Raw genomic sequence first — 55270 nt, forward strand, 5'->3', positions numbered from 1 at the left:
AGATCATGCGCCGCATCCTGCGCAAGATCGCCGAGAACGACCACGCCTCCCTCGGCGACACCTCCACCCTCGCAGACCCCACCGTCGTCGACGACCTCGTCGAAAACAGACTGAACAGGGAGTGAGGGCGCCCATCGAAAGGCACGACGGGGCCGCGTCGGCATGGCGCGGCCCCTTCAGCGTGATGAGGCGCGAATTGTCCGCTTTTCGTCACCCGCCATAACGCTTCGTTAAGGTTTTTCGGCCAACATGAGATGGCTGGGGGCAGCCTTTGACAGGAGCAGTCACGATGATGACCTTCGGTCTTCGCCCTGCCGCGTTCGGGCCGGGTGATCTCGGACACGCCGCCCAGGACAGCGCCATCGACCAGGCCCGCCGGGTGGTTGTCGCCCCCGAAAATCCGGCCCCCCCGGCGGGCGGCCCCCAGACCAGCGCGGCCGTGCGCCAGCCCGACTCCGCGAGCGACGCCGCCCCGGTGGACAGCCGCCGGATGGCGGAAACGCAAGCGAACGCCCCCCGCGTGGACGACAGTCGCGCCGGCAACCGATCTCTACCGCCCGAGTTGATCGCGCCGCAGCCGCCGGCCGAGGCGGGCGACGGCGTGCCAGAGGGGATCGCCTTCCGGCCGGAGCCCGCGGGTCCGCTCAAGACCTACGCGCAGATCCCGATGGAGATCGTGCGCGAGATCACACGCCTGAGAGAAGAGGCCGCCGAGGCGCAGGCCGCCGGCATCTCCGGCCGCAACGACCCGACGCCCATGCCGGCCCGCCCGGACGCGATCGGCGCCCGCATGCCTTACGACGCCGCCTGACAGGCGGGCAGCCAGTTCCGCCTCGGACGGCCCCCGTCCCGCACGCGCCCCCGCGCATTTGCCGCCCGGATCGGCGGGGGCCAGTGCGCAACAGCGTGCCTCGACATGCCGCGGAACGCGCGCGCCAACCGCTTCGGCCGGCCGACGCGCCCAAAAAGGCCCCAACGGCACGGCGCCGCGGGGCCTCGTTCATACCGGAGCGGCGCCGTTCGCACCGCCCCGGTCGTGTCCCGGTCCGGATGCTTCAGTTGGTAAGCGCACCGTCCGTGATCGCATGCGTCCACGCATCCTCGCCGGGATCCGCGGTGATGACCGGATCGGAGCCGCCGGCGAGCAGCGTCGCGACCGTCCGCTCGAAGTCGGCCGGGTCGAGCGCGCCGTCGGAGCCAGCGGTGAGCTTGGCCACCTCGCCCATCATCCGCTTCTGGTGCTCCTCGGTCTGGGCGCCGGTCATGTCGTTCTCGAGCACGATCATGGCGGCCTCCTCGGGGTTCTCCTCGGCCCATTTCCAGCCTTCCATCGAGGCCCGGACGAACCGCGTCATCCTGTCCACGAAGGCCGGATCCTCCAGGTTCTCCTCCAGCACCCAAAGGCCGTCCTCGAGGGTGGCGACACCCTGGTCCTCGTACTTGAACGTCACCAGCTCCTCCGGGGTCACGCCCGCGTCGATCACCTGCCAGTACTCGTTGTAGGTCATGGTCGAGATGCAGTCGGCCTGCCGCTGCAGCAGAGGATCGACATTGAAGCCCTGCTTGAGCACCTCGACCGAGCCCTCGCTCGCCCCGTCCGTCTCGATGCCGAGCTGACTCATCCACGACAGGAACGGATACTCGTTGCCGAAGAACCAGACACCCAGCGTGCGGTTGTCGAGATCCTCGGGGCTCTCGATCCCCGCATCCTTCCAGCATGTCAGCATCATGCCGGACGACTTGAAGGGCTGCGCGATGTTGACCAGCGGCAGACCCCGCTCGCGCGCGGCGAGCGCCGCGGGCATCCATTCCACGATCACGTCGGCGCCGCCGCCCGCCAGCACCTGCGGCGGGGCGATGTCGGGCCCGCCGGGCTTGATCGTCACGTCCAGCCCCTCGGCCTCGTAGAAGCCCTGGTCCTGCGCCACATAATAGCCGGCGAATTGCGCCTGCGTCACCCACTTGAGCTGCAGGGTCACCTCGTCCTGCGCCAGCGCCGCTCCCGCGGCAAGGCTCAGCGCCGCACCGAGCACCATTGTCTTTTTCACAGCGATCTCCCTTGTCGGTCTTCTCTTCGTTGGTCAGCCCCGCCCGCGCTGCGACGGGTGCCAGAAAGTCACCCGGCGCTCGATCAGCGCGACGGCGCCGTAGAACGCCGAGCCCGCCAAAGCGGCCACGACGATCTCGGCCCACACCATATCGAGCGCGAGCCGCCCGACCTCGGTGGAAATGCGAAAGCCCATGCCGAGCGTGGGCGAGCCGAAGAATTCGGCCACGATCGCGCCGATCAGCGCCAGCGTCGTCGAGATTTTAAGCCCGTTGAAGACGAAGGGCATCGCCGCCGGCAGGCGCAGCTTCAGCAGCGTCTGCACCGGGCTTGCCGCGTAGGTGATCATCAGGTCGCGCTGCATCGCGTCGGCCGCCCGCAGCCCCTCGACCGTGTTCACGAGGATGGGGAAGAAGACCATCACGACGACCACCGCCGCCTTCGACTGCCAGTCGAAGCCGAACCACATCACGAGGATCGGCGCGGTGCCCACGATCGGCAGCGCCGCCATGAAGCTGCCCACCGGCAACATGCCCCGGCGAAGCACCTCCCACCGGTCGGCGGCGAGCGCCACCGCGAAGGCCGCGACCGCCCCGATGGCATAGCCCGTCAGCGCCCCCTTCACGAAGGTCTGCACGAAGTCGGCCCAGAGGATGTCGGTCGAGACGGCGAAGCGCGCCGCGATCGCCGAGGGCGGCGGCAGGATGACCGAGGGCACCTGTAGCCCCCGCACGAGCCCCTCCCACAGCACCAGTAGCGTCAACCCGAAGATCGCCGGCACCGCCAGCCGCCCCGCGGCGGTGCCCGCCCAGCGCGAGGCGGCAAGCCGCACGTTCAGCCACCACGCCACGGCCCAGAAGACGAGAGACCCCGCGATCAACGCCATTCCCGCCCCATCACCCTGGACCAAATACTCCGGGGGGAGGCGCCCCGGGCGCCGGGGGGCAGCGCCCCCCTGACCGGCCCGCCAGAGGCGCGCGGGCAGCTCACCGCGCCATCCCCATCCGGCCCAGCACCAGCCGCTGGGCCAGCGCGATCAGCCCCACCAGCGCCGCCGCGAGCAGCGCCGCGGCGAACAGCGCCGACCATATCTGCACCGTCTGGCCGTAATAGCTGCCCGCGAGAAGACGCGCGCCGAGCCCCGCCACCGCGCCCGTCGGCAGCTCGGCCACGATGGCACCGACGAGCGAGGCCGCCACGCCGACCTTCAGCGAGGCGAAGAGATAGGGCATCGAGGCGGGCAGGCGCAGCTTCCACAGGGTCTCGGCGCGTGTGGCGCTGTAGGTCCGCAGCAGGTCGAGCTGCGCCGCCTCGGGCGCGCGCAGGCCCTTGACCATTCCGACGACCACCGGGAAAAAGGAGAGATAGGCCGAGATCAGCGCCTTGGGCAGCAGCCCAGAGATGCCCACCGAGTTCAGCACCACGATGATCATCGGCGCCAGCGCCAGGATGGGGATGGTCTGACTGGCGATGGCCCATGGCATGACCGACATGTCCATCGCCCGGTTGTGCACGATGCCCACCGCCAGCAGGATGCCGAGCGCCGTGCCGATGCCGAAGCCGAGCAGCGTCGCCGAAAGCGTCACCCAGGCATGGGTGAACAGCGAGCGGTTGGAAAAGGCCCGCCCCGCCAGCGCCATGCCCACCGTGGTCTCGTAGAGCTCCACCGCCACCTGGTGCGGCGCGGGCAGGCGCGGCCGGTCCTGGCTCCACACCCCGCCCAAGTGGCCCGGATTCTGCGCCATGAGCACCCAGGGCGAGGCGTCACGGCGTGCCTGCCCGCCCTCGGGCACGATGACGGCGCCGGCGCGCTCGGCCTGGTTGAGGCTCTCCTTGACGTTCATCGGCAGGCAGGCGGCATACCAGATTGCCACGATCACGCCGACGATCATGAGCACCGGCCATACCGCCCGCGCCGCTCGCGCGGCGAAGCGCCCCCGTCCGGCCACGCCCGCGCCGGGGCTCGCCGTCAGCGCCGCGTCAGCCATGCCCGCCCCCGATCATGCGCCCTCAATCATAGGCATGCCCCGCCCGCAGCCCCTCGCGCACCCGATGGGCGAGCGCGAGGAACTCCGGCGTGTCGCGGATGTCGAGCGGGCGCTCGGCCGGCAGGTCGCTGTCGATCACGTCGGTGATGCGCCCCGGACGGGGCGACATCACGACGATCTTGGTCGACAGGTACACCGCTTCGGGGATCGAGTGGGTCACGAAGCCCACCGTCTTGCCCGTCGCCGCCCAGAGCCGCAGAAGCTCCTCGTTGAGCCGGTCGCGCACGATCTCGTCGAGCGCGCCGAAGGGCTCGTCCATCAGCAGGATGTCGGCGTCGAAGGACAGCGCGCGCGCGATCGAGGCGCGCTGCTGCATCCCCCCGGAGAGCTGCCAGGGATACTTGCCCCCGAAGCCGTCGAGCTCGACGAGGGATAGCACTTTTCGAACACGGCTCTCCTGCTCCGCCTTCGAAAAGCCCATGATCTCGAGCGGGAGTTTCACGTTCCCCGCAATCGTCCGCCATGGGTAGAGGCCCGCCGCCTGGAAGACGTAGCCGTAGGCGCGCGCCTGCCGCGCCGCATCCGGCGTCATCCCGTTGACCGAAATCGACCCGCCCGTGGGGTGCTCGAGCCCCGCGACCACCCGCAGGAACGTGGTCTTGCCGCAGCCCGACGGCCCGATGAAGCTGACGAACTCGCCGCGGCCGATCTCCAGGTCGACGTCCTTGAGCGCCTGCACCGGGCCGTCCGCCGTCCGGAACGTCAGATCGAGCCCCTTTGCCAGAATGACTGGAGCGAGACTCGCCGGAGCTTGGGCTGGATGCGACAAGCGCCTATCCACTGGATCGACCATACACTCTCCAACCGAGGAGCAGCGAAAGCGGCAGAGCAAGCGGCACGAGGAAATGGGCCGTCGAATACCACAGGGCATATCCAAACGTCGCCGCCACCAGCATGACCACAACGCCCGGCCCCACCCCGTAGAGGAACACGGCAAGCGCCAGGGCGCTCGCCTCGTCCGCGGCGCTCCCCCGCGACGCCGCCTTGACGCCAGAATGGATTGCCCGGCCTGCCAACGCCGCGCCGACGGTCATCAGGGCAAAGCCCGGAAACCGACCGTTGCGCACGTCACGGCTCGCCCGCCACATCACACTCCGCTCGGAATGTTGTGCGGATCGCGCTCGATCCTGCGGGGTGTGTTCAGCGCCTTCCACGTCGAATAGGCCTTCACCGGCGAGGCGAAGGGCGGCCGCCTGACGAACTTGCCGCGGCCCGGCGCCGACTGGCTGTTCTGCCCGTAGGCCCAGACGACCTCGCCGCGCGAGAGCGTGTAGCGGGCCTGCGCCGTCACCTCCATGCCCTCGAACACATTGTAGTCGATGATGCTCTTCTGGCTGCCCACCTCGATCGTGCGGCGGATGGTGGGGTCCCACACCACCACGTCGGCATCGGCCCCGGGCACCAGCGCTCCCTTGCGGGGGTAGATGTTGAGGATCCTGGCGATGTTGGTCGACGTGACGGCGACGAACTCCTCGGGCGTCAGGCGCCCCGTCTCCACGCCCTTCGTCCACAGCATCGCCAGCCGCTCCTCCAGCCCGCCGGTGCCGTTGGGGATCTTGGTGAAGTCGCCCACGCCCATCCGCTTCTGGCTGTCGTCGAAGGCGGCGTGGTCGGTCGCCACGACCTGCAGCGAGCCCGCGGCGAGCCCGTTCCACAGACCGTCCTGGTGGTCCTTCGACCGGAAGGGGGGCGACATCACCCGGCGCGCGGCATACTGCCAGTCCTTGTCGAAATACTCGCTCTCGTCGAGCGTCAGGTGCTGGATCAGCGGCTCGCCGTAGACGCGCATCCCCTTCTGCCGGGCGCGCCTGATCGCCTCGTGCGCCTGCTCGCACGAGACGTGCACGATGTAGAGCGGCACGCCCGCGGCATCGGCAATCATGATCGCGCGGTTGGCCGCCTCGCCCTCCACCTCGGGGGGCCGCGAATAGGCGTGGCCCTCGGGGCCGGTGATGCCCTCGGCCATGTATCTCTGCTGAAGCTCGGCCACGATGTCGCCGTTCTCGGCATGCACCAGCGGCATCGCGCCTAGCTCTGCGCAGCGTTTGAACGACGCGTACATCTCGTCGTCCTCGACCATCAGCGCGCCCTTGTAGGCCATGAAGTGCTTGAAGGTGTTGATCCCCCGCTCCTTCACGACCGTCTCCATCTCCGACCAGATGCGTTCGTTCCAGCCGGTCACCGCCATGTGGTAGGAGATGTCGATGCAGATCTGGTCCTTCGACTTGCGGTCCCAGTCGTCGACCGCGGCCAGCAGCGAGCCGTCGCCCGGCAGCACGAAGTCCACGATCATCGTCGTGCCGCCCGCCGCCGCCGCAAAGGTGCCCGATTCGAAGGTCTCGGCCGCCGTGGTGCCCATGAACGGCATCTCGAGATGGGTGTGCGGGTCGATGCCACCGGGGATCACGTAGGCACCCGTCGCATCGATCACCTCGTCGCCCGACAGGTTCTCGCCCACCGCGGCGATCTTCTCGCCCTCGATCAGAACGTCGGCCGCCCATTGCCGGTCGGCCGTCACCACCGTGCCGCCCTTGATCACCTTCGACATCTTCACCCCCTCGCCCGCGGGCCGTCCGGACCGCTGCTTCTTCTTGCTGCAAATATCCCGGGGGGTCCGGGGGGCTGGCCCCCCGGCCGCGCCCGGACCGCTCACTCCACGATTTCGGCCGTCTCGACCACGGCATGAAAGAGCACGTTGGCCCCCTTCTCGGCCCATTCGGGCGTGATTTCCTCGGCCTCGTTGTGGCTCAGCCCGTCGACGCAGGGGCACATGACCATCGCGGTCGGCGCCACCCGGTTGATCCAGCAGGCGTCGTGGCCCGCGCCGCTCACGATGTCGCGGTGCGAATAGCCCAGCCGCTCGGCCGCCGCCCGTACCGCGCCCACGCAGCCCGGGTCGAAGGTCACCGGGTCGAAGTGCCCGACCGGCTCGATCTCGAGGCCGAGGCCGAGCTCCTCGGCGATCTGCGCGGCCTCCGCCTCCAGCCGCTCGCGCATGGAGGTCAGCTTGTCGAGGTCGGGCGAGCGGAAATCGATGGTGAACACCGCCCTGCCCGGAATCACGTTGCGCGAATTGGGATAGACGTTGGCCTGCCCCACCGCGCCCACCGCGTCGGGCTGATGGTCCATCGCGATGCGGTGGACGGCCTCGGTGATCCGCGCCATGCCGAGGCCGGCGTTGACGCGCATGGTCATGGGCGTCGAGCCGGTATGCGCGTCCTTGCCCGTCAGCGTCACCTGCAGCCACCACAGGCCCTGCCCGTGGGTGACCACACCGATCTCCTTGCCCTCGGCCTCGAGGATCGGGCCCTGTTCGATATGCAGCTCGAAGAAGGCGTGCATTTTCCGCGCGCCCACCTTCTCCTCGCCCTTCCAGCCGATCCGCTCCAGCTCGTCGCCGAGTCGCTTTCCGTCCGCATCCTCGCGCGCAAAGGCCCAGTCGAGCTCGTGCATCCCCGCGAAGACCCCGCTCGCCAGCATCGCGGGGGCGAAGCGCGTGCCCTCCTCGTTGGTCCAGTTGGTGACGACGATGGGGTGCTTCGTGCGGATGCCGAGGTCGTTGAGCGTGCGCACGATCTCGAGCCCGCCCAGCACGCCCAGCACCCCGTCGTACTTTCCGCCCGTGGGCTGCGTGTCGAGGTGCGAGCCGACATAGACCGGCAGCGCGTCGGGGTCGGCGCCCTCGCGGCGGGCGAACATCGTGCCCAGTTCGTCGAGCCCCATCGTGCAGCCCGCCGCCTCGCACCAGCGCTGGAACAGCGCGCGCCCCTCGGCGTCGGCGTCCGTCAGGGTCTGGCGGTTGTTGCCGCCCGCCACGCCCGGGCCGATCGTGGCCATCTCCATCAGGCTGTCCCACAGCCGGGCGCCGTCGATCTTCAGGTTCTCTCCTGGGGCGGGCATCGTCTCTCCGCTCTTCTTGGTGTCGGTCCTGCCACGTTGTGCCGCGGCCCCGGTCTAGTCAACCTCGGGCCGGGCCTCTCTTGCCCGTCCCGGCGGCGCTGCCTATCGATGCGTCACCGACGAGTGGAGGACGTGCGCCCGATGGCCGCCCGAGCGATCCCGTGGCCGCTGCGCCGGCTGGCGGCCCGTCCGCGGGGCCGGCTCACGCGCCCCCTGCATGCGCGCCTCTACGGGCGCCCCTTCGCCCCGGGCGCCGGGCGGCGGCTGCTCGTCCTGTTCGAGCCAGGGCGCATCTCCTATGCCTCGGCCTATCCCTTTGTGCTTCATGCCCGCGCTTTCGCCGAGCGCCACGGCGCGCAGATCCGTCTGCTGGAGACCGGGGTGGCGCTCGCGCAGGGCCTGCCCCCGGGCCTCGCGCGGCCGACGCACGTCATCGCGCAATCCTGGCTGCTCGATCCGCCCGAGCGTCACGACGCCCTCGCGCGCCTGCTCGGCGGGCTGCCGGAGGGCACGGTCACCGCCTATCTCGACACCTCGGCCAATGCCGACATCCGGCTCGCGCGCCCCTTCTCGGAAGTTGATCTCTACTTCAAGAAGAGCCTTTTCGCCGACCGGGCCGCGCATCTGCGACCGACCGCGGGCGACACGAACCTCACCGAGTATTACGGGCACCTTTTCGGGATGCCGGAGGCGACGGTCGACTGGGCGATCCCCCAGAGCATTCTCCCGAAGCTCCGCGTCGCGCCGAATTTCCTGACGGCGCCGGGGCTGGCCGAAGGCTTTCTCGCACGGAGGGCGCCGCCCGACGGACAACGCGAGATCGACCTGCATGTCCGCCTCGGCGGCACCCGCGCCGGGGGCTGGTACGGCGCCATGCGCCGGGCCGCCGAGGCGGCGGCGCAGGCCGTGCCGGGCCTGGCCACGGTCAGCGGCTCCGGGGTGGCGCCGGGCCGCTTCATGGCCGAGCTGCGCGCCTCGAAGATGTGCTTCAGCCCCTTCGGCTTCGGCGAGCTGTGCTGGCGCGACATCGAGGCGATCCTCGCGGGCGCCGTCCTGCTCAAGCCCGACATGAGCCACCTCGACACGGCGCCCGACCTCTACCGCGACGGCGAGACCTACGTCGCCCTGAAGTGGGACTTTTCCGACCTCGCGGAGCAGGCGACCACGCTCGCCGCCGACCCGGAGCGGCGCGGAAGGATCGCGCGCGCGGCCCATTCGGCCGCACGCGCCTACCTGGAAAACGATGGCCCGGCAGGGACCTACGCGCCGCTCTTCATGTGATGCGCGAGGTGGGGCTCAGGCCGTGCGCTGCAGCACCTCGCGCAGCGTGCCGAACAGCTGGTCGATATGCGCCTTCTCGATGATCAACGGCGGCGACAGCGCGATGATGTCGCCGGTGGTGCGGATCAGGATGCCGCTTTCGTAGGCGTCGAGGAAGGCCGAGAAGGCGCGCCGGGTGGGCTCTCCCGCGATGGGTTCGAGTTCGATGGCACCGATCAGGCCCATGTTGCGAATGTCGATCACGTTGGGGCAGTCGCGCAGGCTGTGCAGCCCCTCCTCCCAGTAGCCGGCGAGATCGGCCGCGCGCTGGAACAGAGCCTCCTCGCGGTAGGTCTCCAGCGTGGCGAGGCCGGCGGCCGAGGCGATGGGATTGCCCGAATAGGTATAGCCGTGGAACAGCTCGATCAGGTGCTCGGGCCCCTGCATGAAGGCGTCGTGGATCTCGGAGGTCGCCAGCACCGCACCCATCGGGATCACCCCGTTGGTCAGGCCCTTGGCGCAAGTGATGAGGTCGGGCATCACGCCGAAATGCTCCGCCGCGAAGGACGAGCCGAGCCGGCCGAAGCCGGTGATCACCTCGTCGAAGATCAAGAGGATGCCGTGCTTCGTGCAGATCTCGCGCAGCCGCTCCAGATAGCCCTTGGGCGGCAGGAGCACGCCAGTCGACCCGGCCATCGGCTCGACGATGACAGCGGCGATCGTCTCGGCCCCGTGCAGCGCCACGAGCCGCTCCAGCTCGTCGGCGAGGTAGGCGCCGTGGTCGGGCTGGCCGCGCGAGAAGGCGTTCATGTCGGGCAGGTGCGTGTGCGGCAGGTGGTCGACACCGGCCAGAAGCGTGCCGAACATGCGCCGGTTGTTGACGATGCCGCCCACCGAGATGCCGCCGATGTTCACCCCGTGGTAGCCGCGCTCGCGCCCGATCAACCGGGTGCGGCTGCCCTCGCCCCGCGCCCGGTGATAGGCCAGCGCGATCTTCAGCGCCGATTCCACGCTTTCGGAGCCGGAATTGGTGAAAAAGACGTGCTCGAACGGCTCCGGCGCCATGTCGCGCAGGGCGCTCGCCAGCTCGAACGCCTTGGGGTGACCCATCTGGAAGGCGGGGGCGTAGTCGAGCTCGGCCGCCTGGGCCTGGATCGCCTCGACGATCTTCGGCCGCTTGTGGCCGGCGTTGCAGCACCACAGGCCCGCCGTGCCGTCGAGCACCTGCCGCCCGTCCGCAGTCGTGTAGAACATCCCCTCGGCCGCGACCATCATCCGCGGCTTGGCCTTGAACTGGCGGTTCGCGGTGAACGGCATCCAGAAGGCCGAAAGGTCGTTCGGGGCGGGGCGACGGTCGAGGGCCATGGGAGGTCTCCGGCAAGGGGCCGCGACGGGCGCGGCCGGTGGCGCTGACGTGGGCGACACGCTAGCATGGCGCTCGACGACCCCACAAGCGAGGCCCGGGAGAGGCGGCCGAGCATGACCGAGCACGCCCGCCCCGCGACGCGCATCCAGGCGAAGAACCGCGCCGCGATCCTCGAGGCGGCGCTGACCGTGTTTTCGGAGAAGGGCTACGGCGGCGCCACGGTGCAGGAGATCGCCCGCACCGCCAACCTGTCCAAGGCCAACCTGCTCTACTACTTCCCTTCCAAGGCCGCGATCTACCGGGCGCTGCTCGACAGCCTGCTCGAGAACTGGCTTGCGCCGCTGCGGGCGCTCGACCCGGCCGGCAACCCGCGCGAAGAGATCCTGCGCTATGTCCGCCGCAAGCTGGAGATGAGCCGCGCCCTGCCGCGCGAGAGCCGCCTCTTCGCCGGCGAAATGCTGGCCGGCGCGCCTGTCATGGGCGAGACGCTGTCGGGCGACCTCAGGGCGCTTGTCGACGACAAGGCGGCGGTGATCGGGGCCTGGGCAGAGGCGGGGCGCATCGCGCCGGTCGACCCGCATCACCTGATCTTCGCGATCTGGGCGCTGACCCAGCACTACGCGGATTTCGACGTGCAGGTGCGCGCGGTGCTCGGGGGCGCGCGCAGCCCCTTCGACGAGGCGGATGCGTTCCTGTCAGACCTGTTCACCCGCCTGCTGCGGCCTTGATCGCGCGCCCCTCCCTGAGCAGCGGCTTCCCGCCCGGCGGCCCGTCCCCGCGGCACAGATCCGATGATCCTCGAGCGGATCCTCACGCCCCAGACACGGAATGGCGACGAGGCCGCCCGGTGTGCCCGGTGGCTTCTGCACGCGCGGCGGCGGTGCCGCCGCCCCGTTCAGCCGGACGGACGGTGATCGACGACGCGGACGGGCTTCACCGCCCGCAGCGGGTCGAACAGCTCGTCGCGCGTCGCCCATTCGACGCCAGGGCGCAGGTGCAGGCGGGCGGCGGCGGCCTCGGCGAAGGCGGCAGCGAGCGCCTCGGAGGGCGGCTCCGAGGGGGCGATTCGCAGAACGAGCGCATCCATGGAGAACGGATCGTCCGCATCTTCGGGGCGGATCACGATCTGGTATTCCTCGGCCTGCGGGTGCGCCTCGAGCCAGTCCTTCAGCGCGCGCAGGTTCACCAGCATGCCCCGCACCTTCACCAGATCGCCGGTGCGCGTCAGGTTCGACGCCACCCTGGGCGAGGTGCGCCCGCAATGGGGGCAAGGCGCGTGATCGATCGCCACGTGATCGCCGATCAGGTAGCGCAGAAGCACCGTGCCGCGCTTGATGAGGTGGGTGAAGGCGAGCTGCCCCGCCTCGCCGTCGGGCAGGCGCGCGCCCGTCTCGGGCTCGACCACCTCGTGGAACACCTGGTCGGGGGCGAGCGAGTGAAAGCCCGAGCCTTCGGCGCATTCCACCATGCTCGACCCCTGCTCGGTCGAGCCGTAGCGATTGCAGATCAGCTCGCCCGCGCAGCCGACCTCGCGCATCCGCCGGCGCATGTCGGCCCGCATGGCAGGCGATGTCGCCTCGCCGGTGATCATCGCCATCCGGACCGAACCGAAATCGGCGCCGAGCTCGCCCGCGCGGATCAGCACGCGGCGGATGAACGAGGCCACGCCCCACAGGATCGTGGCGCGGTGGCGGGCGACATGGGCCACCGCATCGTCGAGAGAGTGATGGACGTCGAAGACGTCTCCCGCCCGCCCGGTCAGGCCGAAGACGACGCCCGCCCCGCAGGCGGCGGCCTCGTCGGGCGCGCGGGCATAGGCGCCCATCGGAAACTTCGTGAGCGGAAAGAGCGAGGCGATCACGTCGCCCGGCACCACCGGCACCAGATCCTCGCGGCGGCGGCAGGCCCACATGTAGGAATAGTGGTCGCGCGTGGTGATCCGGATCGGCGCGGGTAGTCCGGTGGTGGTGCCCGAGGTGTAGATCACCTTCCAGAGCGTGCGCTCGTCCTGCTCCAGATCGGGGTGGTCGAGCACGAAGGCGTCGGGATCGTTCAGGAAATCGTCTTTCGAGGTAGGCGGCAGGCGCGTCAGCTCGTCGACGGAGCGTATGTGGCGCGGCTCCAGCCCCTCTGCCCGCATGACGCGGGCGTAGTAGGGGTGGCCCTCGTAGCATAGCTCCACCGTGCGGGCGAGCAGCCGGTCCTGCAGCGCGCGCACCTCCGCCGGCGGGCGGCGCAGGAGGTCGGGCAGCGTCCAGCCCTCGGGCAGGGGCGCCGCCTCCCACGGGGCCGCGAGAGGCGCGGCGGGGCTCACTCTGCCGCCTCGGGCATCTCGACCCTGGGCAGCGGCAGCTTGTAGAGGTCGATCACGTTGTTGCGCAGGAAGGCACGGGCCGAGGCCGGGCGCAGGCCCAGATCCTCGATCTCCTCCCGCGCGCGCTCGAGGTCGATCACCGGGAAGTCGGTGCCGAAGATCACCTTCTTCCGGCCCCACGAGTTGATGAAATGCACGAAAGCGGCCGGCCAGTGCTTGGGCGCGTAGGCGTCGGAGCCGATGTAGACGTTGGGGTGCTTGTAGGCGACCGAGATCATCTCTTCCGTCCAAGGCCAGCCGATGTGGATTCCGACGAGCTTCAACTCGGGGAAATCGCAGGCGATGGTATCGAGCGTGATCGGCCGGCCGACAGATTTCAGCGGCCGCTCGACCGAGTAGCGCAGGCAATGGCCCACCTGCATCTGGATCGGCACGTCGAGCTCGCAGCACTTGGCGTAGAACGGGTAATAGCGCGCATGGTCGGGCGCCATGTCGAACCAGTGCGGGTAGAGATGGGCACCGACGAACCCGTAGTCGCGGATGCCCCGCTCCATCTCGCGCAGGCCCTCCATGCCCATCGTCGGGTCGATGCCGGCGAGGCCCGAGAACTTGTCGGGCCGCTGGCGGCAGACCTCGGCGACCAGCTCGTAGGAAATGTGGCGGTGGATCTTCTGGCTGGCCGAGCCGGCCTTCACCGCGATGAGGAAGACATGGTCGATGCCGGCGCGGTCCATCTTCTCGATGAAGCCATCGACGGAGTAGCCGTTGATGACGTCGCCATCCATGCCGATCTTTTCGGTGATGAAGGTCTTCGACCATTCCGGGCGGACGATGCCCGGCATGTCGAACTCGAAGTTGCAGACGGCGTCGATGGCGCCGAACTCGTATCCCATCTGGCTCTCCTGTCAGGCCGCGCCCCGCGCGGCGAAATCCAGCGCATCGCTCGGCACGGCATGGCCGAGCAGCAGATCGACGATGTCGAAGGCGGCGCGGTCGAGGTCGCCCCGCCAGCTCGCCACCATGTCGGTGAGGAACACCACGTCGAGATCCCGGTCGAAGGCGGCGAAGGCCGAGGCGAGCACGCAGGCATAGGTGGTGACGCCGGTGAAGAGCAGCGTCTTCACCCCCCGGTCCGCGAGCCGCGCCTCGAGGTCGGTGTCGTGGAAGGCGGAATAGCCCGGCTTGTCGATCACGATCTCGCCATCGCGGGGGGCGAGGGCGTCGACCACCTCCACCCCCGGCGTGCCGGGAATCAGGCGGTCGCCCGAGGTGGTCCAGGTTTTCGGTTTCAGGTCGTGACGCGCCTCCATCGGCCCGCGCGCGGCGTCGTGCACGAGGCGGGTGAAGACGACCGTCAGCCCCGCCGCCCGCGCCCGCTCCAGCAGGCCGCCGATGGGCCGGATCACCGCGTTGAGCGCGGCGATGTCACGCCCCGCGCGGGCGTAGAAGCCATCCGTCGCGCAGAAGTCGTTCTGCATGTCGATCAGCACCAGCGCGGTGGTGGCGGGGTCGAGCGTCAGCCTGTCCATGCCGGTCTCCGTGAAGGGGGGCCGGGCACGTGACGCGCGCCCGGCCGGTCTGTCTCACTCGCTCAGCGTGGCATCGCCGAAGAGCAGCCGCTCGTCGGGCCGCGGCTCCCAGTTCAGCTCGGACGAGACGCCGTAGGCCTGAACCTCGTTGTAGAGCATCGAGTAGGGCACGTTGTCCTTCACCATGCCCCATATCTCGCTGATGAGCGCCTGCCGCGCCTCGGGGTCGGCCTCGGCCAGTTGCGCGGCGATCAGCTCGTCGACCTTGGGATCGGACCAGTAGCCGCGCGAGTCGGAGGCGAGCAGCGAGCCGAGCGGCAGCTGCGCGTCCATGATCGAGGGGCCGAAGCCGAACATGTGGATCGAATTCAGCTCCTTGCCGAGCCAGAGCGGGAAGTAGGCGGAATACTCCATCCCCTCGAGCCGCACATTCACGCCGATATCGTCGAGAAAGCCGCCCAGCGCCTGCGCCACCTCGGTGCCGAAGGCGTAGCGGTTGTTGGGGTAGAGGAAGGTCAGCTCTTCCCCGTCGTAGTTCGACTCCGCCAGCAGCTCGCGCGCGCGGTCGGGGTCGTAGGGCGTGGGCTCGATCGCGGGATCGTAGCCGAAGGTGACGGGCGCCACGATCTGCCCCATCGGCTCGCCGAGGCCCCGCAGCAGCCGCTCGGTGATGGCCTCGCGGTTGATCGCGTGGTCGATGGCGCGGCGCAGGTTCACGTCGTCGTAGGGGGGCGTGTTGGTGTCGAAGCCGATGTAGAGCACGCGGTTCGAGGCGACGGTCTTCACCTCCACCCCGTCGGCGGCGGCGATCCGCTCGACCAGCGCGGGCGGCAGCAGCGGCACCACGTCGAGCTCGCCCGAGAGCAGGCCGGCGGCGCGGGCGCTGTCGGAGGGCACCGGGCGCCAGATGACGCGGTCGATGGCGGGCCGGCCGCCCCAGTAATCGTCGAACGCCTCCATCGTCACCGCCTCGTCCTTGTCCCACGAGACGATGCGGAAGGGCCCGGAGCCGACGGGATCGGTGTTGAACGCCTCGGCGCCCCGCTCCTGATAGGTGTCGGAGGGCAGGATCGAGACGAGCGTCAGCTGCCGCGGCCACGGCGCGAAGGGCGCCGAGAGGGTGAAGGTCACCTCGTAGTCTCCCGTCGCCTCGACCGTGTCGACGCGGCTGAGATAGGCGCGCACGGGCGAGCCCTCGTCGGCCATGATCTTTTCGTAGGTCCAGACCACGTCTTCGGCGGTCAGCGGCGTGCCGTCGTGGAAGGTGACACCCTCGCGGAGCGTGAAGGTCCACTCGGTGCTGTCGTCGTTCGACGTCCACCCGGTGGCCAGTTCCGGCTCGACGCCGCCGTCGGCGGCGATCTGGGTGAGCGCGCTGTAGACGTTCTGGAAGACGTTTAGCGAGATCGGCGAGGTGTCGACCGAGGGGTCGAGCGTGCGGATGTCCGAGCTCTGCGCGACCGTGATCTCGCTCTGGGCGAGGGCGCTGGTCGTGGAAAGCGCGAGCGCGAGCGCCGACAGGGCGGCGCCCGAGCGAAGGGTGCGGGTCATGTGTGGTCCTCCTTGCTGGCAGTCTTTTCCTGGGGTCGGTCGGCGGGGGCGAGCGTGGCCAGCCGCTCGCGCGGGGTCGGCTCGGCGAAGTGGCACGCGGCGCGGTGGTGGCCGTCGAGCGCGGCGAGGGCCGGCGTCTCGTTGGCGCAGCGGGGCGCCGCCTTGAAGCAGCGGCCGCGGAACACGCAGGCCGAGGGCCGGTCGAGCGGGTTCGGCAAATCGCCCTCCAGCACGATGCGCCGCGACCGGTCGCGGCGGTGGACGGAGGGCACGGCCGAGAGCAGCGCCTGCGTGTAGGGGTGGCCTGGCGCGCCCAGCACCGCCTCGCGCGGGCCGCTCTCGACGATGCGGCCGAGATACATCACCGCCACCTCGTGGCTGATGTGGCGCACCACCGACAGGTCGTGACTGATGAACAGGTAGGACAGGCCGAGATCACGCTGGAGCCGGCGCAGCAGGTTGACGATCTGCGCCTGGATCGAGACGTCGAGCGCGCTCACCGCCTCGTCGAGGATCAGCACCTGCGGATCGAGGGCGAGCGCCCGGGCGATGGCGACGCGCTGCCGCTGCCCGCCGGAGAACTGGGCCGGTCGCCGCTGGCCGGCCTCGGGCGAGAGGCCCACCTGCGTCAGCAGCCGGTCGACCTTGCCGGCCGAATAGAGGCCGTTGATCCGCAGCGGTTCGGCCACCACGTCGTGGATCGTCATGCGAGGATCGAGCGAGGCGTAGGGGTCCTGGAAGACCATCTGGATGCCGCGCCGCTCGGCCGCGCTGCGATTGGCGCGCACCGTCTCGCCGCCCAGCCGGATCTTGCCCCCCGTGGGCGGGATCAGCCCGACGATCATGCGCCCCAGCGTCGATTTTCCGCAGCCCGACTCGCCCACGAGGCCGAGGGTGCGCCCCGGCGGGATGGCGAAGGACACGTCGTCGACGGCGCGCAGCGCCCGCCGGCCCCAGCCCGACGGCTTGCGCACGTGGAACTCCTTGGAGAGCCCCGCCACCTCTAGCGCCGGCGCCCTCATTGCGCGGCCTCCCGCGGCGGGGCGTCGCCCGCCGCCTCTTCGGCGTAGTGGCAGGCCGCCGCGTGGCCGGTGCCGACCGTGCGCAGGTCGGGCCGTTCGCGCGAACAGGCCGGCCGCCCCTGCCCCAGCGCGCAGCGGGGGTGAAACGCGCAACCGGGGGGGCGCGCGGCCATGTCGGGCGGCTGGCCGGGGATCGAGCGCAGCTCGTCGTGGTCGGCGTCGAGCGTGGGCAGGCTGTCGAGCAGGCCGCGCGTGTAGGGGTGGGAGGGGCGCGCGAACAGCGCGTCGGTCGGCCCGGTCTCGGCAACGCGGCCCGAATACATCACCGCGATCCGGTCGGCCGTCTCGGCCACCAGACCGAGATCGTGGGTGACGAGGATCATCGAGGCGTGGTTGCGCGCGCAGACGCCCTCGAGCACGTCCATCACCTGCGCCTGGATCGTGACGTCGAGCGCGGTGGTCGGCTCGTCGGCGATCAGCAGCCTGGGGCCGTTGGCGATGGCCATGGCGATCATCGCGCGCTGGCGCATACCCCCCGAGAACTCGTGCGGGAACTGGCGGGCGCGGCTGGCGGGATCGGGCACGCCGACCGAGGCCAGCAGCGCCTCGACCCGCTCGCGCACCTCGGGCTTCGGCGTGCGCGGCGCGTGCAGGCGGATTGCCTCGCCGATCTGCGTGCCGATCCGCAGCACAGGGTTGAGCGAGGTCATCGGATCCTGGAATATCATCGACACGGCGCCGCCACGGAGCGCCCGGAGCGTGGCCTCCGGCGCGTTGTCGATGCGCTGCCCGTCGAACCGGATCTCGCCGCCGGCGATCCGCGCCCCTGCGGGCAGAAGGCCCATCACCGCGAGCAGGCTCACGCTCTTGCCCGAGCCGCTTTCGCCGACGATCCCCAGCACCTCGCCCGCGCCCACGTCGAACGACACGCCGTCGACCACCCGAACGGGGCCGCGCGGCCCGTCGAACTCCACGACGAGGTCGCGGACGGAGAGCAGCGCCTCGCTCATCTGCGCCGCCTCAGGGCCGTGAGGTCGGCATCGGCCGCCCCCTCTGGCGTGAACCGCTGCGAGAGGAACTGCGCGCCCGCGACCAGCATGAAGATGGCCAGCCCCGGCAGGAGCGAAAGATACGGCTCCACCTCGAGGAATTGCTGGCCCTCGGCGATCATCAGCCCCCAGCTCGGCACGGGGGGCTGCACGCCGAGGCCGAGATAGGACAGCGCCGCCTCGATCACGATGATCTGCCCGAGCTCGTAGGAGGCGAGGATCAGCATCTGCGGCATGACGTTGGGCAGGACGTGGCGACGCAGGTTCCACCCCGTGCCCGCGCCCTGCGTCGTGGCCGACAGCACGAACTCGCGCTCGCGCAGGGAGAGCGCCATGGCACGGGCGACGCGGCCGTAGGAAACCCAGCTCGTCAGCCCCAGGAGGATCGTGAGCGTCACCAGGTCGGGGCCGAGCACGGCCGTCACGGCGATCACCACGAGGATGCGCGGCACGGCCAGTTGCAGGTCGGCAAGCCCCATCACGAGGTTCTCGACCGGCCCGCGGAACCAGCCCGCCAGCAGACCGAGAAGCACCCCGATCACGAGGCTGATCGCCACCGCCGAGAGGGCGATCATCAGCGACACGCGGCCCGCCAGCGCGATCCGGCTGAGCATGTCGCGGCCGAGAAAGTCGGTGCCGAGCACGTAGAGCCGCCCGTCCTGCTCGGTGCCGGGGCGCAGCAGGCCCGACATGATGTCCTGCTCGTAGGGGTCGTAGAACGGCAGGAGCGGCACGACGATGATCACCGCGAGGATCGTCGCCAGCATGGCGGCGGCGAAGGCCATCGACCATGAGCCCAGCGGCGCGCGCATCACGAATACCTCACGCGCGGATCGAGCACGGCATAGAGCAGGTCGACCAGAAGGTTGATGACCACGAAGACGAGGCTGATCACGAAAACGCCCGCGAGGATCACGGGGTAGTCGCGCTGGCTGACCGACTGCACGATCAGCCGCCCAACGCCGGGCCAGGAAAAGACGGTCTCGGTCACGATGGCGCCGCCGAGCAGCACGCCGAGATTGATGCCCGCGATCGTCACGATCGGCAGCAGCGCGTTGGGCAGGACGTGGCGCACCAGCACCCAGGCCCGCCCGCCGCCCTTGGCGTAGGCGGTGCGCACGTAGTCCTGCGTCTGCTCCTGCAGGAAGGCCGAGTTGAGCAGCCGCAGGTAGAGGGCCAGCTCGAACGTGGCGAGGCTGAAGGCGGGCAGGATCAGGTGGTCGAGCCCGCCGCGCCCGAGCGAGGGCAGCCAGCCGAGCCAGACCGAGAAGACGAGGATCAGGATAAGACCGAAGAAGAACGTGGGGATCGCCTGAAAGGTGAAGGCGACCCACAGAAGCCCCGTGCGCAGCCGCTCCGACCGGGTGAGGCGCACCGCGAGTGACGCGGCGAAGGCCATGCCGATGCCCAGCAGGAAGGCCGAGAGCGCGAGTTCGATCGTCGCCGGCAGACGCTCCAGCACCAGCGGCAGGGCCGGCACGCGCTGGCGGAAGCTGTCGCCGAAATCGCCCTGCACCGCGTTGCCGAGGAAGGTCAGGTATCGCACCAGCAGCGGCTCGTCGAGGCCGAGCGATTCGCGCAGGCGAGCGAGGTCTTCCGGCGTCGCCTCGGTGGGCAGGAGCAGCGCCGCGGGGTCGCCCGACAGCTCCACCAGGAAGAAGACGGCCGTCACGACGCCGAAGACCGTCAGCGCCGCCTGCACGAGGCGTCGGGCGAGGTAGCGCGTCATGCCTCTCCGTCCGCCGCCGTGCGGCCGCCGGACAGGCACGCCTCGGCATCGGCCGCCATCGCGCGCACGACATCGACGGCCGAGCGCTCGGCCCGCACCAGAACGGCGCCCTGCCCCGTCGGCCAGTTGCCGATCTCCATCGAGCCCTTCTGCTTGGCCGGCAGGACGAGGGGGGCGACCATCTCCCACTGGGCCGGCATCGGCAGCACCTCGTGCTCGTGGCCCTTCCACGCCTCGGTGTAGCGATTGCGGATCACGCGCGAGGGCTTGCCGGTATAGGTCCGCGAGACGACCGTGTCGTCATCGGCCATGGCCACCACCGCCGCCTTGTGCGTCTGCGCCGTCTGCGCCTCGGGCGTGGCGATCAGGGCGGTGCCCACCAGCCCGCCCTCGGCACCGAGCATCAGCGCGGCGGCCAGCGTGCGCCCGTCGACGATACCGCCCGCCGCGATCACCGGCACGCGCACCGCGTCGGCGATCTGCGGCACCAGCACCAGCGTAGAGGTGCGGCCCGTGTGCCCGCCCGCCTCGTGGCCCTGCGCCACGATGGCGTCGACGCCCCGCGCCTCGGCCGCGCGCGCCGCCTTGAGGCTGCCGACGAGCGACACCACCACCATGCCGCCGCGATGCGCCCGCTCGACCACCGCCTCGGGCACGCCGAGGCCGCAGGTCAGCACCCGAACCCCCTCGGCGATGGCGATCTCGAGCCGCTCGGCGGCCATCTCGTGATCGTAGGTGCGTTCGCCCACGACCGAGACCCGCGGATCCGGGTCGCCCAGCGCGCGCAGGAAGTCGGGCAGAGGCGCCGGCGCGGCGGCCGGGTCTCGCTCGGGCGGCGCGCCGGAGGGGAACAGAAGGCCGATGCCGAAGGGCCGATCCGTGAGCTCTCTCGTGCGCCGGATCTCGTCGCGCACGCGGTCCGGGGCGAGATTGGCGTGACCGAGAACGCCGAGCCCGCCCGCGTTCGACACCGCAGCCGCGAGGTCGGGCCCCGCCACACCGCCCATCGGCGCCCCGAGGATGGGCAGGTCGACCCCCATCAGCGCGCCGAGTCGGCGCGTGCGGCTCGCCAGTCCCCATGGCGGGGTTCGCGTCGGTGTCATGCCAGTCACGCTCCCTGTTTGCCCCGAGGCTACCGGCAACATGTCAACTGTCAACAGCTACCGCTCCCTCGTGGCCTGCCTCTGCCGCCGCGGACCATCCGACCGGCACTCTGGTCGGGGTCTGGCGCATTACGGCCGCCACGGAGCAGGGACACCCGGCGGCGCGGAGCGCGGTGGCTGGCTGTGGGAGGGCCGTGGCTGTCGGCGGGCAGTCTTGACGGCGGCGCGCCCGCCGCGCCGCAGGTGCCGGCACGTGCCCCCCGCAAGCGACCATCGACAGCCTGCCTGCGAACGCCCCGCCCGGACCCGGCTCGCCGGTCCTCCCCACGCCGCGCAGTCGCGGGGCGGCGGTGTCGTGCATGGCCGCCCGCGTGTCGGAAGGTCATCCTGCGTGCGAGGCCCGCCCGGCCATCCCGTCCGTTCCTGCCGGTCTGGTGCCTGCGGCGCGCCCGGCCACCCCGTCGAGGCGGTCTTGTGGCCGGCGATCACGGTCGCCGCCGCCCCGATCCTGAACGGAAGGCGCGGCAGGGCGGACGGGATCATGGAAAAGGAGACCGCGCTTCTCGCGGCCGCCCCGGCTCGACTCGAGCCGAGACTTTCCCTTATCGGCGCAGTAGGCTCGCCATACCGAACCGAAGGTGAGCCGTGCCCGACGTCGTCAAGAACCCGCTCCGCGGAAGCGGGATGCCCGGCTTCGCGCCCATGCCGGCGGCCGATCCCGCGCCCGTGGCCGAGCTGCTCGCCCACTGCCCGGCCCACGCGCGCACACCGCTCGTCGATCTTGCCGAGCTCGCCGACCGGGCCGGCGTGGCGCATGTCTTGCTGAAGGACGAGCGGGGGCGCATGGGTCTTGGCAGCTTCAAGGCGCTCGGCGCCGCCTACGCCATCGCCCGCGAGGCGGCCGACGCGGGCGGCCCCTGGGCGACAGCTCTGGCCGGGCGCACCTTCGTCACGGCGAGCGCGGGGAACCACGGCCTCTCCGTCGCGGCGGGCGCCCGGCTGTTCGGCGCACGGGCACGGATCTTCCTCGCGCGGACCGTGCCGGAGGGCTTCGCGGCGCGCCTCGCGGAAAAGGGCGCCGAGGTCGTTCGGGCCGGCGCAACCTACGAGGAGAGTATGGCGGCGGCCGAGCGGGCGGCCGATACGGGCGAGGGCACGCTGCTGTCCGACAGTTCGTGGCCCGGTTACACCGACCTGCCCTGGCGGGTGATGGAGGGCTACCTGCAGCTTGCCGCCGAAGCGATCGAGCAGGTCGGCCCGCCGCCCACGCACATCCTTCTGCAGGCGGGCGTGGGCGGGATGGCCGCCGCCGTGGCGGCCCATGCGCGGGCGGTCTGGGGCGACGTGCCGACCATCGTGGTCGTGGAACCGCAGGCGGCGCCCGCGCTGATCGAGAGCGTCCGCGCGGGGCGGCTCGTCACCGCCCGGGGGCCGGTCTCGGCGATGGGGCGGCTCGACTGCAAGACGCCCTCGATGATCGCGCTGGGCGGCCTGTCTCGCGACGCCGACCTCTTCGCCACCGTCACCGAGGAGCAGGCGCAGACAGCCGTCGCCACGCTGGCCAGAGCGGGCCTGGCCACGACGCCTTCGGGCGCGGCGGGGGTCGCGGCGCTGCTCGCCGGCCTTCCGGGTGTCGGGGCAGAGTCGCGGGTCCTCGCCATCCTGAGCGAGGGCGCAGAGGATGGCTGAGCGCTCGCTCGTTTTCCCTGCGGCGGAATACCGGCGGCGCGTCGAGGCCCTTCAGGAGGGCATGGCGGCGGCGGGCCTCGACGCCCTGTTGCTGACGACGCCGCCGGACGTCTTCTACGTCACCGGCTTTCTCACCCGGTTCTGGGAAAGCCCGGCGCGGCCCTGGTTCGTCGTGGTGCCCGCCGCCGGAATGCCCGTGGCCGTCATCCCCGCCATCGGGGCGGAGCTCATGGCCCGCACCTGGGTGACCGACATCCGCACGTGGCAAGCTCCCGACCCGCGGGACGACGGCGTGAGCCTGCTGGTCGGCGCGCTGGCGGAGGCCGTGCCGGAGCGGGGCCACATCGGCCTGCCCATGGGGCCGGAGACGCATCTGCGCATGCCGCTCGCCGATCACGCGCAGGTGGTCGAGGCCCTCGCGCCGCGCGCCTTCGCGGACGCGACCGACGTGGTGCGCCGCGTGCGCGAGGTGAAGTCGGACGCCGAGATCGAGCGGATCCGCGCAGCCTGCGGCGTGGCCGACCGCGCCTTCGGCCGGATGCCGGACATCGCCGGCGCGGGGCGCACGCTGGCCGACGTCTTCCGCCGCTTCCAGGGCGCGCTGCTCGAGGAAGGCGCCGACTGGGTCGCCTACGTCGCGGGTGGCGCGGGGCCGGACGGCTACGCCGACGTGATCTCGCCCGCCGACGACAGGCCGCTGCGCCCGGGCGACGTGCTGATGCTCGATACCGGGGCGGTGCGCGACGGCCATTTCTGCGATTTCGACCGCAACTTCGCCATCGGCCATGCCGGCGACGCCGCCCGGCGCACCCATGCCGCGCTGCACGAGGCGACCGAGGCGGCGCTCGGCGCTTTGCGGCCCGGGATGCGCGCCTGCGACGTTCACCGCCTGCTGGCGACGGCGCTGGAATCGCGCGGCGCCACGCCTGCCGCCGGGCGGCTGGGGCACGGGCTGGGGCTGTCACTGACCGAGTGGCCCTCGTTCACGCCGCTCGACGAGACGGTCCTGCGCGAGGGCATGGTGCTGACGCTGGAGCCCGGAGCGGAGGTGTCGCCCGGCCGCATCCTCGTCCACGAGGAGAACGTCGTGCTTCGCGCCGGAGGGGCGGAGCTTCTGTCGGCGCGCGCTCCGGCCGAGCTTCCGGTGATCGGCGCGTGACCGGGCTGCCCTACAGCCTGACGCCGACGACCGGCGCCCCGGCCACGCTCGGGCTGATCGTGCTGCAGGTGGACCAGACGATCGAGCGGGATTTCCGCCGCCTGCTGCACGCGGATGTCGCCCTCCATGTCAGCCGCATCCCGTCGGGCGCGGATCTCAACCCCGACACGATCGCGGCGATGGAACGGACGCTGCCGCAGGCCGCGGCGCTGTTGCCGCCCGCGGCCGAGTTCGGCGCGGTGGGCTATGCCTGCACGTCGGGCAGCACGCTCATCGGCGCGGCGCGGGTGGCCGAGCTGGTGCGGGGCGCAAGCGGAGCGGCGGCGGTCACCGACCCGCTGACGGCCGCCTTCGCGGCGCTCGGTGCTCTGAGGGCGCGATCGGTCTCCATCGTTTCGCCCTACATCGACAGCGTGGCGCGGCCGATCCGCCGCGCCTTCGAGGGGGCGGGCTTCGACGTCACCGCCGCACTGTCCTTCGGAGAGGAGGTGGAGGCGCGCGTGGCCCGGATCGACCCCGACGCAGTGCGCGACGCCGCGCGCCGGGCGGCTGCGTCCGGCGGCGAGGCCATCTTTCTGTCCTGCACCAATCTGCGCACGCTCGAGGTCATCGACGGCCTCGAGGCGGAACTGGGCCGTCCGGTGCTGAGCAGCAACCAGGTGCTGGCGTGGCACATGGCATGTCTCGGCCGCGCGCGGCTGTCGGCCGATGCGCCGGGGTGCCTGTCGCGACTTGTGCCGTCAGGCTTGCCGGAGCGCGGCGCCGCAAGCCCCGTTGCATGAGGGCGGACCGGCGAGGATCTCGCAGCGCCTCTTGCCGCGAGCCCCGCCCGAGCGCGCGTCTGCCCGAGCGCGCGCCTGCCCGACGACCTTCAGGCGCAGTGCCGGCGAGGCGCAGGCCCGACAGCGGCGCGGGTGCGGCGCCCGTACGCGCGGCGAGCGGTCGGGCCGGGTGGCACCGCCCATCGCGGCGGGCGCGATATTGGCCGCACGTCCGAGGTGACGCAGAGGCAGGCGCCGCGTCTGCATCTGGCAACGGCGCCATGCCGCGCTCTCCGGCGCTCAACGGCCCGGTCGCGCCGGGCGGGCCACTGGGGAGAAAGACCGCCCCCGCGCCTTTCGGCAGAGCCTCGGTGTCGCACCGGCGACGCGCGGCTCAGAAGACGTTCGCGTTGCGCAAGCCGCCGAGCGCGGCGGCGCACAGGGCGAAAGCCGCCGCGACGACCATCAGGGGCACGATCTGGAAGCCGCCGAGAATGGCGATCAGGCTCGCGGCAAGTGCCGCCCCGCAGGACTGGCCGAACACCCGCGCGACCGACATCATCCCGCTGGCCCCGCCCGAGCGATCGAGGGGCGCGCTCGTCATGATGGTGCGGCTATTCGGCGCCTGAAACAGCGAGAATCCCGCGCCGCACAGGGCGAGGCGCCACATGATGTCGGCGTTCGACGGAGCGGCGGGCAACGCCGCGATCAGCAGCAGCCCGAGCGCGACGAGTCCCATCCCCGCCGCGCTCTGGATGGCACGATAGGGCCGGTCGGCCAGACGGCCCGCAATGGGGGCGAGCGCGGCGACGGCGATGGGCCAGGGGGTCAGGAGCAGACCTGTCTCCGCAGGGCTGCGCCCGAGCACGTCGTGCAGGTAGAACGGCAGCGAGACAAGGGCGAGGAACTGCGCGGCGAAGGACGTGATCGAGGCCGAGATCGACAGGGCGAAGGGGCGATGCGCGAGCAGGTCCGTCGGCAGTAGCGGCGATGTCATCAGCCTCTGCCGACGCACCAGCGCGGCGAAGGCGATAGCGGCCGCGCCCAGCTCGATCGTGCTCAGAACGACGGAGCCCCCTCGGCCGAACCCGCTGAGCCCGTAGATCGCCAGCCCGAACGCCAGGGCGTTGAGCACCGCGCTGACGATGTCGAACCGGTTGCCCCGCCCGGCGATGCGCGGCAGCGTCAGCGCGCCCGACAGCAGGATGCCCATGCAGATCGGCACATTCACGAGAAACAGCCAGTGCCACGATGCAACCGACAGGATGGCTCCTGCCACTGTCGGCCCGGCCGCTGCCGAGATACCGACCACCAGCGAGATCGTGGCGATCCCGCGCCCGATCCCGTCGGCCGGCACGATATGGCGCACCATCGCACCGTTGATGCTCATGATCGCTCCGGCACCGATGCCCTGCACGATCCGCGCCGCGATCAGCGTCGCGATCGAGTCGGCCATCGCGCAGAAAAGCGAGGCAGCGCCGACGAGGGCCACGCCGGCAAAGTAGATCTTCCGGAACCCGATCGCCTCGGCCAGAGACGCCATCGGCAACAGGCAGGCGACGACGGCGAGCTGGAACGCGGTCACCACCCAGATCGCCGTCGAGGGGGTGACCCCCTGCGCGGCGGCGATCGAGGGAAGCGCCACGTTCATCATCGAGGCATCGAGGACCGACAGCATAACCGCCGCACCCAGCGTGACGAAGGCGTAGAAGCGTTGCGGCTGCGGCAGGCCGCCATGCAGAGCCGCCTTCGGGCCATTCTCGGTTGTCGACAGGCTCACGTGTCCGCCCGCTCCCGTGATCCGCCCGCGGGCCGCGACTGGCTGCCGCCGCGCCCGGCTTCGGTGCGGTCCCTTGCATGACCCACCCGCCCCGCCTGCCCCGATGACACCCGGGCGGCGCTCAGCCCGCGACGCGCGTCGCGGGCGTCGGCTCTGCCTCGGCCCCGGCCTCGGCGATGTCTTCGCCCCGGTTGCGGCGCTCTATCTCGCGCCACTGCCGAACGATTCGCTGGCCGTTCTGATAGACGTGTTCGGCCGTCAGCTCCTCGGCCCGGCGCTGCTGCCCGCGGCGCAGCGCGTCGAGTATTGCCTCGTGCGACGACTGGTTGACCGCCAGCGTCTCCGGGTCGATCCAGCGATAGCGGATCTCGCGCAGAACGGGGATGTCCCGCGTCCGCTGGATGGCCGCCACGACATAGGGGTTCTCGGCGGCCTCGTCGATCCGCCAGTGGAAGGTCTCGTTGGTCTGCTCCCACAGTTGAAACTCGGCCTGAGTCCAGATCCCGTCGTCGAGCAGTTCGCGCCCCGAGCGGACGAGCGCGCGGAGCCGGTCGAGCCCCTCCTCGCCGAGGCCGTTCTGCGTGGCCAGACGGGCCGCCAGCCCCGACAGCGTCGACCGGAGCTCGTAGATCTTCACGATATCCTCCGAGGTGAAGACCTGCACCGTGAAGCCGCTGTTCGGCGTGTAGTGCAGCAGCCCCTCGCTCGACAAAACCGAGAGCGCAGCCCGGACCGGTGTCCGCGATACCCCGAGATTCCGCGCAAGTTCGATCTCGTTCATGCGCGTGCCGGCCGCGAATTCCCCCTCGAGGATACCCTCCCGGATCCGCCGCTCGATCATCTGGCTGCGTGTCGCCATGGTGCGTCCTTCTCCTCCCTCGCAGGGCCGCCAGACCGGGCCGGGGCGCAGCCCGTCCCCTCGCCCGGGCGGCGGGCGCGCCCCCGGCAGATCGGCCGGAGGCGCGGACCGGGCTCATTGCGCGGCTGCCTGCGTCACGTTTGCCTGCACTGTATCTATCAGGCTTTCTGTATCCATCACGTCGCCGAAGGTGGCGTAGAAGGCAGTCAGCGCGGCATTGTGCTCGGCATCGGTCATGGCCGCGTTCCCGTCGGACACCATGATCGTCTTGTAATTCAGCATCATGGCGTCGCGCGCGGTCGACTCGCAGCACACGCTCGTCACCGTGCCGGTGACGATCACGGTTTCGATACCGGCCGCCTGCAGCCGCTCGTGCAGATCCGACGAGCCCTGGATCAGCGCCGAGAAGCGGTGCTTGAGCACGGTCTCGTCCTCGGGTTTCACCACGAGCTCGGGATAGAGCTCGTGGCCCACCGCCCCTTCCACCATGTTGGCCTGCCGTTGCGCGGCACGCTCGGCATCGTGGCCGGTCATGGCGAACCAGTGAGACCATGCCTCGCGGCTCTCGTCGGTGATCGTGTTGCGGATCCAGAAAACCTTGCCGCCCGTCGCGCGCACCGCCTCGGCCAGACGATTGACGTTCGGCACGATGTCGACGCAGCCGGGGACGAAGGCGGCGGCGTGCTCTTCCACCATGAAGGCGTTCTGCAGGTCGACGACGAGCAGCGCCGTCTTCGCCGGGTCGAGGTCGTCGTGGATATGTACCTTGCCGCGGCGCTCTACCACGCGCTCGACGATGTAGTCGGGGATTTTCACCTCGTGCATTGGTATTCTCCTTTCTCTCTCTCTGCTGGGATGGGGCGTCAGGCGGGGGCTGCGGCCGCCGCGGCGGGCCGCGCCGCGGCGAGCCGGGCGCACCTCGCGCTGCGGCCGGGGCCGACTTCCTCGACCGGCGGCAGTGCGGCGCGGCAGGCGTCGACCGCGAAGCGGCAGCGCGGGGCGAAGGCGCAGCCCGGCGGCAAGGCGGCGAGGTCGGGCGGGCTGCCGGGGATCGCCTCGATGTCGCGGTCGCGCGGCTGGCCGCGCACGGTCGAGGACAGCATGCCGATCGTGTAGGGGTGGCGCGGGTCGAGAAGGACGTCGCGCGCCGGACCGTATTCCACGATCCGGCCGGCATACATCACCGCCACCTTGTCGGCGATCTGCGCCGCCACGCCGAGGTCGTGGGTGACGAAGACGATTCCCATGCCGATCTCTGCCTGCAGGCGCTTGAGCAGGACGAGCACCTGGATCTGCACCGTCGCGTCGAGCGCCGTTGTCGGCTCGTCGGCCAGAAGCAGCTTCGGCTGGCAGGACAGGGCGAGCGCGATCATCGCCCGCTGGCGCAACCCGCCCGACAGTTCGTGCGGATAGGCGCGCAAGCGCCGCTCGGGCGACGGGATGCGCACCAGCTTCAGCAGCTCGAGCGCCCGCGCCTCGGCCTCGGCGCGGCTCGCGCCGCGATGGCGGCGGACCGTCTCGGCGATCTGGTCGCCGATGGTGAAGACCGGGTCGAGCGCCGTCATCGGCTCCTGAAACACCATCGACACGGTGTCGCCCCGCAGCGCGTTGAGTGCGCGGTCCCCGAGCGACAGCACGTCGTTCCCGTCGAGCCCGATCCGGCCCGATATCTCCGCGCGGCGCTCCGGCAGCAGGCGCATCAGTGCCCGCATCGTCACCGACTTGCCCGACCCGGACTCGCCGATGATGCAGAGCACCTCGCCTGCGGCGAGCGAGAAAGAGACGTCGTCGACCGCTGTCGCCGAACTCCTGCGGCTGTGGAACCGGACGGTCAGGCCCCGCACGTCGAGCAGCGGGGCGGTCATCGGGCCGCTCCCTGCGCGCGCTTCGCCGGCATCGGCGCCGGCGCGGCATTGAGTGGTGTCACCGGCGGATCGCCGTGCCGGCTGTGCCCCGATCCGGGATCGTGCATGTGGCAGGCGACGCCGTGCGCCTCCGGCCCCTCGGCCGCGCTCAGCCGGGGCGCCTGCGCCGTGCAGACCGCTTCTGCGAACGGGCAGCGCGTGTGGAACCGGCAGCCTGACGGTGGGTCGATCGGGTTCGGCGGATCGCCCGCGATCGGTGCCTCGGTCAGCCGCTCGGCCGGATCGGTCGACAGCTGCGAGGCCAGCAGGGCCTGCGTGTAGGGGTGGCGGGCGGCGGAATAGATCCGGTCGACGGGCCCGATCTCGACCACCTCGCCGAGATACATCACCAGCACCCGGTCCGAGATGTATTGCACGACGTGCAGGTCGTGCGAGATGAACAGGTAGGTCAGGCTGAGGCGCGTCCGCAGATGGCGCAGCAGGTTCAGCACCTGCGCCTCGACCGACTTGTCGAGCGCCGAGACCGCCTCGTCGAGGATCAGCATGCGCGGCTCGAGCGCCAGCGCGCGGGCGATGTTGACCCGCTGCTTCTGGCCACCCGACAATTCGTGAGGATAGCGATGCGCGAACATCTCGGCGGGCAGACCCACCTTGTCGAGCAGGTCGCGCGCCGTGGCGCGCGCCGTGTGTCGAGGTGCGCCGTGCACGCGCGGCCCGTAGGCGACCGAATCCTCGATGGGCATGCGGGGATTGAGCGACGAGGAGGAGTCCTGGAAGACCATCTGCATGTTGCGCCGCAGGTCACGGAGCGACAGGCCCTGGCGCTGTCCCACCGGATCGCCGTCGAAGATCAGTTCGCCCCTGTCGGGAGGGATCAGATGCATCAGCAGCCGCGCGAGGGTGGACTTGCCGCAGCCGGACTCGCCGACGACGCCCAGCGTCTCGCCCTTTCCCACCGCAAAGGAGACGCCATCCACCGCCTTCACCGTGGCGACCGTCGTGTTCAGCAGCCCGCCCTTGATCGGGAAGTGCTTGTGCAGGTCGCGCACGATCAGCAGGGGCTGGCGCGCGCCGCCCCGGTCGCGCGGATCGCGCTTGGGCACCTCGTGCAGGGCGGGGGCGGTGGCGGCGGGGGTCGTTGTCTGGTCGAACAGGGTCATGGCAGTTTCCTCAGGCCTTGACGTCCATCGCGTGGCGGAGACCGTCGCTGACGAGGTTGAACGAGAGCGACATGACGAAGATGGCGATACCGGGCAGCGCACAGACCAGCGGCTGCACGTAGACGGCCTGCCGCAGGCTCGAGAGCATCGCGCCCCAGTCGGCCACCGGCGGCGAGACGCCGAGGCCGAGAAACGACAGGCCGGCCGAGAGCAGGATCGACACCGAGACGAGGCTGGAGGCGTAGATGAAGATCGGCGGCAGCACGTTGCCGATGACGTGTGCGCGAATGATCGAGTGTGTCGGCGCCCCGCTTGCCCGCGCCGCCTCGACGAAGTCGACCGATCGGATCTGGCTCGTCGCCGTCTCGGCCACCCGGCAGAGCGAGGGAATGAAGACGAGCGTCAGCGCGACGAGGCCGCTCGCGATCCCCCCGCCCAGCGTGCCCGAGATGGCGACGGCGAGCAGCACGGAGGGAAAGGCGTAGAAGACGTCCATCACCCGCATGATCGCGGTGTTGACCAGCCCCCCGAGGAAGCCGGCCAGGACGCCGAGCGTGCCGCCGATGGCCACGGCGAGCAGCACCGGCAGCACCCCCATCATGATCGAGACGCGCCCGCCGTAGAGCAGCCGGCTGAGCATGTCGCGGCCAAGTTCGTCGGTGCCCAGCGGATGCTCCTCGAAGCCTACCGGTTTCAGCCGCTTGAGCATGCTCGTCTCGTAGGGGTCGTGCGGCGCGAGGACCGGCGCGAGCAGCGCTGCGACCGCCGCCAGAAGGATCACGCAGAGAAAGAAGACCGTGACCGGGTCGTGCCGCAGGCGCTCCGCGACCGAGCTCCAGTAGCCGCGTCGGGCGGGGCCGGCAGGCGCCCCGGCCTGCGCGGTGGTGATCGTGGCATCGGCGGGCATGGGCGTCTCCCGTTCAGGCGCGCGACATGCGCGGGTCGACGAGCGTCTGCAGCAGGTCGACGATCAGGTTGATCAGGACGAAGGTGAGGGCGAGGAACAGGATCGTGCCCTGCAGCAGCGGAATGTCCCGGGTCAGGATGGCCTTCGACATCAGAAGGCCCGTGCCCGGCCAGGTGAAGACGGTCTCGATCAGGATCGACCCGCCGATCAGGTAGCCCAGCTGAAGGCCCATCACCGCCAGGATCTGGGGCAGCGCGTTCTTCACCGCGTGCACGAGGATACGGGTGTTCGACAGCCCCTTCGCCCGCAGCACCTGCACGAAGTCCTGGCTGAGAATGTCGGCGACCGCCGAGCGGGTGGAGCGGGTGACGACGCCCAGCGGGATCATCGCCATCGTAACGACCGGCAGCACCGCGTATTTCAGGCTGTCCCAGTCCAGCCAGTCGAAGTTCTCCGAGCCCGTCGCGCCCATGCCGGTGGCCGGCAGCCAGCGCAGGTTCACCGCGAAGACGATCACCAGCACGATCCCCATCCAGTAGTTCGGCACCGAGACACCGACGGTGGAAATCGAGGTCGCGATCCGGTCGATAGGGCGGCCGACATTGTAGGCGGCCAGCGTCCCCAGGGTGAAGGCCACCGCGAAGGCGAGCGTCACCGCGATGAGCGCGATGGCCAGCGTGTTGGCGAAGGCACGAGTGACATCCTCGAGCACCGGGCGGTTGGTCTGCAGCGAGGTGCCGAGATCGCCGGTCAGCGCGCGTCCGAGCCAGTCGAAATACTGGAACACCAGCGGCTTGTCGAACCCGTAGAGGCGCTTGATCGCCGCGATGTCCTCTTCGGTGGCGTCGGCGGGGATGAGCGACTGCACCGGGTCGCCAGGGGCGAGGTAGACCAGCGCGAAGCAGATCACCGAGACGCCGAGGGCGATCGGGATTGCGTAGAGCAGACGGTGCAGGGCGTAGATCCACATGGGGTCTCTCCTGTGGGAGCGGGCGGCCGGCGGTCCTGAAGGCGGCGGCGAGGGGCGGGCGCGCCGGCCTCGCGCCCGCCCCGGCAAGGCGCCGCCGCGCGCCGTTACTCCACCCGGATCGGGGTGATGTCCTGGAACCAGCTCTGCGCCTGAACGAACCCCTTCACGTTGGGCGCCATCGCCCGCGGATTGAGGTCGGACACGATGAACAGGTTCGCCCCGTCGGCCACCGCGATCTCGTGGGCCTGCGTTATCAGCGCGGACTGCTTCTCGGGGTCGAAGGTCTCGAGCGCCTCGGCGAGCAGGGCCTCCACCTCCTCGTTGTGGTATCCGCCCCAGTTCGAGCCGCCGGGGGTCTGGAACTTCTTCATGAAGCTCTTGACGAACTGCAGCGGCTCCATCGTCGCCGAGGAAAAGTTGATCGCGTCGTACTGTTCGTGGTTCACCGCCCCCTGGATGAAGATGCCGATCATGGTGTTCCAGTCCATGACCTCGAAGTTGACCTCGAAGCCGGCCTCCTCCAGCTGAGACTGGACAAGCTCGTTCATCGGCAGCGGCTGCATCTGGCCCGAGCCCGAGGTCGAGATGCCCACGTTGATCTCGCAAGGCAGGCACCCCGCCTCTTCCAGCAGCGCGCGCGCCTTCTCGGGATCGTGGGAATAGCGCATCGGGTCGCCGAAATCGGTCTGGTTCGGCGTGTAGGCGCCGTAGGCCGGGATCGCGGTGCCGTTGAGCAGCGCCACCACTTCCTCGCGGTTCACGGCCCAGTTGGCCGCCTGGCGGATCCTGGGATCGGCGAAGGGGCCGCGCAGGTGGTTGAAGCGGTAGGGCCAGTAATGCGGGTATTCGTTCGTGACGACCTGCATCCCCGCCCCCTCGAGCGCCGGGATCATGTCGGGCGAGGGCGCCTCGACGAAATTCACCTGCCCCGCCAGCAAAGCGGCGGCCCGCGTCGTCGCCTCGGGCATCGGCAGGAGCACGAGACGGTCGTGCTGCGGCATGCGATCGGGATTCCAGTAGTCGGGGTTGGGCACCAGTTCGAGCCGCTCGGTCGGCACGGCCGAGTCGAACAGATAGGGCCCCGTCCCCGCCGGCGCCTTGGCATACTCGGCGCGGTCGTTGCCGGCCGCTTCGTAGGCACAGGGCGACACCATCAGCACGTAAAGCAGGTTGTAGTCGAACAGCGACTCGATGTCCTGCGTGTGCAGCGCGAACGTCATCTCGTCGATCTTCTCGACCTCGGCGACCGTCGAGACGCGCGACCGGGCGCGGGCGAAGTCGACCGGGTTGAACGAGGGGTGGCTCTCGTCGGTCAACCGCGAGAAATTCCACACCGCGGCGTCGGCGTTCCACGGGCACCCGTCGTGAAAGGTGACGCCCTCGCGCAGCTCGAAGATCCAGCGCCTGGGATCGCTCTCGTCGACGTCCCACGACGTCGCGAGGCCGGGCATCGCGACGGCCTCGGCGTCCGAGCGCGACAGGTCCCATGCCACGAGGCCCTCGTAGATCGAGTAGCCCACGAAACGCCAGCCCTCGAAGCCCTGATCGGGCATACCCGCCCAGTCGGGCAGGTCGCCCGCGGTCATGGCGACGGTGAGCGTGCCCTGCGCGGACGAGGCGCCCGCCACTGCGCCGGCCAGCGCGGCAGCGGCGGCGACACGGTGCAGCCCGCGTCCGAAGAAGGTGTCGTGCAGCATTGCGGTCCCCTTGTCTGTCACGGGCCCGGCAGACGGGCCCCTTCTTGCGGTCAGGCGTCTCCACTGCGGGCCGCGAGGCCGCTCCGGAAAACGCCCACCCATCAGGATTGTGCGCAATCTATCTCGCAAGCCCCTTTCGCACACATGAGGCCAAAAACGCCCCCGCACGCCGCGCACTTCGGTCAATTCTGCGGCAGACTGGAAGGCGCCTGCTCATTTTGCTGACTGGAAAGGGATTTTCCCGATCAACGAACGCAGATCGAACTGCCGCACCGCCGCGACATGGCGTATCGCTGAGTCGGCCGGCTCGATCGCGCCAAACTTGATTGCATACAACGCAACCCTTGCGCGTGCGCTCGACCGCTCCCGCAGGCGTCAAAACGGAGGACGATTCCATGGACATGCAACGCAAGACGCGAATCGCGCATCTCGCCGGGCCGACCGCCACCATCCAGAACACCCCCCCGCTCGTGACCTCCAACAAGGCCCGGGCCCGCCGCAACCTGCCGCTGCGCACGGCACCCGACGGCGCGCCCTTGCGCTACGATGCGTTGCGCCTGCAGCGCCTCGCCGCTCCGGCCAAGGTCTATGTCGAGCAGTTCTCGGCTCACCCTCTCGAGGCCGACGCCGACGATCTCTACGGCCCGCCCGACGGCTGGCTCGCCCCCGACGGCACGTTCTCGCCCGACAAGACTGGCCCAGACGACAAACCCGTCTACGAGGTCGAACTCATGCCCGAAGACGGCCTCTACCCCCTGCCCTACATGGCCGTGCAGGCCGACGGATCGCCCTGGGAGGAAGAGATGGCCGTGCCAGGCGGCCCGGACGACAAGGCACGTCAGAGCTTTTTCCCGGACGGCTCGCGCAGCTTCGAGGAGATCGACCGCGTCTCGATCTGGGTCGACGGGCTCGCCAGCCCGATCTCGCGGCAGGCCGAGGTCGATTTCTTCCGCATCATGCCCCCCGGCGGCTACAAGAAGGGCCTGCCCGCCAACCGCCGCAGCGACAAGGGCGAGGGCGACATTCCGCCCGAGCTCCGCGGGCGCGAGTTCAACGCCTACAAGCCCTACCACCTCTCCACCGCGCCCGCCCGGCCGAGCCTCGCGAAGATCACCAACGAAACCCAGGCGATCGCGGACTCCGGCGAGTACGACGGGCTCATCTGGACGCAGGGCAGCCCGCAGGTCGAGGAGACCGCCTACTGGTTCAACCTGCTGATCGACACCACCCTGCCGATCTGCGGCAACGCGGCCCAGCGCCCGCAGGGGCAGATCTCGGCCGACGGCCCGAAGAACATCGTCGATTCGATCACCTTCATCCGGTCGGGCAAGTGGAAGGACGAGGAGGGCCGCAACCGCTGCGGCGCGCTGGTCATCCAGGAGCAGCAGTTCTTCGCCGCCCGCGAGGTCGCCAAGGCCGATGCCCGTCCGGGCGGCTACGTGGCGACCGGCGGCCACGGCGGCATCCTGGGGCAGGTGACCCACAAGGACGACATCCATGTGCAATACGTGCCTGCCTACAGGCATACATGGTCGTCGGAGGTGAACCTCGCACGCCTGCCTGCCAGCGTGCAGGCCGTCGCCCGCAGGGATGGCGCCCTCGTGCCCGTCGAGATCCGCGTGAAGGACGACGAGGGCCGCCTGACCGAAGAGGCGATCCCCTCCGTTTCGATCGTCAAGGAGGGGGGATACTCGGACGAGAGCTGGGAGACCGGCCCCGACGACCTGTCGGACATGGTCGCCCTGATCGAGCACAAGCTGTCGCTCGGCCGCCTCGCGGGGTTCGTCACCGAAGGGCTGGTGCCCTATGGTCGTCTCCCGTCGGGCGCCCGCGAGGAACTGCTGTTGCGGGCAGCCTACAGCGGGCTGCCCACCGTACGCACCGGGCGGGGCGCGATGGAGGGGTTCGCGGATCCCTTTCCTCTGGTCGTCGCCGGCTCGAACCTGACGTCGACGAAGGCGCGGTTGCTTCTGATGGCGTGCCTGATGAAGTTCGGCGCTCTGCCCGTCGCGGCCGATCCCCTTGCGCCGACGCCGGAAGACACCGAGCGTCTCGCGGCAGCGATCGTCCCCTTCCAGAAGGTCTTCGATAGCCACTGAAGCGTCCCCCGTGCCCGCAGCGGAAGCACACGGCTTCCTCTGCGGATCCGTCCCGCTTGCGCGATGCGCGGCGAGGGACAGGAGGCTTGCGCGACGCAGCCGCCGGCAACCGCGAGGCGGATGGGCTCGGCAGGGCTGTCTTCAGGCGATGCTGTAGCCGCCGTCGATCGGCAGAACCACCCCGTTGACATAGCTTGCGGCGGGCGAGACGAGAAAGCCGACGACGTGGCCGACTTCGCTCGGGCGTCCCCAGCGGCCGGCAGGGATGCGCGCGAGGATCGGACCGGACCGCGCCGGATCCGTCATCGCGTTCACGGACATGCGGGTATCCACCCAGCCCGGGGCGACGGCATTGACCCGCACGCCATCCCCGCCCCACGCAGCGGCGAGGGCGCGGGTGAGCGAGGCGACGGCCCCCTTGCTCGCCGAATAGGCAGGATTGCGCGAAGAGCCGAAGATCGACCACATCGACGCGAAATTCACCACTGCGCCGCCGCGCGCCTTCAGGGCCTGCTCGAAGGCGAAGCACATCTCCTGCGTCCCGCCGAGGTTGACAGCCATCACGGCCCGGAACCCCTCGTTGGTCATCTCGCGCCCCTCGTGCCGGATCACGCCCGCGGCGTTCACTAGGGCGTCGAGCCCGTCGAAGCCCGCGGCAAAGTCGGCGATCGCCGCGCTGTCGGTCACGTCGAACTCGGTGTGCGCGTGCGCCGGGTGCTCGATCCTTTCCTCCACGTCGAGCCCCAGGGAATGGACGTGAAAGCCATCTGCCAGCAGTCGCAGGACGCTTGCCTGCCCCAGCCCGGTGCCACCGCCCGTGACCACGGCGATGCGCTTGGTGTCGGTCGTCATGTCGGAAGAACCTCTCGTGCTGACCTTGCTCCTGGGGCCGTTTCGTCAGGGCGCTACCGGCCCGGCGAGCCCGAGAATCTCGAGCCCCCGCCGGGCGAAGACGGCGGCGAGCGGCGCGAGACGCGCGGCTTGCGGATCGGCGGCAGTGCCCTGCCGGGCGCGCTCGGCGATGCCCACGAAGATCACCGCGAAACGGAAGAAGGCGAAGGCCTCGTGGAACGGCGCGAGCGGCGGCGTTTCCGGCGCGGCGGCCGCGTAGCGGGCGACGAAGGCCTCGCGCGTCGGGATGCCGTGGGCCGTCGCGCCGGTGCCCCGGATGCCGCCGTATTCCTGGGGCGAGGTGTGCCATGTCATGCAACAGAAGCCGAGATCCGACAGCGGGTGGCCGAGGGTCGACAGCTCCCAGTCGAGGATCGCCACGACGCGGGGCTCGGCGGGATGCAGGATGAGGTTGCCGATCCGGTAGTCGCCGTGGACGATGGATTGCCGCCCGTCGTCTTCCGGCATGCGCGCGCCGAGGGCCTCCGAGAGGCGGTCGATGTCGGGGATGTCCATGCCCTCGGCCTGGCGCCACTGTCGCGTCCAGCGGCCGAGCTGTCGCTCGAAGTAATTGCCGGGCTTTCCGAAATCCGCGAGGCCGACCTCGGCCGGGTCGACGGCGTGCAGCCGGGCCAGCGTCTCGGCCATCGACAGGTAGGCGGCCTCGCGTTCCTCGGACGAGAGACCCGGCAGCGTCGCGTCGTGAAAGACGCGGCCCGGCACCCGCTCCATCAGGTAGAAGGGCGTGCCGATCACGCTCTCGTCGCCGCACCAGGCGACCGGGCGCGGCACCGGCAGGCCGGCGGGGTGCAGCGCCGAGAGCACGCGGAACTCGCGGTCGATGGCGTGGGCGCCGGGCAGCGTCGGTCCCGCGGGGCGGGTGCGCAGCACGAGGTCGGCGCCGGGCAGTGCGGCATGCCAGGTCGGGTTCGACTGGCCGCCCGCGATCGGCGCGAGCGACAGCGGGCCGTCGAGCTCGGTCGCCTCCGCGATCCACGCCGCGAGGGCGTCGCGGCGCGCGGGGTCGGCGAGGCCGCTCATCTCACTCCCCCTCGTCCGTCAGGCGCTGCCGCAGCAGGAATTTCTGGATCTTGCCGGTCGCGGTCTTCGGCAGCTCGCCGAAGCGGTAGTGGCGCGGCACCTTGAACGCCGCGAGCTGGTCCCGGCAGAACGCCTCGAGCTCGTCGGGCGCGGCCTCGCGACCCGGTTTCAGCTCGACGAAGGCGCAGGGCAACTCGCCCCACTTGGCGCTCGGCATGGCGACGACGGCAGCCAGCAGGACAGCGGGGTGCCGGTGCAGCACGCCCTCGACCTCGATCGAGGCGATGTTCTCGCCACCCGAGATGATCACGTCCTTCTCGCGGTCGGTGACCCTGATCGCGCCGTCGGTATCGCGCACCCCGAGATCGCCGGTATGGAACCAGCCGCCCGCAAAGGCGCGCTCAGTCGCGGCCGCATCGCGGTAGTAGCCGGCCATCAGCGTGTTGCCGCGCAGCAGGATCTCGCCCTGCGTCTCGCCGTCGGGCGGCGCGTCGCCGCCCGCGCCGCCCGATGCGGCGATGCGGATCGTGCCGGACGTGGCGTGGCGATACCCCTGCCGCGCGAGCCATGCCGCCTTGCGCTCGTTCGAGGCGTCCGCAAGCGCCTCGCCGGTCTGGCAGATCGAGGCCGGGCCGTAGCTTTCGGTCAGCCCGTAGAGGTGGGTGAGCTCGAAGCCGAGCGTCCCGAGCTGCTCGATCAGGTGGGCCGAGGGCGCGGCACCGCCGGTTCCGACCGCCACGCGGCCGGCCTCGCCCGCGGCCAGCCGCGCCCGGTGCGCCTCGGCCGCGGGGTCGGCCAGCAGCATGTAGAGGACGACGGGAGCGCAGCACATGTGGCTGACGCCGTGACGCGCGATCAGGTCGAAGATCGCGGCTGGCTCCACCGCGTCGAGGCAGACATGGGTGCCGCCCGCCGCGGTCACGGCCCAGGTGTGCGACCAGCCGTTGCAGTGGAACATCGGCAGCGTCCAGAGATAGCTCGTGGCCGCCCCGAAGCCGAGCGTCAGGGCGTTGCCCATCGCGTTGAGGAAGGCGCCGCGGTGGTGATAGACGGCCCCCTTGGGCGCGCCGGTCGTGCCCGATGTGTAGTTGAGGCAGATCGGCTGCCATTCCTCGGTCACGGCAGACGCATCGAGCGGCGGCGCCGCGGAACCGCCCGTCAGCAGGTCGAGCCGGTCGGGCGCCGGCCCCTCGCCCGGATCGGCGAGCATGAGCATCCGCACGCCGGTGGCGCGTGCAGCCTCGCCCGCCGCCCCTGTGCAGGCCGGATCGCACAGCAGCAGCCGGCTTTCGGAATGGGCGAGGATGTAGCCGAGCGCGCCGGCGTCGAGCCGGATGTTGAGCGTGCTCAGCACGGCGCCCAGCGCGGGCACGGCGAAATGCGCGGCCAGCATCTCGGGGCGGTTGCGCGCGACGATCGACACGACGTCGCCACGGCCGATGCCCGCCTCGCGCAGTGCCTCGGCCATCCGCACGGCCATCGCGTGCAGCCCGGCATAGTCCCACGTCGCATCCCGCCAGATGACGGCCGTCCGGTGCGGATGCGCCTCGGCGGCGCGCGTCAGGAAGCTCACCGGGGTCAGCGGCTGGAAGTTCGCCGCCCGCGGGCGGAGATGCGGCTCCTCGAACATCAGTCCTCCCTCACCGGCCATGACCACAGTGCCGGCCCGCTGGCGCGAAGCTCGCGGTTGATGACCATCTTGTGGACCTCGTCGGCCCCGTCGACGAGCCGGGCCTGCCGCGCGTAGCGGTAGATCCATTCGAGCGGGGTGTCGGTGGAATAACCACGCGCCCCGTTGATCTGGATCGCCCGGTCGGCGGCCGTGTGCAGCAGGTTCGCCACGTGGATCTTGGCCATCGAAATCTCGGTGCGCGCGTAGCTGCCCCCGTCGAGCGCCCAAGCCGCCTTCATCACCAGCAGACGGCCGATCTCGATCTGCATCGCCAGATCGCCCAGCATCGTCTGGACGCTCTCGCGCTCGGCCAGCCGCACGCCGAAGCCCTCGCGCCGCTCGGCATACTCGGTCGCGATCTCGACGCAGCGCTTCGCCAGCCCCAGCCACCGCATGCAGTGCGTCAGCCGGGCCGGGCCGAGGCGCGTCTGCGTCACCTTGAGGCCCCGGCCGACGCCGCCGAGCACGGCCTCGTCGGGCACTGTGAGCCCGTCGAACTCGAGCTCGCAATGGCCGCCGTGCTCCTCGGGGCCCATGATCCCGATGCGCCGCACGATATGCCAGCCGGGGTCGTCGCGGTGAAAGAGGAACGCCGTCAGCCCGCTGCGCGGGTCGTCCGAGGTGCGGGCGACGACGATGAAATGGGCGGCCTCGCCGGCGCCGGTGATGTACCACTTGCGCCCGGTGATCGCCCAGCCGTCGCCGCGCCGCTCGGCCCGCGTCAGCATCATGCCGGGGTCCGAGCCGCCGCCCGGATGCGGCTCGGTCATGGCGAAGGCCGAGCGCACCTCGCCATCGCGGATCGGGTCGAGCCAGCGCCGCTTCTGCGCCTCGGTGCCGAGGGCGGCGAGCACCATCATGTTGCCGTCGTCGGGCGCGGCCGAGTTGAACGCGACGGGGCCGAAGATCGAGCGGTTCATCGCCTCGTAGGCCACCGCCATGCCCACCCGGCTCAGCCCGCCGCCGCCCTCCTCGCGCGGCATCTGCAGGCTCCAGAGGCCAGCCGCGCGCGCCTTGGCACGGACCTCTTCCAGCAGGTCGAGGCGAATGTTCTGGTGGTCGTCGAAGCTGGCCGGGTCGGCCTCGAGCGGCAGCAGCTCGGTCTCGACGAAATCGGCTATGCCGGCGCGGATGCGCTCGATCTCGGCGGGGATGCGAAAGTCCATTGCGCTCTCCTACAGGCTCGACACGAGGTGGCCGCCGTCGACGACCAGCTCGGCCCCGGTCATGAAGCGCCCGGCATCCGAGGCGAGCAGCAACAGGGCCCCGTCGAGGTCGGCCGGCGTGCCGAGGCGGCGTTGCGGGACGCGGCGGATCAGGGCGCGGCCCCGCTCGGTCTGGAAGAAGTCGCGGTTGATGTCGGTCTCGACATAGCCGGGGCAGAGCGCGTTGACGCGGATGCCGTCGCGCGCCCATTCCAGCGCCATCGCCCGCGTGAGCTGGACGAGCCCCGCCTTCGAGGCGGCATAGGCGCCGACGCCGCCCGCCACGCGCAGGCCGAGGATCGAGGCGACGTTGACGATCGTTCCCCCCTGCCCCGCCGACCGCATGGCCGCCGCCGCGGCCTGCGCCACGAGGAAGGGGGCGCGCAGGTTCACCGCCATCGTGTCGTCCCAGTCGGCGGCGGAGAGGTCGCCCAAAGCGCCCGGCCGCGAGATTCCGGCATTGTTGATGACGATGTCGAAAGCCGCGGCGGCGTCGAAGAACGCCGCGACCGCCCTTTCGTCGGCGACGTCGAGCACAGCGGCCTCGGCCGCGCCGCCGCGCTCGGTGATCCCGGCGCAGGCGGCGTCGAGCGCCGCGCGGCGGCGTGCCGCCAGCGTCACCTGCGCGCCGCGAGACGCGAGCACGCCCGCGAAATGCCGGCCTAGGCCCGACGACGCGCCGGTGATCAGGGCGCGCCGGCCCGCCACGTCGAAGGGATCGCCGGGCGCGGTCACACGGTCGCTCCCAGCGCCTCGGCCCGCAGGATCGCCGCGCCAACCGCGGCCCGGTCGAGCGGGGCGGCGAAGTTGGCGAGGTGGGGCGCGGTCATGGTCAGGCGGGCCATCTCGTCGATCTCGGCGTTGCTCGGCTCGGCCATGCCGAGGTCGGCGAGCTGCACCGGCAGGCCGATGCGGCGGTAGAAACGGGCGAGCGACAGGATCTCGTCGTCGCCCCGCCCCTCGGCGGCCATGTGCACGAGCGTCGCCCAGGCCACCTGCGCGCCGTGGATCGCGTCGCGCGCCCCGCGCGCCCTGACAAGGCCCCGCGTGAGCGAATGGGCCAGCGACAGCCCGCCGTTCTCGAAGCCGAGCCCGCTCATTAGCACGACGGCCTCGACCACGTGTTCGAGATCGGGCGTCGACTCTCCGGCCTCGCAGGCGGCCAGCGCAGCCTCGGCGTGGCGCAGGATCGTGGCATGGGCGCAGTCGGCGATGGCCAGCGCCGTCAGCAGGGGGCGCGTGCCGAACGGCGTGAGGCCGGTGCCTGCCATGCAGCCCTCGGCCTCGAACTTCTTGGCGATGGCGTCGCCGATGCCCGCCCGCAGGAAATGCGCGGGCGCGGCGGCGATCAGCGCCGTGTCGACCAGCACGCAGGCGGGGCTGGCCTCCATCCGGTCGACCGCGACCATCACGTGGTCGTCGTCGTAGATCGCGACGGCCGCGCTGGTGGGGCTGTCGTTCGAGGCGATGGTGGGCACCGTGACGACGGGCGCGCGCAGGAGCATGGCGACGCCCTTGGCCGCGTCGAGCGACTTGCCGCCGCCGACGCCGACGACGACGCTGGCCGCCTCGGCACCTCGCGCAAGCGCGGCGATGGCGGGCCGGGTGATCTCGCCCTCGAGCGTGCGGAAGGCCGGGCGCAGTCCCGCCCCCGCCAGAAGGGCCTCGAGCCGGGGCCGCAACATCGCCATGACATGCGCGTCGCCGACCACGAGAGGCGCCGGGCCGAAAGGCGCGGCGACCTCGCCGAGCAGGTCGAGCGCGCCCGGCCCCTGGTGATAGCGCCCCGGTCCGCCGAACAGGCGGATGCCGCCGTCGGGCTCGGGCAGGCCCGCCGGCGGGGCGCCCGTGATCGCCCCCGTCGCCGTCACCGCATCAGGCTCTCGGCATGGGCCGCGCCGAGGCCGATCGCCTCGTAGTGGGCCCGTGCGGCATCGAGCTTGGTGAACACGTCTTCGTAGCCCATCGCCCGGCCCTCGGGATCGACGTAGACGTATCCGCCGGTGACGTGGAACAACGTCACCATCTCGTCGACGCCGTCGGGCACGACGAGGGTGTGCGTCTCGCCCGGCGGCTCGAAGGCGTAAGCGCCCGGTACCGCCTGCCAGTCGTGCTCGAGGTAGTGCCAGCGCCCGCGCAGCGTGATCGCATGGACCGGGCCGGCATGGCGGTGGCGCGACAGCACGCCCGAATTGCGTACGCGCAGCAGATTCACGTAATAGCCCTGGCTGACGCACAGCACGAGCGGGCGGAACCAGACGCCCTCGGCCTGCGGCACCCAGCTCTGCTCGTCGCCGTCGAGGTCGAGCGCGCCGGGCGCGAAGATGTCCGGCATCATGCCGAAGGGCTGCGGCCGGGCGTAGGGCTGCTTGGCGGGGTCCATGCGCCCCGCGTTCCGGTCGAGCTGGTTCATGTCGGGCCTCCTGCGCCTGCTCCATCCTGTCGTATCGCGGACTCGAAGGCGGGCAGGTCGACGCCGTATTTCGCCTCGAGGTATTCCTGAGAGCCGCATTCGAAGAAGCTGTCGGCGAGGCCGATGCGCGTCATCGGGCGGTGCAGCCCCGCCTCGTAGAGCGCCTCGATTACCAGCGTCGTCAGCCCGCCGGTCGTCTTGTGGTTCTCGGCCACGATCAGCCGCTGGTGGTCGCGCGCGAACGAGAGCACGGCGGCCGCGTCGAACGGCTTGATGGTGCTCAGGTGCAGCACGCTTGGATCGTGGCCCTCGGCGGCGGTCGAGCGGCAGGCTTCGAGGGCGCGGGCGCTCATGTAGCCGGTGGCAATGATGCCCACCCGGCCGTCGCCCGCGCGCAGCACCTGCCCCTTGCCAAAGGTGAAGCGGTAGTCGTCTCCGAGCTCGACCGGCACCTTGCCCCGCAGATTTCGCACGTAGACCGTGCCGGGGATGTCGGCCGCCGCGCGCACCACCTGCTTGAGCTCGGTCGCGTCGCAGGGGTCGATCACCGCGAGATCGGCGATGCCGCGCATCATGTTGAGATCCTCGGTCGCCTGGTGGGTGGCGCCGTAGCCGTTCACGAGGCCGGGCATGCCGGCGAAGATCTTCACGTTGGCCTTCGAATGGGCGCAGGCGATGGCGACGAAATCGTAGGCGCGGCGGGTGATGAACACCGAGTAGGTCGTGCAGAAGGCGATCTTGCCGACCTTCGACAGGCCCGCCGCCACCATCATCAGGTTCTGCTCGGCCATGCCGACGTTGAAGAAGCGGTCGGGATGGGCGTCGCGGAACGGCAGGATATCGCTGTAGCGGCCCATGTCGGCGGTGAGCCCGACGATCTCGGGGCGCTCGTGGCCCAGCTCGGCCAGCGTGCGGCCGAAGGGGGCGAGCTCGGTCTGCTTGCCGGCCACCTCGACGATCTCGCCCATGCCGCGGGTGCGGTTCGCGATCGGTGCGTCAGGCATTGCCGGCCTCCAGTTCGGCGATCAGCGCGTCCCATTCGTCGTCGGCGATACGCACGAAATGCGCCCGCTCGCGCGCCACGATGGTCGGCACGCCGTGACCCGGCGTGGTGCGCATGACGATGGCCTTGGGCCGTCCGTCGGCGGCCCGCGCACCCGCGAGCGCCGCGACGAGGGCGCCCATGTCGTTGCCATCCACCTCGGTCGTGTCCCAGCCGAAGGCGGCCATCTTGTCGGCCACCGGCTCGATCGCCACGGTCACCGGCCCGTCGGCCTGGATGCCGTTGCAGTCGATCAGCGCCACGAGGTTGTCGCAGCGGAAGGTGGCCGCGCCCATCGCCGCCTCCCAGGTCGAGCCCTCCTGCAGTTCGCCGTCGGAGAACTCGCAGAAGGCCCGGGCGGGCGAGCCGTCCATCCGCAGGCCCATCGCCATGCCGACCGCCTGGCCGAGGCCGTGACCGAGCGAGCCGCCGACGATCTCGACACCGACCGTCTCGTCGAAGGTGCTCATCGGCAGGGCCGAGCCGTTGAGGCCGTAGGAGGGCAGCAGCGCCTCGTCCATGTAGCCGGCCTCGGCCAGCACGGCATACATGGCGATCGAGTAGTGACCGGTCGACAGCAGGAAGCGGTCACGATCCGGCCAGTCGGGGCGCGCGCTGTCGTGGCGCATCTCGTGGAAGTAGAGGGCGGCGAGGCAGTCGGCCATCGCCAGCCCCTGCGCGATGTAGCCCTCGCCCTTGCCGGCGGCCATGCCCATCATCTTGCGGCGCAGGGCGAAGGCACGCCGGCGCAGCTCGTCGAGATCGGGGGCGCCGGGCGGGTGGTTGCTCGGGGCGGCCGTGGCCGGGGATGTGGTCATGCGGTCTCTCTCTTGCAGGGCTCTCTCACGACGCGGGCTGTGGCGGCACGGGCAGGCCCGGCCTGGCCCAGGGCATGCGCACGAGCCGCCCGGTGGTCGACAGCGTGACGTAGGCCACCTCCGGGTCGCGGAGATCGAAACAGATGTTGGTGGTGTAGGGATCGGGCAGCGCGACGCGCTCGACGAGCCCACCCCGTGGCGAGATCACGACGATCCCGCCGAAGCGCAGGGTGGCCACGGCCACGTTGCCACCCGCCTCGACGGCGAGGCTGTCGTAGCGCTGGAAACCGGGCAGGCCGGCCACGAGTTCGCCACCGGTGGGCGAGGGCCAGTCGGCCTGCCGCAGCACGCCGGGGCCCTCGACGGGCCACGACCAGAGCCGCCCGCTCGACGTCTCGGCGACGTAGAGGGTGGCGCCGTCGGGCGACAGGCCGATTCCGTTGGGCCCGATCAGGGGAAAGGCGGCCTCGACGATGCGCGTGCCGTCGCAGGCGGCGTGGTAAACCGCACCGAAATCGAGCGTCCGCCCCGAGCGGTGCCCATGGTCGGTGAACCAGATCCCGCCATGGGCGTCGCACACGAGATCGTTCGGCGCGCGCAGCGGCGTGCCCTCGCACTCGGTGTAGAGCGTCTCGACGGCGCCGGTCCCGGGATCGACCCGCTGGATCGAGCCGCCCGAATTGTCGGGCGCGCGGCCTGTCGGGCGCCAACCGTTCTCCGTCTCCCACGAGAAGCCGCCGTTGTTGGCGACGTAGAGCATGCCGTCGGCACCGAGCGCGGCGCCGTTCGGCCCGCCGCCCGTCTGGGCGAGGCGCGTGGCGCCGCCGTCGGGCGCGATCCTCGTCAGGCAGCCGCGGGCGATCTCGGTCACCACGACGCTGCCGTCGGGCATCGCGACGGGGCCTTCGGGAAAGGCGAGGCCCTCGGCCATCGTCTCGAACCGGGTCATCGCGCCATCTCCCGCTCCGCCCGCGCCCGACCGCGATGCCGCCAGGCCGAGAAGACCAGCGAGGCGGCGGCGAAGGCAAGGATGGACGCGGTCAGCGGTTGCAACAGCCACTCGTAGCTGCCCTGGTGCAGGATCATCGAGCGGCGGAAATTCTCCTCGGCGATCGGGCCGACGATCACGGCGATCAGGAGCGGGGCGACCGGGTAGCGCGCCTTGGTCATCAGGTAGCCGAGCACCCCGGCGAGCAGCATCACCAGCACGTCGAACGTGGTGTTGCGCACGGCATAGGCGCCCACGACGCAGAACAGGATGACGATGGGCCAAAGATACACCGACGGGATCCGGATGACCCGGATCCACAGCCGGATCCCGAGCAGGCCGATGGCGAGAAGGCACAGATAGGCGAGCGCCATCCCCAGGAACGAGCCGTAGATCAGCTCGGGTGCCGTGTTGAAGAGGCCGGGCCCCGGCTGCACCCCGGCGATCAGGAGCGCGCCCAGCAGCACCGCGGCCTGCGTGTTGCCGGGGATGCCCAGCGCGAACGTTGGAACGAGCGAGCCCATGTTGCTGGCATTGTTCGCCGCCTCAGCGGCCACCACGCCGCGCGGCTCTCCCTGCCCGAAGGGCGCCGCGGCGCCGCCGAAGCGCTTGGCCTCGTTGTAGGCGATGTAGCCGCCGATATCGCCGCCGACGCCGGGCAGCATCCCCGTGCCGAAACCGATCGCGCTTGCGCCGGCCGTGGTCGGCAGCAGACGCCGCGCCCAGCCCGCGCCGATGCCGAAGCCGCCGATCTCGCGGCGATCGAGGCGCGAGGCGATGGCGCGTTCGAGCTGGGTCAGCGCTTCGGCCATGCCGAAGATCCCGACCAGCAGCGGGATGAGCTGGATGCCGCCCGACAGGTCGGAACTGCCGAACGACAGGCGCGGAAAGCCCGCAACCGGGTCGAACCCGATCGAAGCGATCAGCAGGCCAAGCGCGGCGGCGACGAACCCCTTGGAAATCTGCCCGCCCCCGATCGAGGCGATGATGGTCAGGGCGAGGACGGCGATGGCGAAGTATTCCGGGGTGCCGAACGACAGCGCGTAGCGCGCGAGCACCGGGGCGAAGAAGGCCAGCAGCGCCGTGCCGATCAGCCCGCCCGCGACGCTGGCAAGCAGCGACAGCGTCAGGGCCTCGCCGGCCCGACCCTTCTGCGCCATGGGGTAGCCGTCGAGCGTGGTCGCAGCCGACGAAGGCGTGCCGGGCGTATTGATGAGCACGGCCGGAATCGCGCCGGCGTAGCAGGCGCCGTTGTAGATGCCGAGCAGAAGAACGAGGCCGGTCAACGGGTCGAGGGTGAAGGTGAAGGGCAGGAACATCGCCATGCCGACCGTCGCCGACAGGCCGGGGATCGCCCCGATCGAGACGCCGAGCAGCACCCCGATCGGGACCATGGCCAGCACCGACCAGTCCTGCAGGACGGCGAAGCCCTCGGCCCAGCCGCTCATATCAGCATGCCCCCGATGCGCGTGGCCGGCAGGGGCACCGAGAGAAGCACGCGAAACAGAAGGTAGGTGAGCGCCGTCAGGCCGGCCGGCAGCGTCGCCAGCGCGAGCGGCGAGCGCACCCCCAGGAGCACCATCTGGCAGGTCAGGAAGGCGAAGGTCGAGGCGGGAAAGCCCCAGCGCTCCAGCGTTGCGAGATAGGCGAGGGTCAGGCCGATGGTGCCGGCGACGCGGAGCAGCATCGCCCCCCGTGGCATCCCGTCGTGCGGCTCGCGGGCGACGAGCAGGCGCAGGCCGAGGCCCACAAGCGCGGCGCCGGCGGCCATCGGAAGGAAGGCCGGCCCGGGGTCGTTGGGCAGCATTCCCGGCCGGATGCCCATGGCGGCCCAGAGTGCGCCCGCCCCCAGCAGGATCACCAGCAGGGGCGGGACGACAGAGCCCGTCTGAGGCGTCGACGGCATGGACTTTACTGCGCGAGGCCCAACTGCTCGAGAAGCTCGCCATAGCGCTGATACTCGGCGGCGAGGTAGGCGTCGTAGTCGGCGGCGCCGAGATAGGCCGGGTTCACCCCGCTCTGCTCGACATAGGCGTTGAACGAATCTGAGCGGAAGGCGGCCTCGAAGCAGGAATTGAGCGCCTCCACCCGGTCGGCGGGCGTGCCGGCCGGCACCGCGAGGCCGAAGATCGAGCCGCCGGTGACGTCGATGCCCTGCTCCGCGAGTGTCGGCGTGTCGGGCAGGATCGCGATGCGGCTGTCGCTTGCGACGCCGAGCGGCACCAGCGCCTCCTCGGCCACCTGGCCCACGACGTTCGAGGCGTTCGTGACCAGCAGATCGACCTCGCCGCTCAGGGCCGCCGGAATCGCCATGGCGTCGCCCTGGTAGGGGATGTTGACGAGCTGCCCCGTCACGCCCGTGTTGCGCGCCATGTCCTCGAAGGTGATCGCGTAGGGGCTGGCCGGACCGGAGGTGGCGACCCGGATAGTCTCGCCGCCCTTGGCCGCGTCGACGACGTCCTGCAGCGAATCGTAGGGCGGGTCAGGCGTGACGAAGAAACCGTGGGGGTCGAAGACGAAGCGCATGACGGCGCTGAAGTCCTGGTGCGTGATGTCGCTCAGGCCCATGTGCGAGACGGCGCTGATCTCCGTCGGCGTCGTGGCGATCGTGTAGCCGTCGGCGTCGGAGTTGCGCACCGTGTCGAGCGCGATCACCCCCGAGCCGCCCGGCTGGTTGGTGATGACGATCTCGGTGCCGCAGGTCTCCTCGGCCGCGGCGGCGAGCGCGCGCGTGTTCGTGTCGGTCGAGCCCCCGGCGGCGAAGCCGATGACGATGCGGATCGGCTCGGACGGGAATTGCTGGGCCGCGACGGCTGTTGCAGCCGTCGTGGCCAGAAGCGCGGACAAGCCCGTGCAGAGGGCGCGGACGCCCCGGTTCATCGTGGTCATGCTGTCTCCTCCCTTGAGGCGCCCTGTCGGGCCGCCTTCAATTTGTCCGCAATCCGGATGCATAGTCCGTATTGTGAACAGTCGGCAGATTGGCTTTCGTTTCGAGCCCTGTCAACATCGATCGGCGGGGCATCGCTGAGGGGCGGGAGACGGCGACATGGCACAAGACGGGGCCGAACGGGGCGTGCGGCATCCGGCCGGGGGCGGGACGGCGCGGTCCGGGCCGGCACGGGCGCGGCAGGGGCAGACCGAAAGTGACCCGAAGAACTACGTGGCGTCGGTCGAGAAGGCGGTACGCCTGCTGGAGCTTTTCGACGAGGGCGAACCGGTCCTTTCCCTGCCGACGATCGTCGCGCGGAGCGGCTACACGCGCACGACGGCCTATCGGCTGCTGAGCACGCTGGAGCGGGTCGGCTGGCTGTCCCGCAGCGGGGCGGGCTATCACCTGACACTGCGCGTTTTCCGCCTGGGCGCAAGCGCTGGCAACGCGCTGAAACTACGCGAGATCGCGGCCGAAGTGCTGGTCGATCTCGCGGCCCGGGGCGGCGAGACGGCCTATCTGATCGTGCCGGACGGCCTGCGCGGCGTGTGTCTGGAGCGCGTCGAGGGCCCTTCGCTCGTGCGGGTGATGGTGCTCGACGTGGGCAAGTCCCTGCCCCTTCATGTCGGCGGCGGACCCACCGCCCTGCTAGCCCATCGCGACGACCTGCTCGAAGAGGTGTTCGCCTCGGGCCCGTTGCAGACGATGACCGGTGCGCCGCTGACGCCCGATGAGCTGCGCGACACGCTGCGCGGGATCCGCGAGCGAGGCTATTCGCGCAGCGCCGAGGACGTGACCGCGAGCGTTGGCGCCTTCGGCGCCCCGGTTTTCGACGCGCAGGGCACCGCCATCGCCGCCGTGAGCGTGGGAGGCATGCTGAAGACGCTGACCGAGAAGGAGTCGAAGCTGTCGGCCGCCCTTTGCGACGCGGCGGCGAGCATCTCTGCGCGGCTCGGCCATCGCCCCGGCACCTGAAGCGGCCCGTTGCGGCGTGTCGGGCCTCCGAGCGCCGTCAGGCTGCCGAACCACGCCGAAGCGTGGCGGACAGCACCGCCGCGAGTGCAGGGACGTCATCGACCAGCGCGGCGGGGTGAAGGGCGGCGAGCGCCTCGGATGAGTAGAAGCCGTAGCTCACCGCCACGCAGGCCAGCCCGGCCGCGCGTGCCGCCTCGATGTCCTGCGGACCGTCGCCGACATAGACCGCCTCGGCCGGCTCGGCGCCGGCGCGGGCGAGGCCGAGCAGGATCGGCGCCGGATCCGGCTTGCGTTCCGCGGTATCCTCCGCGGTCACGATCGCGGACAGGTCCGCCGGGTCGATGCCCGCCACGGAAAGGTCGATCAGGGTCCGCTCCTTGCCCTTGTTGGTCACGAGGCTGGGCACGCGGCCCGCGGCGCGCAGCCCGGCGATCAGCTCGGCCGCTCCGGAAAAGACCTGCACGAACGCGGCGCAGTCGGGATAGGCCTCGCTGTAGGCCTCGTAGAGCCGGTCGGCCTCGCCCGGCGCGACGAGGCCGAACACCTCGCGCGGGCGCATCGCGAACAGGTCGGCCGGCAGGTCGCGCGGGGGAAAGGGAATGGCCAGGTGCCGCTCGAACACGCGGGCATAGCACGCCTCCACCGCCGCGCGGGTATCGACGAGCGTGCCATCGAGATCGAACATGACGTGGCGGGCCTCGCCCGGCCGACGCGGGACGCTCATGCGCCGCCCTCCAGCAGACGCGCCCGGTGCTGCCAGAGCGGGATCAGCGCATCGCCCAGCGCATCGAAGAGCGGCGCCCCGCGCGCGTAGGCCGCGACCAGCGCCGGGTCGGGCACCTCGTCGGCGCCCGTCTGCACCATCGCGCGGGTCGCGGCCGCGAGATCGGCGTGTGCGCCCGCCGCCACCGCGCCCAGCATCGCCACGCCGAGCGCGCCGGTCTCCTCCGTCTCTATGGTGCGAAGCGGCCGGTCCATGACTCCGGCGCAGATCGCCCGCCACGTGGCCGAGCGCGCGCCCCCGCCGGTGATCCGGATCTCCGACACCTCGGCGCCGAGCGCGGCGTAGCACTGCCGCATCGAGAAGGCGACGCCCTCCATGACCGCGCGCACGATCTCGGCGGGCGTGGTGGAGGTGTCGAGGCCGTAGATCGACGCGCGCGCGGCCGGGTCGAAGCGCGGCGCCGACATGCCCGACGTGTTGAGGTAGGGGTGCGCGATCAGCCCCCGCGCGAGCGGCGGTACCGCCGCCACTTCGCGCTCGAGCGCGGCGAAGAAGGCGGGGCCGCGCCCGCCCTCGGCCTCGAGCAGCCCCCCGCAGAACATCTCGGCCGCCCAGTCGAGGCAGAGCGTGCCGCCCCCGGTGTTGGCCATCAGCCGCTGCCACGCCCCGCCCGGCATCAGGAAGAGAAAGCCGACGCCTTCGGGCTCGGTCAGGGGGCGGTCGGTGGTCAGGTTGTTCATGAAGCTGGTGCCGATCACCGTCACGGCCTGCCCCGGCGCGGTCGCGCCCGCTCCGAGGGCTGCCGCCACCGCGTCGCCCGCCCCCGAGACGACGAGCGTGCCCTCGCGTAACCCGAGCTGATCGGCGGCCTCGGCGGTCAGGGGGCCGACGGGGGCGCCGGTCGGCAGTACCTCGGGCAACATGTCCGCGGCCTCGTCGATGCCGGCACGTGCGAGCAGCTCGGGCGACAGGGCGCGGGCACGGGTATCGCAGGGAAAGAACGACAGGTCGGACTCGTCGGTCGCGCGGCGGCCGGTGAGCCGATAGTTGACGTAATCCTTGGCGAAGAACAGCGTGCCGATCGCGCCGTATCGCTCGGGCTCGTGCCGCTTGAGCCATGCAAGCAGCGCGAGCGGAACGCCGGGGATCGGGGCGTTCCCCGATACCTGCCCGATCCGCGCGACAAGGCCCTCGCGCTCCCATTCGCCGAGCAGCCCGGCGGCGCGCGAGTCCGGCCAGGCGATGGCGTGGCCGAGCGGCGCGCCCGCGGCGTCGAGCGCCCAGACGCCGCCCATGTGCCCCGAGACGCCGATGGCCGCCACGTCTTCGGGCGCCACGCCGGCCTCAGCGACCGCGCCACGGATGCAGGCGACGACGCCCTCGAACATCGCCTCCATGTCCTCCTCGTGCCAGCCGGGGCGCGGGTGGAGCGCACGCGTCGGGCGGCTTGCCTCGCCGAGAACGCGCCCGCACCCCGCGTCGAACACGACCGCCTTGGTGGCGCTCGTCCCCTTGTCGATCCCGATCACGCAGGTCATGGGGCCCCTCCCTCGGCAGGGACCGCCGCGACAAGGCCCGAGCGTGCCTCGGACAGCCCGCGGTAGACGTCGCGACAGTCGCGGTAGAGCCCGAACCAGCCCTCGTAGTCGGCCACCGCCACGGGATCGGGATCGTAGGTCGCGGCAATCGACACCGCTCGGGCCTGCGCCGTGGCGAGATCGGGCCAGAGGCCGGTGGCGACGCCGGCAAGCAGCCCGACGCCGAGTGCGCCGGTCTGGTCGGTCGTGCAGACCTGCACCGGCAGCCCGCAGATATCGGCGAACATCTGCGCCCACACCGGGCTGCGCGCGCCGCCGCCGGTCAGCGTCAGCGAGGCGCGCGTGCCGGGCATCGCGGCAAAGCAGTCGCGCGTCGAATAGGCGAGCGCCTCGAAGATCGCGCGCAGCAGGTGGGCGCGGCCGGTCTGGCTGCTCATCCCGAAGAAGGCGCCGCGCGCGCGCGGGTCGTAGAACGGCGCCAGCACGCCGGCGGGGTTGAGGTAGGGAACCAGCACGACGCCCTCGGCGCCCCGCCGCACGGCGGCGACCTCGGCGCCGAGGGCGTCGAAATCCCACGCTCCGTCAGGGCGCTTCGGCCCGCCGAACCGGTCGAGGAACCAGTCGAGCGTGATCGTGCCCGACGTGTTGGGCAGGATGCGCACGTAGCGCGCCCCCGGCATCGCGAAGAGGAAGCCGAGCCCGTCCGGCGCCCGGCCGGGCGCGTCGAGGACGGTCGAGTTGAGGCAGGAGGTGCCGAGCACGGTCACCGCATCACCCGGTGCCGAGCGGCCCGCGCCGATCAGGTTGGCCACCGCGTCGCCCAGTCCGGTGACGACAGGCGTGCCTTCGGCCAGCCCCGTGGCGGTTGCGGCCTCGGCCGTGACCGCTCCCGCGATGACATCGGAAGGCAGGATCGGCGGCATGGTCGCGGCCCAGTCCTCGACCCCCATCAGCGCCATCAACTCGGCCGAATGGCTGCGCCGGTCGATGTCGCCCGGCATGAACGACACGTCGGAGGGGTCGGTCGCGACATCGCCCGTGAGCCGCAGGCGGAGGTAATCCTTGGCCGACAGCACCGCGGCCGCCTCGGCGCGCAGTTCGGGCTCGTGGCGCGACAGCCAGCGCAGGATCAGCAGCGTGATGCCCGGCATCAGGCCGTTGCCCGAAATGGCGAAGGCCGCATCGAGGCGGTCTGCCTCCTGCAGGTCGGCCAGGTCGCCCTGCGCGCGCTCGTCGGGCCAGCAGACGGCGTTGCGCAGCGGCCGGCCCCGCGCATCGACGATCCACGCGCCCCCCATGTGCGCGGCGATGCCCACACCGGCGATATCCCCGCCCCCGATCCCGGCATCGGCCAGAGCGGCGCGGATCGTGCGGCAGCAGGCGGCCCAGGTGTCGGCCGGGTCTTCCTCGTGCCAGCCGGGGCGCGGGACGAGCGCGGCCACGCGCTCCTCCCCGCGACCGCGCACCTGGCCCTCAGCGTCGAACACCACCGCCTTCACGACCGAGGTGCCCTTGTCGATCCCGAGGACGAAGGCCATCGCTCAGAGCCCCGCCGCGTGCAGCGGCACGCCGGGCTCGCCGCCCGTGCCGAAATGCAGCGTGGCCTCGCTGCCGGGGTCGAAGGCATAGAGCGCGGCGGCGTCGACCGTCAGGGTCACCGGCTCGTCGATGCCGAAGGCCTGCCGCTCGGGCAGGAGCGCCGTCGCGCTCAGCTCGCCCACCTGCAGCGTCACCAGCATCTCGTCGCCGATCTGCTCGGCCACGTAGACCTTTCCGGGCAGGCGCAGCGCCCCCTCCGGCGCCGCCTCGCCCGCGCGCCGCAGCCGGAGTGCGCCCGGCCGGCAGCCCAGCAAGAGGCGGCCGTCGGCAGAGGCGAAGCGCTGCGCCATCTCGGGCAGCAGCGCCTCCTGCCCCTGGCAGCGCGCCACCCGCCCGTCGGGCCCCGACAGCCCCTCGAACGGAAAGAGATTCATCGAGTGGACGCCGAAGAATTGCGCGACGAAGGCGTTGGCCGGCCGGTCGTGGATCTCGTCGGGGGTGCCCACCTGCTGCAGGCGGCCGTCGCGCATCACCGCCAGCCGGTCGGTCATCGTCATCGCCTCGACAGGGTCGTGGGTGACGATGACCGAGGTCATCCCGAGCGCGCGCTGCAGACGCTTGAGCTCGCCCCGCAGCCGCGCCCTCAGCAGCGTGTCGAGATGGGCGATTGGCTCGTCGAGGCACAGAAGGTTGGGCCGGCGCACCAGGGCGCGGGCGATGGCCACCCGCTGCTGCTGGCCGCCCGACATCTGCGCCGCCTTGCGGTCGATCAGGTGGGCGATGTTGAGCATCTCGGCCACGTCGTCGACGAGCCGCTTCATCTCGTCTTTCGGGGTGCCGCGCACCTTCAGCGGGTAGGCGATGTTCTGCCGGCCTGTCATGTGCGGGTAGAGGGCGTTCTGCTCGAACACCATCGCGATGTTGCGCTCCTGCGGGCTGCGCGCGACGACCGACGCACCGTCGAACAGGATGTCGCCCTCGCTCACCGCCTCGAGGCCCGCGAGCATCCGCAGGACCGAGGTCTTGCCCGAACCGGACGGCCCGAGCAGACCGAAGAACTCGCCGTCGGCGATCTCGAGGTTCACGTCGCGCACGGCGTGCACCGTGTCGCCGTAACGCTTCTGCAGGTTCCTCAGCTCGACTTTCGCCATCGGGTCCTCCTCAGCGCTGGGTGATCGTGAACGACCGGATCAGGAGCTTCTGCATGTAGTAGGACAGCAGCAAGAGCGGCCCGAAGGCGACGATGCCGATGGCGCCGAGCTGGCCCCAGTTCGGCTGCTGGAACAGGAAGAAGCTGGCCAGGGCCTTGGGCAGCGTGATGACGTCGTCGCCCGTCAGCACCAGCGCGAACAGGAACTCGTTCCACGCGAAGATCATCGCGAGAATCCCGGCCGTCGCCACGCCGGGCAGCGACAGCGGCAGCAGCACGTCGCGGAAGAGCTGGAACCAGCTCGCGCCGTCGACCCGGGCCGCCTCCTCGAACGAGCGCGGGATCTGGCGCATGAACTCGGCGAGAAGCCAGACGACGAGCGGCAGGTTCATGAACGTGTAGACGAGGATCAGGCCGGCATAGGTGTCGAACAGCGACAGCTTCTGGTAGAGCAGATAAAAGCCGATCACCGGCACGATGG

General features: G+C 70.9%; 51 protein-coding genes (1 of these 51 cut by a window edge). 8 read left to right on the forward strand and 43 right to left on the reverse strand.

Annotation, left to right across the window (positions count from 1 at the left end):
- The first annotated feature begins 289 nt into the window (after nt 1–289).
- Nucleotides 290–811: a hypothetical protein gene (locus DLJ49_RS15320; RefSeq protein WP_115394432.1), complete on the forward strand. Its 522-nt coding sequence runs from the start codon at nt 290–292 to the stop codon at nt 809–811.
- Between the two features lie 244 nt (nt 812–1055).
- Here DLJ49_RS15320 and DLJ49_RS15325 read toward each other — a convergent pair whose 3' ends face one another.
- The 7 genes from DLJ49_RS15325 to DLJ49_RS15355 form a co-directional block, all read right to left on the reverse strand.
- A complete protein-coding gene (locus DLJ49_RS15325) occupies nt 1056–2036 on the reverse strand; it encodes an ABC transporter substrate-binding protein (RefSeq protein WP_115394433.1) in 981 nt (326 codons plus the stop codon).
- Nucleotides 2037–2081: 45 nt separating this feature from the next.
- Nucleotides 2082–2933, reverse strand: coding sequence for an ABC transporter permease (locus DLJ49_RS15330; RefSeq protein ID WP_115394434.1), 852 nt, complete (start codon nt 2931–2933; stop codon nt 2082–2084).
- Nucleotides 2934–3033: 100 nt separating this feature from the next.
- Nucleotides 3034–3939, reverse strand: coding sequence for an ABC transporter permease (locus DLJ49_RS15335; protein WP_233489078.1), 906 nt, complete (start codon nt 3937–3939; stop codon nt 3034–3036).
- 118 nt (nt 3940–4057) lie between these two features.
- Entirely contained in the window at nt 4058–4888 is an 831-nt protein-coding gene (locus DLJ49_RS15340) for an ABC transporter ATP-binding protein (protein ID WP_115394436.1), read from the reverse strand.
- Complete coding sequence (locus DLJ49_RS15345; protein WP_115394437.1) at nt 4869–5183, reverse strand: hypothetical protein; 315 nt, start codon at nt 5181–5183, stop codon at nt 4869–4871. The genes DLJ49_RS15340 and DLJ49_RS15345 overlap by 20 nt, the downstream gene beginning before the upstream one ends.
- A complete protein-coding gene (hydA, locus tag DLJ49_RS15350; protein ID WP_115394438.1) occupies nt 5183–6643 on the reverse strand; it encodes a dihydropyrimidinase in 1461 nt (486 codons plus the stop codon). The genes DLJ49_RS15345 and hydA overlap by 1 nt, the downstream gene beginning before the upstream one ends.
- A gap of 101 nt (nt 6644–6744) precedes the next feature.
- Nucleotides 6745–7995: a Zn-dependent hydrolase gene (locus DLJ49_RS15355; protein WP_115394439.1), complete on the reverse strand. Its 1251-nt coding sequence runs from the start codon at nt 7993–7995 to the stop codon at nt 6745–6747.
- Between the two features lie 141 nt (nt 7996–8136).
- On the opposite strand from DLJ49_RS15355, the gene DLJ49_RS15360 reads away from it, so the two are divergent.
- On the forward strand, nt 8137–9276 hold the full coding sequence (locus tag DLJ49_RS15360; RefSeq protein WP_115394440.1) for a glycosyltransferase family protein: 1140 nt from the start codon (nt 8137–8139) through the stop codon (nt 9274–9276).
- A 15-nt stretch (nt 9277–9291) separates the two neighbouring features.
- On the opposite strand, the gene DLJ49_RS15365 is transcribed toward DLJ49_RS15360, so the two are convergent.
- Nucleotides 9292–10620, reverse strand: a complete 1329-nt coding sequence (locus tag DLJ49_RS15365) for an omega-aminotransferase AptA (RefSeq protein WP_115394441.1) — start codon at nt 10618–10620, stop codon at nt 9292–9294.
- Between the two features lie 114 nt (nt 10621–10734).
- On the opposite strand from DLJ49_RS15365, the gene DLJ49_RS15370 reads away from it, so the two are divergent.
- Nucleotides 10735–11349 (forward strand): TetR family transcriptional regulator C-terminal domain-containing protein, encoded by a 615-nt coding sequence (locus tag DLJ49_RS15370; RefSeq protein WP_115394442.1) that lies wholly within the window; start codon nt 10735–10737, stop codon nt 11347–11349.
- Nucleotides 11350–11516: 167 nt separating this feature from the next.
- Here DLJ49_RS15370 and DLJ49_RS15375 read toward each other — a convergent pair whose 3' ends face one another.
- Genes DLJ49_RS15375 through DLJ49_RS15415 form a run of 9 tightly spaced genes read right to left on the reverse strand, consistent with a single transcriptional unit; the run spans nt 11517 to nt 20918 of the window.
- Nucleotides 11517–12935 (reverse strand): phenylacetate--CoA ligase family protein, encoded by a 1419-nt coding sequence (locus DLJ49_RS15375; protein WP_115394443.1) that lies wholly within the window; start codon nt 12933–12935, stop codon nt 11517–11519.
- Nucleotides 12932–13828: an amidohydrolase family protein gene (locus DLJ49_RS15380; RefSeq protein ID WP_115394444.1), complete on the reverse strand. Its 897-nt coding sequence runs from the start codon at nt 13826–13828 to the stop codon at nt 12932–12934. Before DLJ49_RS15380 ends, DLJ49_RS15375 begins: the two co-directional genes overlap by 4 nt.
- Nucleotides 13829–13840: 12 nt before the next feature.
- Entirely contained in the window at nt 13841–14464 is a 624-nt protein-coding gene (locus tag DLJ49_RS15385; protein WP_115394445.1) for a cysteine hydrolase family protein, read from the reverse strand.
- 54 nt (nt 14465–14518) lie between these two features.
- Nucleotides 14519–16015 (reverse strand): ABC transporter substrate-binding protein, encoded by a 1497-nt coding sequence (locus DLJ49_RS15390; protein WP_115394446.1) that lies wholly within the window; start codon nt 16013–16015, stop codon nt 14519–14521.
- Nucleotides 16012–17037, reverse strand: a complete 1026-nt coding sequence (locus DLJ49_RS15395) for an ABC transporter ATP-binding protein (protein WP_115394447.1) — start codon at nt 17035–17037, stop codon at nt 16012–16014. The genes DLJ49_RS15390 and DLJ49_RS15395 overlap by 4 nt, the downstream gene beginning before the upstream one ends.
- Nucleotides 17034–18047, reverse strand: coding sequence for an ABC transporter ATP-binding protein (locus DLJ49_RS15400; protein ID WP_115394448.1), 1014 nt, complete (start codon nt 18045–18047; stop codon nt 17034–17036). Before DLJ49_RS15400 ends, DLJ49_RS15395 begins: the two co-directional genes overlap by 4 nt.
- Nucleotides 18044–18898: an ABC transporter permease gene (locus DLJ49_RS15405; protein WP_115394449.1), complete on the reverse strand. Its 855-nt coding sequence runs from the start codon at nt 18896–18898 to the stop codon at nt 18044–18046. The genes DLJ49_RS15400 and DLJ49_RS15405 overlap by 4 nt, the downstream gene beginning before the upstream one ends.
- Nucleotides 18898–19815: an ABC transporter permease gene (locus tag DLJ49_RS15410; RefSeq protein WP_115394450.1), complete on the reverse strand. Its 918-nt coding sequence runs from the start codon at nt 19813–19815 to the stop codon at nt 18898–18900. Before DLJ49_RS15410 ends, DLJ49_RS15405 begins: the two co-directional genes overlap by 1 nt.
- Nucleotides 19812–20918, reverse strand: a complete 1107-nt coding sequence (locus DLJ49_RS15415; RefSeq protein ID WP_158547483.1) for an NAD(P)H-dependent flavin oxidoreductase — start codon at nt 20916–20918, stop codon at nt 19812–19814. Before DLJ49_RS15415 ends, DLJ49_RS15410 begins: the two co-directional genes overlap by 4 nt.
- Nucleotides 20919–21563: 645 nt before the next feature.
- Between DLJ49_RS15415 and DLJ49_RS15420 the strand changes: the two genes are divergently transcribed.
- Genes DLJ49_RS15420 through DLJ49_RS15430 form a run of 3 tightly spaced genes read left to right on the forward strand, consistent with a single transcriptional unit; the run spans nt 21564 to nt 24548 of the window.
- The gene (locus DLJ49_RS15420) at nt 21564–22607 is read left to right on the forward strand and encodes a pyridoxal-phosphate dependent enzyme (RefSeq protein ID WP_369932585.1); all 1044 of its coding nucleotides are present in this window, start codon (nt 21564–21566) and stop codon (nt 22605–22607) included.
- Complete coding sequence (locus DLJ49_RS15425; protein WP_115394452.1) at nt 22600–23766, forward strand: M24 family metallopeptidase; 1167 nt, start codon at nt 22600–22602, stop codon at nt 23764–23766. Before DLJ49_RS15420 ends, DLJ49_RS15425 begins: the two co-directional genes overlap by 8 nt.
- Nucleotides 23763–24548 carry a maleate cis-trans isomerase family protein gene (locus DLJ49_RS15430; RefSeq protein ID WP_115394453.1) on the forward strand — a complete coding sequence of 262 codons (786 nt, stop codon included), beginning with the start codon at nt 23763–23765 and terminating at the stop codon, nt 24546–24548. The genes DLJ49_RS15425 and DLJ49_RS15430 overlap by 4 nt, the downstream gene beginning before the upstream one ends.
- A gap of 373 nt (nt 24549–24921) precedes the next feature.
- On the opposite strand, the gene DLJ49_RS15435 is transcribed toward DLJ49_RS15430, so the two are convergent.
- The 8 genes from DLJ49_RS15435 to DLJ49_RS15470 form a co-directional block, all read right to left on the reverse strand.
- On the reverse strand, nt 24922–26307 hold the full coding sequence (locus tag DLJ49_RS15435) for an MFS transporter (RefSeq protein WP_199533386.1): 1386 nt from the start codon (nt 26305–26307) through the stop codon (nt 24922–24924).
- A gap of 121 nt (nt 26308–26428) precedes the next feature.
- Complete coding sequence (locus DLJ49_RS15440; protein WP_115394454.1) at nt 26429–27166, reverse strand: GntR family transcriptional regulator; 738 nt, start codon at nt 27164–27166, stop codon at nt 26429–26431.
- Between the two features lie 114 nt (nt 27167–27280).
- Complete coding sequence (locus DLJ49_RS15445; RefSeq protein WP_115394455.1) at nt 27281–27991, reverse strand: isochorismatase family protein; 711 nt, start codon at nt 27989–27991, stop codon at nt 27281–27283.
- A gap of 38 nt (nt 27992–28029) precedes the next feature.
- Nucleotides 28030–29031: an ABC transporter ATP-binding protein gene (locus DLJ49_RS15450; protein ID WP_115394456.1), complete on the reverse strand. Its 1002-nt coding sequence runs from the start codon at nt 29029–29031 to the stop codon at nt 28030–28032.
- Complete coding sequence (locus DLJ49_RS15455) at nt 29028–30191, reverse strand: ABC transporter ATP-binding protein (RefSeq protein WP_115394457.1); 1164 nt, start codon at nt 30189–30191, stop codon at nt 29028–29030. The genes DLJ49_RS15450 and DLJ49_RS15455 overlap by 4 nt, the downstream gene beginning before the upstream one ends.
- A gap of 10 nt (nt 30192–30201) precedes the next feature.
- Complete coding sequence (locus tag DLJ49_RS15460; protein WP_115394458.1) at nt 30202–31098, reverse strand: ABC transporter permease; 897 nt, start codon at nt 31096–31098, stop codon at nt 30202–30204.
- 13 nt (nt 31099–31111) lie between these two features.
- Nucleotides 31112–32068, reverse strand: a complete 957-nt coding sequence (locus DLJ49_RS15465) for an ABC transporter permease (protein WP_115394459.1) — start codon at nt 32066–32068, stop codon at nt 31112–31114.
- 104 nt (nt 32069–32172) lie between these two features.
- Entirely contained in the window at nt 32173–33765 is a 1593-nt protein-coding gene (locus DLJ49_RS15470) for an ABC transporter substrate-binding protein (RefSeq protein WP_115394460.1), read from the reverse strand.
- A 395-nt stretch (nt 33766–34160) separates the two neighbouring features.
- On the opposite strand from DLJ49_RS15470, the gene DLJ49_RS15475 reads away from it, so the two are divergent.
- The gene (locus tag DLJ49_RS15475) at nt 34161–35864 is read left to right on the forward strand and encodes an asparaginase domain-containing protein (protein ID WP_233489066.1); all 1704 of its coding nucleotides are present in this window, start codon (nt 34161–34163) and stop codon (nt 35862–35864) included.
- Nucleotides 35865–36005: 141 nt separating this feature from the next.
- On the opposite strand, the gene DLJ49_RS15480 is transcribed toward DLJ49_RS15475, so the two are convergent.
- From DLJ49_RS15480 to DLJ49_RS15540, 13 genes are read right to left on the reverse strand one after another with little or no spacing between them, the layout of a single operon-like run.
- Complete coding sequence (locus DLJ49_RS15480) at nt 36006–36716, reverse strand: SDR family NAD(P)-dependent oxidoreductase (RefSeq protein ID WP_115394461.1); 711 nt, start codon at nt 36714–36716, stop codon at nt 36006–36008.
- A gap of 45 nt (nt 36717–36761) precedes the next feature.
- Nucleotides 36762–37796 carry a phosphotransferase family protein gene (locus DLJ49_RS15485; RefSeq protein WP_115394462.1) on the reverse strand — a complete coding sequence of 345 codons (1035 nt, stop codon included), beginning with the start codon at nt 37794–37796 and terminating at the stop codon, nt 36762–36764.
- Between the two features lies 1 nt (nt 37797).
- Nucleotides 37798–39426 (reverse strand): AMP-binding protein, encoded by a 1629-nt coding sequence (locus tag DLJ49_RS15490; protein WP_115394463.1) that lies wholly within the window; start codon nt 39424–39426, stop codon nt 37798–37800.
- Nucleotides 39426–40634 carry an acyl-CoA dehydrogenase family protein gene (locus DLJ49_RS15495; protein ID WP_115394464.1) on the reverse strand — a complete coding sequence of 403 codons (1209 nt, stop codon included), beginning with the start codon at nt 40632–40634 and terminating at the stop codon, nt 39426–39428. The genes DLJ49_RS15490 and DLJ49_RS15495 overlap by 1 nt, the downstream gene beginning before the upstream one ends.
- A 9-nt stretch (nt 40635–40643) precedes the next feature.
- The gene (locus DLJ49_RS15500; RefSeq protein WP_115394465.1) at nt 40644–41408 is read right to left on the reverse strand and encodes an SDR family NAD(P)-dependent oxidoreductase; all 765 of its coding nucleotides are present in this window, start codon (nt 41406–41408) and stop codon (nt 40644–40646) included.
- Nucleotides 41405–42544, reverse strand: coding sequence for an iron-containing alcohol dehydrogenase (locus DLJ49_RS15505; RefSeq protein WP_199533387.1), 1140 nt, complete (start codon nt 42542–42544; stop codon nt 41405–41407). Before DLJ49_RS15505 ends, DLJ49_RS15500 begins: the two co-directional genes overlap by 4 nt.
- Complete coding sequence (locus DLJ49_RS15510) at nt 42541–43086, reverse strand: 2,4'-dihydroxyacetophenone dioxygenase family protein (protein ID WP_233489071.1); 546 nt, start codon at nt 43084–43086, stop codon at nt 42541–42543. Before DLJ49_RS15510 ends, DLJ49_RS15505 begins: the two co-directional genes overlap by 4 nt.
- Nucleotides 43083–44090, reverse strand: a complete 1008-nt coding sequence (locus DLJ49_RS15515) for a transketolase family protein (RefSeq protein WP_115394466.1) — start codon at nt 44088–44090, stop codon at nt 43083–43085. Before DLJ49_RS15515 ends, DLJ49_RS15510 begins: the two co-directional genes overlap by 4 nt.
- On the reverse strand, nt 44083–44946 hold the full coding sequence (locus DLJ49_RS15520) for a transketolase (protein WP_115394467.1): 864 nt from the start codon (nt 44944–44946) through the stop codon (nt 44083–44085). The genes DLJ49_RS15515 and DLJ49_RS15520 overlap by 8 nt, the downstream gene beginning before the upstream one ends.
- Before the next feature lie 25 nt (nt 44947–44971).
- Nucleotides 44972–45895: an SMP-30/gluconolactonase/LRE family protein gene (locus tag DLJ49_RS15525; protein WP_115394468.1), complete on the reverse strand. Its 924-nt coding sequence runs from the start codon at nt 45893–45895 to the stop codon at nt 44972–44974.
- Complete coding sequence (locus DLJ49_RS15530) at nt 45892–47382, reverse strand: tripartite tricarboxylate transporter permease (protein ID WP_115394469.1); 1491 nt, start codon at nt 47380–47382, stop codon at nt 45892–45894. The genes DLJ49_RS15525 and DLJ49_RS15530 overlap by 4 nt, the downstream gene beginning before the upstream one ends.
- Nucleotides 47379–47840 (reverse strand): tripartite tricarboxylate transporter TctB family protein, encoded by a 462-nt coding sequence (locus DLJ49_RS15535; protein WP_115394470.1) that lies wholly within the window; start codon nt 47838–47840, stop codon nt 47379–47381. The genes DLJ49_RS15530 and DLJ49_RS15535 overlap by 4 nt, the downstream gene beginning before the upstream one ends.
- Nucleotides 47841–47845: 5 nt before the next feature.
- Nucleotides 47846–48823, reverse strand: coding sequence for a tripartite tricarboxylate transporter substrate binding protein (locus tag DLJ49_RS15540; RefSeq protein WP_158547484.1), 978 nt, complete (start codon nt 48821–48823; stop codon nt 47846–47848).
- A 157-nt stretch (nt 48824–48980) separates the two neighbouring features.
- On the opposite strand from DLJ49_RS15540, the gene DLJ49_RS15545 reads away from it, so the two are divergent.
- A complete protein-coding gene (locus tag DLJ49_RS15545) occupies nt 48981–49838 on the forward strand; it encodes an IclR family transcriptional regulator (RefSeq protein WP_115394472.1) in 858 nt (285 codons plus the stop codon).
- Nucleotides 49839–49875: 37 nt separating this feature from the next.
- On the opposite strand, the gene DLJ49_RS15550 is transcribed toward DLJ49_RS15545, so the two are convergent.
- The 5 genes in view from DLJ49_RS15550 to DLJ49_RS15570 are tightly spaced (at most 10 nt apart) and all read right to left on the reverse strand, a layout consistent with a single transcriptional unit that may run on beyond the window.
- Complete coding sequence (locus DLJ49_RS15550; RefSeq protein WP_115394473.1) at nt 49876–50562, reverse strand: HAD family hydrolase; 687 nt, start codon at nt 50560–50562, stop codon at nt 49876–49878.
- A complete protein-coding gene (locus tag DLJ49_RS15555; protein WP_115394474.1) occupies nt 50559–52100 on the reverse strand; it encodes an FGGY-family carbohydrate kinase in 1542 nt (513 codons plus the stop codon). Before DLJ49_RS15555 ends, DLJ49_RS15550 begins: the two co-directional genes overlap by 4 nt.
- Nucleotides 52097–53638, reverse strand: coding sequence for an FGGY-family carbohydrate kinase (locus tag DLJ49_RS15560; RefSeq protein ID WP_115394475.1), 1542 nt, complete (start codon nt 53636–53638; stop codon nt 52097–52099). Before DLJ49_RS15560 ends, DLJ49_RS15555 begins: the two co-directional genes overlap by 4 nt.
- A 3-nt stretch (nt 53639–53641) precedes the next feature.
- Nucleotides 53642–54790: an ABC transporter ATP-binding protein gene (locus DLJ49_RS15565; RefSeq protein ID WP_115394476.1), complete on the reverse strand. Its 1149-nt coding sequence runs from the start codon at nt 54788–54790 to the stop codon at nt 53642–53644.
- 10 nt (nt 54791–54800) lie between these two features.
- Nucleotides 54801–55270, reverse strand: partial view of a carbohydrate ABC transporter permease gene (locus tag DLJ49_RS15570; protein WP_115394477.1) — the 3' portion only. It continues 346 nt past the right edge of the window; the window shows 470 of its 816 coding nt (coding positions 347–816); its start codon lies beyond the right edge, outside the window; the stop codon is at nt 54801–54803.

It is taken from the genome of Rhodovulum sp. 12E13, from assembly GCF_003340565.1.
Lineage (GTDB): Bacteria > Pseudomonadota > Alphaproteobacteria > Rhodobacterales > Rhodobacteraceae > HLUCCA09.

What these genes read in the sequence shown, in the direction of transcription:
- DLJ49_RS15560 (WP_115394475.1), bottom strand. Translation starts at nt 53,638, where the DNA reads ATGGCCTTCGTCCTCGGGATCGACAAGGGCACCTCGGTCGTGAAGGCG.
- DLJ49_RS15565 (WP_115394476.1), bottom strand. Translation starts at nt 54,790, where the DNA reads ATGGCGAAAGTCGAGCTGAGGAACCTGCAGAAGCGTTACGGCGACACG.
- DLJ49_RS15340 (WP_115394436.1), bottom strand. Translation starts at nt 4,888, where the DNA reads ATGGTCGATCCAGTGGATAGGCGCTTGTCGCATCCAGCCCAAGCTCCG.
- DLJ49_RS15480 (WP_115394461.1), bottom strand. Translation starts at nt 36,716, where the DNA reads ATGACGACCGACACCAAGCGCATCGCCGTGGTCACGGGCGGTGGCACC.
- DLJ49_RS15380 (WP_115394444.1), bottom strand. Translation starts at nt 13,828, where the DNA reads ATGGGATACGAGTTCGGCGCCATCGACGCCGTCTGCAACTTCGAGTTC.
- DLJ49_RS15445 (WP_115394455.1), bottom strand. Translation starts at nt 27,991, where the DNA reads ATGCACGAGGTGAAAATCCCCGACTACATCGTCGAGCGCGTGGTAGAG.
- DLJ49_RS15490 (WP_115394463.1), bottom strand. Translation starts at nt 39,426, where the DNA reads ATGTTCGAGGAGCCGCATCTCCGCCCGCGGGCGGCGAACTTCCAGCCG.
- DLJ49_RS15520 (WP_115394467.1), bottom strand. Translation starts at nt 44,946, where the DNA reads ATGACCACATCCCCGGCCACGGCCGCCCCGAGCAACCACCCGCCCGGC.
- DLJ49_RS15465 (WP_115394459.1), bottom strand. Translation starts at nt 32,068, where the DNA reads ATGTGGATCTACGCCCTGCACCGTCTGCTCTACGCAATCCCGATCGCC.
- DLJ49_RS15395 (WP_115394447.1), bottom strand. Translation starts at nt 17,037, where the DNA reads ATGAGGGCGCCGGCGCTAGAGGTGGCGGGGCTCTCCAAGGAGTTCCAC.
- DLJ49_RS15335 (WP_233489078.1), bottom strand. Translation starts at nt 3,939, where the DNA reads ATGATCGTCGGCGTGATCGTGGCAATCTGGTATGCCGCCTGCCTGCCG.
- DLJ49_RS15485 (WP_115394462.1), bottom strand. Translation starts at nt 37,796, where the DNA reads ATGAGCGGCCTCGCCGACCCCGCGCGCCGCGACGCCCTCGCGGCGTGG.
- DLJ49_RS15495 (WP_115394464.1), bottom strand. Translation starts at nt 40,634, where the DNA reads ATGGACTTTCGCATCCCCGCCGAGATCGAGCGCATCCGCGCCGGCATA.
- DLJ49_RS15515 (WP_115394466.1), bottom strand. Translation starts at nt 44,090, where the DNA reads ATGCCTGACGCACCGATCGCGAACCGCACCCGCGGCATGGGCGAGATC.
- DLJ49_RS15535 (WP_115394470.1), bottom strand. Translation starts at nt 47,840, where the DNA reads ATGCCGTCGACGCCTCAGACGGGCTCTGTCGTCCCGCCCCTGCTGGTG.
- DLJ49_RS15510 (WP_233489071.1), bottom strand. Translation starts at nt 43,086, where the DNA reads ATGAACCAGCTCGACCGGAACGCGGGGCGCATGGACCCCGCCAAGCAG.
- DLJ49_RS15545 (WP_115394472.1), top strand. Translation starts at nt 48,981, where the DNA reads ATGGCACAAGACGGGGCCGAACGGGGCGTGCGGCATCCGGCCGGGGGC.
- DLJ49_RS15525 (WP_115394468.1), bottom strand. Translation starts at nt 45,895, where the DNA reads ATGACCCGGTTCGAGACGATGGCCGAGGGCCTCGCCTTTCCCGAAGGC.
- DLJ49_RS15550 (WP_115394473.1), bottom strand. Translation starts at nt 50,562, where the DNA reads ATGAGCGTCCCGCGTCGGCCGGGCGAGGCCCGCCACGTCATGTTCGAT.
- DLJ49_RS15405 (WP_115394449.1), bottom strand. Translation starts at nt 18,898, where the DNA reads ATGCGCGCGCCGCTGGGCTCATGGTCGATGGCCTTCGCCGCCGCCATG.
- DLJ49_RS15425 (WP_115394452.1), top strand. Translation starts at nt 22,600, where the DNA reads ATGGCTGAGCGCTCGCTCGTTTTCCCTGCGGCGGAATACCGGCGGCGC.
- DLJ49_RS15460 (WP_115394458.1), bottom strand. Translation starts at nt 31,098, where the DNA reads ATGCCCGCCGATGCCACGATCACCACCGCGCAGGCCGGGGCGCCTGCC.
- DLJ49_RS15440 (WP_115394454.1), bottom strand. Translation starts at nt 27,166, where the DNA reads ATGGCGACACGCAGCCAGATGATCGAGCGGCGGATCCGGGAGGGTATC.
- DLJ49_RS15345 (WP_115394437.1), bottom strand. Translation starts at nt 5,183, where the DNA reads ATGTGGCGGGCGAGCCGTGACGTGCGCAACGGTCGGTTTCCGGGCTTT.
- DLJ49_RS15385 (WP_115394445.1), bottom strand. Translation starts at nt 14,464, where the DNA reads ATGGACAGGCTGACGCTCGACCCCGCCACCACCGCGCTGGTGCTGATC.
- DLJ49_RS15530 (WP_115394469.1), bottom strand. Translation starts at nt 47,382, where the DNA reads ATGAGCGGCTGGGCCGAGGGCTTCGCCGTCCTGCAGGACTGGTCGGTG.
- DLJ49_RS15320 (WP_115394432.1), top strand. Translation starts at nt 290, where the DNA reads ATGATGACCTTCGGTCTTCGCCCTGCCGCGTTCGGGCCGGGTGATCTC.
- DLJ49_RS15410 (WP_115394450.1), bottom strand. Translation starts at nt 19,815, where the DNA reads ATGACGCGCTACCTCGCCCGACGCCTCGTGCAGGCGGCGCTGACGGTC.
- DLJ49_RS15355 (WP_115394439.1), bottom strand. Translation starts at nt 7,995, where the DNA reads ATGCCCGCCCCAGGAGAGAACCTGAAGATCGACGGCGCCCGGCTGTGG.
- DLJ49_RS15325 (WP_115394433.1), bottom strand. Translation starts at nt 2,036, where the DNA reads ATGGTGCTCGGTGCGGCGCTGAGCCTTGCCGCGGGAGCGGCGCTGGCG.
- DLJ49_RS15400 (WP_115394448.1), bottom strand. Translation starts at nt 18,047, where the DNA reads ATGAGCGAGGCGCTGCTCTCCGTCCGCGACCTCGTCGTGGAGTTCGAC.
- hydA (WP_115394438.1), bottom strand. Translation starts at nt 6,643, where the DNA reads ATGTCGAAGGTGATCAAGGGCGGCACGGTGGTGACGGCCGACCGGCAA.
- DLJ49_RS15390 (WP_115394446.1), bottom strand. Translation starts at nt 16,015, where the DNA reads ATGACCCGCACCCTTCGCTCGGGCGCCGCCCTGTCGGCGCTCGCGCTC.
- DLJ49_RS15360 (WP_115394440.1), top strand. Translation starts at nt 8,137, where the DNA reads ATGGCCGCCCGAGCGATCCCGTGGCCGCTGCGCCGGCTGGCGGCCCGT.
- DLJ49_RS15370 (WP_115394442.1), top strand. Translation starts at nt 10,735, where the DNA reads ATGACCGAGCACGCCCGCCCCGCGACGCGCATCCAGGCGAAGAACCGC.
- DLJ49_RS15475 (WP_233489066.1), top strand. Translation starts at nt 34,161, where the DNA reads ATGGACATGCAACGCAAGACGCGAATCGCGCATCTCGCCGGGCCGACC.
- DLJ49_RS15540 (WP_158547484.1), bottom strand. Translation starts at nt 48,823, where the DNA reads ATGACCACGATGAACCGGGGCGTCCGCGCCCTCTGCACGGGCTTGTCC.
- DLJ49_RS15330 (WP_115394434.1), bottom strand. Translation starts at nt 2,933, where the DNA reads ATGGCGTTGATCGCGGGGTCTCTCGTCTTCTGGGCCGTGGCGTGGTGG.
- DLJ49_RS15365 (WP_115394441.1), bottom strand. Translation starts at nt 10,620, where the DNA reads ATGGCCCTCGACCGTCGCCCCGCCCCGAACGACCTTTCGGCCTTCTGG.
- DLJ49_RS15470 (WP_115394460.1), bottom strand. Translation starts at nt 33,765, where the DNA reads ATGCTGCACGACACCTTCTTCGGACGCGGGCTGCACCGTGTCGCCGCC.
- DLJ49_RS15555 (WP_115394474.1), bottom strand. Translation starts at nt 52,100, where the DNA reads ATGACCTGCGTGATCGGGATCGACAAGGGGACGAGCGCCACCAAGGCG.
- DLJ49_RS15455 (WP_115394457.1), bottom strand. Translation starts at nt 30,191, where the DNA reads ATGACCCTGTTCGACCAGACAACGACCCCCGCCGCCACCGCCCCCGCC.
- DLJ49_RS15415 (WP_158547483.1), bottom strand. Translation starts at nt 20,918, where the DNA reads ATGACACCGACGCGAACCCCGCCATGGGGACTGGCGAGCCGCACGCGC.
- DLJ49_RS15450 (WP_115394456.1), bottom strand. Translation starts at nt 29,031, where the DNA reads ATGACCGCCCCGCTGCTCGACGTGCGGGGCCTGACCGTCCGGTTCCAC.